53 protein-coding genes (2 of these 53 only partly in view) are annotated in these 56,542 nt (G+C 70.2%); 26 read left to right on the plus strand and 27 right to left on the minus strand.

All coding sequences use genetic code 11. The annotated features are described in order from the left end of the window. The 3 genes from ACWGDB_RS10255 to ACWGDB_RS10265 form a co-directional block, all read right to left on the minus strand. A partial coding sequence (locus ACWGDB_RS10255) for a tetratricopeptide repeat protein (RefSeq protein ID WP_453822030.1) occupies positions 1-3,106 on the minus strand: 3,106 nt, incomplete at its 3' end. Positions 3,107-3,318: 212 nt separating this feature from the next. After that, positions 3,319-3,795 (minus strand): hypothetical protein, encoded by a 477-nt coding sequence (locus ACWGDB_RS10260; RefSeq protein WP_453822031.1) that lies wholly within the window; start codon positions 3,793-3,795, stop codon positions 3,319-3,321. A 585-nt stretch (positions 3,796-4,380) separates the two neighbouring features. After that, on the minus strand, positions 4,381-4,908 hold the full coding sequence (locus ACWGDB_RS10265) for a GNAT family N-acetyltransferase (RefSeq protein WP_453822032.1): 528 nt from the start codon (positions 4,906-4,908) through the stop codon (positions 4,381-4,383). Between the two features lie 276 nt (positions 4,909-5,184). Here ACWGDB_RS10265 and ACWGDB_RS10270 point away from each other — a divergent pair, with 276 nt between their 5' ends. From ACWGDB_RS10270 to ACWGDB_RS10295, 6 genes are all read left to right on the plus strand, one after another. Continuing rightward, positions 5,185-5,976, plus strand: a complete 792-nt coding sequence (locus ACWGDB_RS10270; RefSeq protein WP_453822033.1) for an SCO2525 family SAM-dependent methyltransferase — start codon at positions 5,185-5,187, stop codon at positions 5,974-5,976. 72 nt (positions 5,977-6,048) lie between these two features. After that, positions 6,049-7,899 carry an SCO2524 family protein gene (locus tag ACWGDB_RS10275; protein ID WP_453822034.1) on the plus strand — a complete coding sequence of 617 codons (1,851 nt, stop codon included), beginning with the start codon at positions 6,049-6,051 and terminating at the stop codon, positions 7,897-7,899. A 4-nt stretch (positions 7,900-7,903) separates the two neighbouring features. Further along, on the plus strand, positions 7,904-8,821 hold the full coding sequence (locus ACWGDB_RS10280; protein ID WP_453822035.1) for an SCO2523 family variant P-loop protein: 918 nt from the start codon (positions 7,904-7,906) through the stop codon (positions 8,819-8,821). Further along, complete coding sequence (locus ACWGDB_RS10285; RefSeq protein WP_453822036.1) at positions 8,818-9,798, plus strand: SCO2522 family protein; 981 nt, start codon at positions 8,818-8,820, stop codon at positions 9,796-9,798. Before ACWGDB_RS10280 ends, ACWGDB_RS10285 begins: the two co-directional genes overlap by 4 nt. A 1-nt stretch (position 9,799) precedes the next feature. Further along, positions 9,800-10,771: an SCO2521 family protein gene (locus tag ACWGDB_RS10290; RefSeq protein ID WP_453822037.1), complete on the plus strand. Its 972-nt coding sequence runs from the start codon at positions 9,800-9,802 to the stop codon at positions 10,769-10,771. Between the two features lie 106 nt (positions 10,772-10,877). After that, positions 10,878-11,750: a DUF6879 family protein gene (locus ACWGDB_RS10295; protein ID WP_453822038.1), complete on the plus strand. Its 873-nt coding sequence runs from the start codon at positions 10,878-10,880 to the stop codon at positions 11,748-11,750. On the opposite strand, the gene ACWGDB_RS10300 is transcribed toward ACWGDB_RS10295, so the two are convergent. Beyond that, positions 11,734-11,928, minus strand: coding sequence for a DUF397 domain-containing protein (locus ACWGDB_RS10300; protein ID WP_453822039.1), 195 nt, complete (start codon positions 11,926-11,928; stop codon positions 11,734-11,736). The genes ACWGDB_RS10295 and ACWGDB_RS10300 overlap by 17 nt on opposite strands. Then, on the minus strand, positions 11,910-12,743 hold the full coding sequence (locus tag ACWGDB_RS10305; RefSeq protein WP_453822040.1) for a helix-turn-helix domain-containing protein: 834 nt from the start codon (positions 12,741-12,743) through the stop codon (positions 11,910-11,912). Before ACWGDB_RS10305 ends, ACWGDB_RS10300 begins: the two co-directional genes overlap by 19 nt. A 114-nt stretch (positions 12,744-12,857) precedes the next feature. Here ACWGDB_RS10305 and ACWGDB_RS10310 point away from each other — a divergent pair, with 114 nt between their 5' ends. The 5 genes from ACWGDB_RS10310 (at position 12,858) to ACWGDB_RS10330 (ending at position 15,607) form a co-directional block, all read left to right on the plus strand. Continuing rightward, positions 12,858-13,064 carry a hypothetical protein gene (locus ACWGDB_RS10310; protein WP_453822041.1) on the plus strand — a complete coding sequence of 69 codons (207 nt, stop codon included), beginning with the start codon at positions 12,858-12,860 and terminating at the stop codon, positions 13,062-13,064. Next, positions 13,061-13,276, plus strand: a complete 216-nt coding sequence (locus ACWGDB_RS10315; RefSeq protein ID WP_453822042.1) for a hypothetical protein — start codon at positions 13,061-13,063, stop codon at positions 13,274-13,276. The genes ACWGDB_RS10310 and ACWGDB_RS10315 overlap by 4 nt, the downstream gene beginning before the upstream one ends. Positions 13,277-13,306: 30 nt before the next feature. Then, positions 13,307-13,936 (plus strand): DUF1266 domain-containing protein, encoded by a 630-nt coding sequence (locus tag ACWGDB_RS10320; protein WP_453822043.1) that lies wholly within the window; start codon positions 13,307-13,309, stop codon positions 13,934-13,936. A 67-nt stretch (positions 13,937-14,003) separates the two neighbouring features. Continuing rightward, on the plus strand, positions 14,004-14,750 hold the full coding sequence (gene recO, locus ACWGDB_RS10325; protein WP_369270916.1) for a DNA repair protein RecO: 747 nt from the start codon (positions 14,004-14,006) through the stop codon (positions 14,748-14,750). A gap of 17 nt (positions 14,751-14,767) precedes the next feature. After that, positions 14,768-15,607, plus strand: coding sequence for an isoprenyl transferase (locus ACWGDB_RS10330; protein WP_453822044.1), 840 nt, complete (start codon positions 14,768-14,770; stop codon positions 15,605-15,607). A 69-nt stretch (positions 15,608-15,676) separates the two neighbouring features. Here the strand turns inward: ACWGDB_RS10330 and ACWGDB_RS10335 are convergent, their stop codons facing one another. From ACWGDB_RS10335 to ACWGDB_RS10355, 5 genes are all read right to left on the minus strand, one after another. Continuing rightward, a complete protein-coding gene (locus ACWGDB_RS10335; RefSeq protein WP_453822045.1) occupies positions 15,677-16,078 on the minus strand; it encodes a hypothetical protein in 402 nt (133 codons plus the stop codon). Positions 16,079-16,228: 150 nt separating this feature from the next. Further along, positions 16,229-16,645 (minus strand): Fur family transcriptional regulator, encoded by a 417-nt coding sequence (locus tag ACWGDB_RS10340; protein ID WP_453822046.1) that lies wholly within the window; start codon positions 16,643-16,645, stop codon positions 16,229-16,231. A 58-nt stretch (positions 16,646-16,703) separates the two neighbouring features. Next, positions 16,704-17,606, minus strand: coding sequence for a metal ABC transporter permease (locus ACWGDB_RS10345; protein ID WP_453822047.1), 903 nt, complete (start codon positions 17,604-17,606; stop codon positions 16,704-16,706). After that, positions 17,606-18,373 (minus strand): metal ABC transporter ATP-binding protein, encoded by a 768-nt coding sequence (locus ACWGDB_RS10350; protein ID WP_453822048.1) that lies wholly within the window; start codon positions 18,371-18,373, stop codon positions 17,606-17,608. The genes ACWGDB_RS10345 and ACWGDB_RS10350 overlap by 1 nt, the downstream gene beginning before the upstream one ends. A 19-nt stretch (positions 18,374-18,392) precedes the next feature. Beyond that, positions 18,393-19,358 (minus strand): metal ABC transporter substrate-binding protein, encoded by a 966-nt coding sequence (locus ACWGDB_RS10355; RefSeq protein WP_453822049.1) that lies wholly within the window; start codon positions 19,356-19,358, stop codon positions 18,393-18,395. Positions 19,359-19,520: 162 nt separating this feature from the next. On the opposite strand from ACWGDB_RS10355, the gene ACWGDB_RS10360 reads away from it, so the two are divergent. Both ACWGDB_RS10360 and ACWGDB_RS10365 read left to right on the plus strand, forming a co-directional pair. Continuing rightward, positions 19,521-20,903 (plus strand): glycine--tRNA ligase, encoded by a 1,383-nt coding sequence (locus ACWGDB_RS10360; RefSeq protein ID WP_453822050.1) that lies wholly within the window; start codon positions 19,521-19,523, stop codon positions 20,901-20,903. Positions 20,904-21,108: 205 nt separating this feature from the next. Further along, positions 21,109-21,720: a LysE family translocator gene (locus ACWGDB_RS10365; protein ID WP_453822051.1), complete on the plus strand. Its 612-nt coding sequence runs from the start codon at positions 21,109-21,111 to the stop codon at positions 21,718-21,720. 3 nt (positions 21,721-21,723) lie between these two features. Here ACWGDB_RS10365 and ACWGDB_RS10370 read toward each other — a convergent pair whose 3' ends face one another. Further along, entirely contained in the window at positions 21,724-22,770 is a 1,047-nt protein-coding gene (locus ACWGDB_RS10370; RefSeq protein WP_453822052.1) for a chitinase, read from the minus strand. 148 nt (positions 22,771-22,918) lie between these two features. On the opposite strand from ACWGDB_RS10370, the gene ACWGDB_RS10375 reads away from it, so the two are divergent. Genes ACWGDB_RS10375 through ACWGDB_RS10385 form a run of 3 tightly spaced genes read left to right on the plus strand, consistent with a single transcriptional unit; the run spans position 22,919 to position 24,879 of the window. Then, on the plus strand, positions 22,919-23,926 hold the full coding sequence (locus tag ACWGDB_RS10375) for an aldo/keto reductase (protein ID WP_453822053.1): 1,008 nt from the start codon (positions 22,919-22,921) through the stop codon (positions 23,924-23,926). A gap of 41 nt (positions 23,927-23,967) precedes the next feature. After that, entirely contained in the window at positions 23,968-24,567 is a 600-nt protein-coding gene (locus ACWGDB_RS10380) for a TetR family transcriptional regulator (protein ID WP_453822054.1), read from the plus strand. Between the two features lie 18 nt (positions 24,568-24,585). Next, positions 24,586-24,879 carry a hypothetical protein gene (locus tag ACWGDB_RS10385; RefSeq protein ID WP_453822055.1) on the plus strand — a complete coding sequence of 98 codons (294 nt, stop codon included), beginning with the start codon at positions 24,586-24,588 and terminating at the stop codon, positions 24,877-24,879. A 4-nt stretch (positions 24,880-24,883) separates the two neighbouring features. Here the strand turns inward: ACWGDB_RS10385 and ACWGDB_RS10390 are convergent, their stop codons facing one another. The 3 genes from ACWGDB_RS10390 to ACWGDB_RS10400 form a co-directional block, all read right to left on the minus strand. Then, complete coding sequence (locus tag ACWGDB_RS10390; RefSeq protein ID WP_383235644.1) at positions 24,884-25,507, minus strand: GNAT family N-acetyltransferase; 624 nt, start codon at positions 25,505-25,507, stop codon at positions 24,884-24,886. Between the two features lie 10 nt (positions 25,508-25,517). Further along, a complete protein-coding gene (locus tag ACWGDB_RS10395; RefSeq protein WP_453822056.1) occupies positions 25,518-25,736 on the minus strand; it encodes a hypothetical protein in 219 nt (72 codons plus the stop codon). Positions 25,737-25,894: 158 nt separating this feature from the next. Further along, positions 25,895-27,322, minus strand: a complete 1,428-nt coding sequence (locus ACWGDB_RS10400) for an MFS transporter (RefSeq protein WP_453822176.1) — start codon at positions 27,320-27,322, stop codon at positions 25,895-25,897. A gap of 101 nt (positions 27,323-27,423) precedes the next feature. On the opposite strand from ACWGDB_RS10400, the gene ACWGDB_RS10405 reads away from it, so the two are divergent. After that, positions 27,424-28,317, plus strand: coding sequence for a helix-turn-helix transcriptional regulator (locus ACWGDB_RS10405; RefSeq protein ID WP_453822057.1), 894 nt, complete (start codon positions 27,424-27,426; stop codon positions 28,315-28,317). A 51-nt stretch (positions 28,318-28,368) separates the two neighbouring features. Here the strand turns inward: ACWGDB_RS10405 and ACWGDB_RS10410 are convergent, their stop codons facing one another. Then, positions 28,369-29,814 (minus strand): MFS transporter, encoded by a 1,446-nt coding sequence (locus tag ACWGDB_RS10410; RefSeq protein ID WP_453822058.1) that lies wholly within the window; start codon positions 29,812-29,814, stop codon positions 28,369-28,371. Between the two features lie 70 nt (positions 29,815-29,884). On the opposite strand from ACWGDB_RS10410, the gene dusB reads away from it, so the two are divergent. Beyond that, a complete protein-coding gene (gene dusB, locus ACWGDB_RS10415) occupies positions 29,885-31,033 on the plus strand; it encodes a tRNA dihydrouridine synthase DusB (protein ID WP_453822059.1) in 1,149 nt (382 codons plus the stop codon). Between the two features lie 3 nt (positions 31,034-31,036). On the opposite strand, the gene ACWGDB_RS10420 is transcribed toward dusB, so the two are convergent. The 3 genes from ACWGDB_RS10420 to ACWGDB_RS10430 all read right to left on the minus strand — a co-directional run bounded on the left by ACWGDB_RS10420 (position 31,037) and on the right by ACWGDB_RS10430 (position 36,904). Further along, a complete protein-coding gene (locus tag ACWGDB_RS10420; RefSeq protein ID WP_453822177.1) occupies positions 31,037-33,055 on the minus strand; it encodes a CDP-alcohol phosphatidyltransferase in 2,019 nt (672 codons plus the stop codon). 451 nt (positions 33,056-33,506) lie between these two features. Then, a complete protein-coding gene (locus ACWGDB_RS10425; RefSeq protein ID WP_453822060.1) occupies positions 33,507-35,444 on the minus strand; it encodes an amylo-alpha-1,6-glucosidase in 1,938 nt (645 codons plus the stop codon). Next, positions 35,441-36,904 carry an MGH1-like glycoside hydrolase domain-containing protein gene (locus tag ACWGDB_RS10430; RefSeq protein ID WP_453822061.1) on the minus strand — a complete coding sequence of 488 codons (1,464 nt, stop codon included), beginning with the start codon at positions 36,902-36,904 and terminating at the stop codon, positions 35,441-35,443. The genes ACWGDB_RS10425 and ACWGDB_RS10430 overlap by 4 nt, the downstream gene beginning before the upstream one ends. 120 nt (positions 36,905-37,024) lie before the next feature. Between ACWGDB_RS10430 and ACWGDB_RS10435 the strand changes: the two genes are divergently transcribed. Beyond that, complete coding sequence (locus ACWGDB_RS10435) at positions 37,025-38,227, plus strand: ROK family protein (RefSeq protein ID WP_453822062.1); 1,203 nt, start codon at positions 37,025-37,027, stop codon at positions 38,225-38,227. Positions 38,228-38,633: 406 nt separating this feature from the next. Continuing rightward, positions 38,634-41,354, plus strand: coding sequence for a pyruvate, phosphate dikinase (gene ppdK / locus ACWGDB_RS10440; protein WP_453822063.1), 2,721 nt, complete (start codon positions 38,634-38,636; stop codon positions 41,352-41,354). Between the two features lie 124 nt (positions 41,355-41,478). Here ppdK and ACWGDB_RS10445 read toward each other — a convergent pair whose 3' ends face one another. The 4 genes from ACWGDB_RS10445 to ACWGDB_RS10460 all read right to left on the minus strand — a co-directional run bounded on the left by ACWGDB_RS10445 (position 41,479) and on the right by ACWGDB_RS10460 (position 45,722). After that, on the minus strand, positions 41,479-41,946 hold the full coding sequence (locus ACWGDB_RS10445) for an excalibur calcium-binding domain-containing protein (RefSeq protein ID WP_453822064.1): 468 nt from the start codon (positions 41,944-41,946) through the stop codon (positions 41,479-41,481). A gap of 85 nt (positions 41,947-42,031) precedes the next feature. Continuing rightward, positions 42,032-43,192 (minus strand): alkaline phosphatase PhoX, encoded by a 1,161-nt coding sequence (locus ACWGDB_RS10450; RefSeq protein ID WP_453822065.1) that lies wholly within the window; start codon positions 43,190-43,192, stop codon positions 42,032-42,034. Positions 43,193-43,347: 155 nt separating this feature from the next. Next, positions 43,348-44,832, minus strand: a complete 1,485-nt coding sequence (locus tag ACWGDB_RS10455) for a sensor histidine kinase (protein WP_453822066.1) — start codon at positions 44,830-44,832, stop codon at positions 43,348-43,350. Then, the gene (locus ACWGDB_RS10460) at positions 44,829-45,722 is read right to left on the minus strand and encodes a winged helix-turn-helix domain-containing protein (protein ID WP_453822067.1); all 894 of its coding nucleotides are present in this window, start codon (positions 45,720-45,722) and stop codon (positions 44,829-44,831) included. Before ACWGDB_RS10460 ends, ACWGDB_RS10455 begins: the two co-directional genes overlap by 4 nt. A gap of 192 nt (positions 45,723-45,914) precedes the next feature. Between ACWGDB_RS10460 and ACWGDB_RS10465 the strand changes: the two genes are divergently transcribed. From ACWGDB_RS10465 to ACWGDB_RS10480, 4 genes are all read left to right on the plus strand, one after another. Further along, positions 45,915-46,520 carry a carbonic anhydrase gene (locus ACWGDB_RS10465; RefSeq protein WP_383597573.1) on the plus strand — a complete coding sequence of 202 codons (606 nt, stop codon included), beginning with the start codon at positions 45,915-45,917 and terminating at the stop codon, positions 46,518-46,520. Between the two features lie 41 nt (positions 46,521-46,561). Next, a complete protein-coding gene (locus ACWGDB_RS10470; RefSeq protein WP_453822068.1) occupies positions 46,562-48,310 on the plus strand; it encodes a SulP family inorganic anion transporter in 1,749 nt (582 codons plus the stop codon). Positions 48,311-48,482: 172 nt separating this feature from the next. Continuing rightward, entirely contained in the window at positions 48,483-48,914 is a 432-nt protein-coding gene (locus tag ACWGDB_RS10475; RefSeq protein ID WP_453822069.1) for an LAETG motif-containing sortase-dependent surface protein, read from the plus strand. 38 nt (positions 48,915-48,952) lie between these two features. Further along, on the plus strand, positions 48,953-49,882 hold the full coding sequence (locus tag ACWGDB_RS10480) for an oxidoreductase (protein WP_453822070.1): 930 nt from the start codon (positions 48,953-48,955) through the stop codon (positions 49,880-49,882). A gap of 40 nt (positions 49,883-49,922) precedes the next feature. On the opposite strand, the gene nirD is transcribed toward ACWGDB_RS10480, so the two are convergent. Genes nirD through ACWGDB_RS10495 form a run of 3 tightly spaced genes read right to left on the minus strand, consistent with a single transcriptional unit; the run spans position 49,923 to position 54,090 of the window. Further along, entirely contained in the window at positions 49,923-50,276 is a 354-nt protein-coding gene (nirD, locus tag ACWGDB_RS10485) for a nitrite reductase small subunit NirD (protein ID WP_453822071.1), read from the minus strand. Next, entirely contained in the window at positions 50,273-52,879 is a 2,607-nt protein-coding gene (nirB, locus tag ACWGDB_RS10490; protein WP_453822072.1) for a nitrite reductase large subunit NirB, read from the minus strand. Before nirB ends, nirD begins: the two co-directional genes overlap by 4 nt. Beyond that, positions 52,879-54,090, minus strand: a complete 1,212-nt coding sequence (locus ACWGDB_RS10495) for an NAD(P)/FAD-dependent oxidoreductase (RefSeq protein ID WP_453822073.1) — start codon at positions 54,088-54,090, stop codon at positions 52,879-52,881. Before ACWGDB_RS10495 ends, nirB begins: the two co-directional genes overlap by 1 nt. A 211-nt stretch (positions 54,091-54,301) precedes the next feature. Here ACWGDB_RS10495 and ACWGDB_RS10500 point away from each other — a divergent pair, with 211 nt between their 5' ends. Beyond that, positions 54,302-55,084: a sulfite exporter TauE/SafE family protein gene (locus ACWGDB_RS10500; protein WP_453822074.1), complete on the plus strand. Its 783-nt coding sequence runs from the start codon at positions 54,302-54,304 to the stop codon at positions 55,082-55,084. Positions 55,085-55,094: 10 nt separating this feature from the next. Here the strand turns inward: ACWGDB_RS10500 and ACWGDB_RS10505 are convergent, their stop codons facing one another. Continuing rightward, positions 55,095-56,009, minus strand: coding sequence for an NAD(P)-dependent oxidoreductase (locus ACWGDB_RS10505; protein WP_453822075.1), 915 nt, complete (start codon positions 56,007-56,009; stop codon positions 55,095-55,097). 97 nt (positions 56,010-56,106) lie between these two features. Between ACWGDB_RS10505 and ACWGDB_RS10510 the strand changes: the two genes are divergently transcribed. Continuing rightward, positions 56,107-56,542 carry the 5' portion of a winged helix-turn-helix transcriptional regulator gene (locus ACWGDB_RS10510; protein ID WP_453822076.1) on the plus strand. It continues 11 nt past the right edge of the window, so 436 of the gene's 447 nt are visible here — the first part of the coding sequence; the start codon lies at positions 56,107-56,109; its stop codon lies off the right edge, out of view. Beyond that, positions 56,491-56,542, minus strand: partial view of a class F sortase gene (locus tag ACWGDB_RS10515; RefSeq protein ID WP_453822077.1) — the end only. Its footprint extends 647 nt past the window's final position; only the last 52 of its 699 coding nucleotides appear in the window; its start codon lies beyond the right edge, outside the window; the stop codon is at positions 56,491-56,493. The two genes, ACWGDB_RS10510 and ACWGDB_RS10515, sit on opposite strands and share 63 nt — an antisense overlap.

Here is a 56,542-nt window from a genome sequence, read left to right on the forward strand (position 1 = left end):
GGTGGTCTGGTCCCAGCACTCGTACCCGGTCGGGCAGCAGTTCCTCCAAGGCGGCTACGGCACCCGCTGCGTGTCCCGTCTCCCCCCGCCAATAGGCAAGACTGTGCCGGGTGGCCAGAGTATTGGGGTGGTCTGGTCCCAGCACTCGTACCCGGTCGGGCAGCAGTTCCTCCAAGGCGGCTACGGCACCCGCTGCGTGTCCCGTCTCCCCCCGCCAATAGGAAAGCTCGTGCCGGGTGGCCAAAGTACTGGGGTGGTCTGGTCCCAGTACTCGTACCCGGTCGGGCAGCAGTTCTTCAAAGGCGGCTGCTGCGCCCTCTGCGTCTCCCGCGTTCCCCCGCCAATAGGCGAGATTGTGCCGGACGGAGAGCGTGTCGGGGTGGTCTGGGCCCTGAGCCCGTATCTGGTCGGGCAGCAGTTCCTCCAAGGCGGCTGCTGCGCCAGTCGCGTCTCCCGCCTCCCCCCGCCAATAGGCAAGCTCGTGCCGGACGGAGAGCGTGTCGGGGTGGTCTGGGCCCTGAGCCCGTATCTGGTCGGGCAGCAGTTCTTCAAAGGCGGCTGCTGCGCCAGTCGCGTCTCCCGCCTCCCCCCGCCAATAGGCAAGACTGTGCCGGGTAGCCAGAGTGCTGGAGTGGTCTGGTCCCAGTACTCGTACCCGGTCGGGCACCAATTCTTCAAAGGCGGCTGCGGCACCCGCCGCATCTTCCGCCTCCCCCCGCCAATAGGCGAGATTGTGCCGGACGGAGAGCGTGTCGGGGTGGTCTGGGCCCTGAACCCGTATCTGGTCAGCCAACAATTCTTCGATAGCCGATAAGGCGGCAGCGCCCCCCGCCTCCCCTTGTCGGCGGGCTAGATAAAGTCGGGTATTTAGCGTGTCGGGGTGGTCTGGGCCCTGAGCCCGTATCTGGTCGGCCAGCAGTTCTTCAAAGGCGGCTACAGCGCCCGTCGCGTCCCCCGTCTCCCCCCGCCAGTGGGCTAGATGGAGTCGGGTATTTAGCGTGTCGCGTTGGTCTGGGCCCTGAGCCCGTATCTGGTCGGCCAGCAGTTCTTCAAAGGCGGCTACAGCGCCCGTCGCGTCCCCCGCCTCCCCCTGCCAGCGGGAAAGATTGTGCCGGGTGGCCAGAGTGTCGGGGTGGTCCGGGCCCAGCACCCGAACTCGGTCGACCAGCAGTTCTTTCAACGCGGCGACCCCGCCGATAGAGTCTCCCGCCTCCCCTCGCCAGTACGCCAGGTGGTGGCGAGTGGTGAGGGTGTTGGGGTGGTCCGGGCCTAGTACGCGAACTCGGTCGGCCAGCAATTCGTTCAGGGCGGCTGAGGCACCCGTCGCGTCTCCCGCCTCCCCCCGCCAGTAGGCAAGATTTTGACGGGTGGACAGCGTATCCGGGTGGTCTGGGCCCTGAACTCGTATCTGGTCGGCCAGCAATTCCTCGAAGGCGGCCGCCGTGGCGGTGGCGGCTGTATCCCCCGCCTCCCCTTGCCAGTAGGCAAGGTGTTGGCGAGTGGTGAGGGTGTCGGGGTGGTCCGGGCCCAGCACCTGTACTCGATAGGGCAGCAAGTCTCTCAACCCGGCCGCGGCAGCGGCTGCATCCCCGGCCTCCCCTCGCCAGCGCTCCCGTTCGTGCCGGGTGGTGAGGATGTCGGGGTGGTCTGGGTCTAGCACTCGCACCTGATCGGCCAGCAACTCTTCGAAGGCGGCTACGGCGCCCGTCGCGTCCCCCGCCTCCCCTCGCCAGTGAGCAAGTTCGTGTCGGACAGCCAGGGTGTCGGTGTGGTTTGAACTCAAATGACGGCAAACGGTCTCAGCGACATTTCGGAAGTAGTCGATGGCAGCGGAGACCTGACCAGCTTCGCCAAGGCTGCGGCCAGTACGAAAGAGCACCGGATGGGCGTTGGGTCTGTACAAGGCGCGCTCAGCGTGCCGGATTAGAGCGGAGGCGTTGGCGCGAAGCACCTGGGCTTGATTGGTGTCGCGGGCCACTTTCGGCCAGACGGAGCACAGAGCGTCCGCTGCCGCGCGGGCTAACTGGTCGCGTTCCGGGCCCATGAGCTGATCACGGCTGGCGCGTTGGATGATCTGGTGGACGCGCACGGACTGGTGAGGAGTGTCGGGGGTGTAGTCGATCAGATTGAGCTGGTGGAGATTCCACAGGGCGTCGGTGGCTTCCTCGACACTCGGGCTTTCAGACAAGATCGGTGGTGCCTGAAGGACCACCGGATCGGTCGTCGTCGGATGGTTCTGGGTGAGGTAGGCCAGGGCAGGTGGGCTGGTCAGCACGGTAGCCGGAATGCCGTTGGGGTCGAGGATCGCGGAAAGCCGCAGCAAGGGGCTCGCGAGACTGGTGGGGGGCAGGTGGTCGGCCAGGTCAAGCGAAAGGGACCATGCGGCGGCTACGGTGAAGCGTTGATCGTCGGGCAGACCAGTGCTGTGAGCAAGCAGTTTAGGCAAGATAAGGCGGTGGTCGGCTAGGCGCTTGCGATAGGCGGCACAGTCAAGCCCTTTGTTGATCATATAGGGCACCGCTTGGGCTAGCGCCAGAGGTAGGCGTCCGAGGTCGTGGGCGAGGCCCTTGATGTGCTGGGGGTCGTCGTCACGGTGGTGGGCAGCAAGTTTGGCTGTCAGATAGTCGGTGGCTTCGGCATCTGTGAACAAGTCGATCTCGATGCGGCGGCGGCCGGATACTGCGAAGGCGGCATCGCGGTTGCGGGTCGTGATCAGAGTGCGGCCGTGGGGGACATCTGGGGGCCACAAGCCACCCAGGGCTGCTGGGTGCGGCACGTCGTCCAGCACGACTAGCCACCGGCAGCCAGCGTCTGGACCCGATGCTTCCGGGGGTGTGGCGAGCCAGGCCAGGAGCGCGGACGCGGCGCGTCGAGGGTCGCCCGAGTCGGCCCCGAGGAGGTCAGCGGCGGCGCCGGCATAGGTGTCGATGACCTCTTCATGAGTGGCAGCGGTCACCCACACCAGCAGGTCTATCTCACCGCAGTCCCACAGGGTGCGGGCATAGTGGGCGGCCAGCTGAGTCTTGCCGACACCGCCCATACCGACCAGAACCTGCCCGAGCACCGTGGTGCCGCCGTCGGCTGGCTCCTCCCTGAGTGATCGCAATGCTGCCCGATCTTGGAAGCAATCGGCAGTGCGAGGCAGTGCTCCGACCCGGTGCGGCAAAGACGCGGTCGTGCGCGGTGCGGCGTGGTAGTGCGCCTGGCCAATCCGCTCGGCACCGATACCCCCTGGCACTTGGATGGCACGACCGATATGGACCGGAGCATCCACGCTATGCCTGGAAGAGACGCTAGGGCTTTTGGCGCCCGGTCCGTTCAGCCCTTGGACGGATCGGGTGAGCGAGGGGTGCCGATGTGTGCGCCTCCGCTGATGACGCCACCAGCGATCCCCCCGTCCGCACGGACGACCACGTCCCGGCCTGCAGCCACCCCACCGGGTTGGGTAGACACCCCGGCCGCAGCTCCGGCGTAGTTGGCCAATAGCGCACGAAGTTCGGTCTCAACTTCCTGGCGCTCGGATGCGTTCAGAGTTTCCAGCAAGGCCTCAAAGCGCGTCTGCCAAGCAGTCTCATGCCGGATCTGTACGCGTTCCGCCTCGGTATCACCAGCTGCTTCCAAGGCTGCCGCAGTCTGCTCCAGACGGTCCAGCTCGACTTGCTCGCGATCGGCATCCCCGCGTCCCAGTAGTTGAGCCACCCGCTGCCGTAACCCCGACCATGCATCCGTGCCTGCCGCTTGCACCACGGCGGTACCGCCGGCCGCAGCCAACGCCACCAAAGCTTCCGTCAACATCCCATCCCCCACTTGCGTTGTTGACCGGACTCTATGGCCTACCCGTACCCACGTACCGTTTTCGAGGAAACACGCTTGCGCAACAACCGAGGATTCCCAAGCATCGCAACGCCTGCGGGATTACAGCACGGACACCCCGGCGCCGCAGCTGCTCACGGATGGCCTGGGGCGAGTACGCCTTGCCGGCGAGAAGCGCCTGCGGAGTGGCGCGGGGCCGCCCTACGGGCCGGGTACTCGCAGGCGGGCAATGACCCGTGCGAAGGCGGGTGCGTCACCGGCCTGGCCTGGGGTGAGGCGAAACGCCGGCGGCCGGCCTTGGCTGTCGGAAGCCGGATGGATATTGCTGGCAGGCCGCCGCAGGAGCGCCGAAGGGCATGATCGGCAGGCTAGCTGGCCGGGGCGTCTTTGATGGGCCCTGGCCGCGTGCTGGTGGGCACGGACGATTGTGGAGTCGACCGCGACGCCCCAGTCCAGATCGCCTCGGCGTCGGCTTGGGCCAACAGAGCCGTGCACACCTTCTTCCAGGTTCCGTCAACGACCTACTTCCGAGCCGGTTTATGGATGCCCTTCCACGACCCGAAGCGCTCAGGCGAGTCCATCCACGGCGTCCCGGTGCGGTACTTGAAGGTGATCGCGTCCCGGTGCTTCCGCCGCCGCCCACTCCGCCGAGGCGCCCGATTTGGAAGCCAGCCCCAGCACCATGATGAGCCGGTCCTCCCCAGGCCCCAGATAGTCCCTGCGCACCCCTCCCTCGGCCGAGAACCCCAGGGTCCGGTACAGCATGATCGCCGCCGCGTTCGTCGGTTCCACGGTCAGCCGTACCTCGTGCACCCGCTCGCGGCGCAACTGGCGCAGCACCTCCAGCATCAGCCGTTTGCCCAGCCCCCGGCCGCGCCGGTCGGCGCTGACGGCCAGGCTCAGGACCCAGCACACATAGCCGTCCGACGTGGTGACGAACAGGACGTAGCCGTGCAGGCAGTCCCCGTCGTCGAGGACGAGGAAGCGGTCGCCGTGGACGTCGAAGTGCTGGCGCAGTACGAAGTAGGGGTACGGCTCCTCGGGGAACACCTCCCGGTCCACCCGCAGGAGCTCGGGCAGGTCCGCCTCGGTCACTCCTCGTGTCGTCAGGGGCCGATCGCTGCTGCCGGCTAAGAACGCCTGGTCGGAGCGGCGGCCCAGAACAGGGAAACGTTCCTCCGGCATAGCCATCGACTGCCCCCTATGTGATGGATTGGAGTCACTCATGCGGGTGAGCACCCGTTGCCTGCCGTTTCAGGCGCTCGGTTCGAGATCCGCCCATCTTGAGCAGGGCAATCCCGTGGTTCAAGAGTGCGAGATGCTTATGCCTCGACGCGCTCCCAGTGCGCCTTCTTTTGGTACCGTGAGTGAATGACCCAGAGATCGTCGGGGGACGTCCAGTTGAAGAACAAAGACGTGCGCTGGGCGGCGTTCGACCCGATCGCCTACGTTGATCACAACTACCGCGACTTACAGGCAGAGGACGCGGAGATCCTGCACATGATCCGGGATCATTTTGGTGATCATTTCCGGAAGCAGGGCTTCGGCCCGGTTTCCGGTATCGACGTAGGTGCCGGTGCCAATCTCTATCCCGCACTCGCCATGATGCCGTGGTGCGAGGAGATCACCCTCTTCGAGCGCTCGCCGTCGAACGTCCGGTACCTCTCCCGCCAGGCCGAGTCCTACGACCGGAACTGGGACCAGTTCTGGGAGACCCTGTGCGAGCACGAGGCGTACAACTCCCTTGGTGCGGACCCGCGTGAGAGATTCCGCAAGGTCGTCTCCGTCGAGCAGGGCGACCTCTTCGACCTGGCGCGGTACGAGCGCCGGTGGTCCATGGGGACCATGTTCTTCGTCGCCGAGTCGATGACCACGTCCCACCAGGAGTTCTCGCTCGGCGTCGAGCGTTTCATGCGCGCCCTGGTCCCCGGCGCCCCCTTCGCGGCCGCCTTCATGGAGCATTCCACGGGCTATCACGCCGGTGAGCATTTCTTCCCGGCCTGTGACGTGGGAGAATCCGAGGTGCGCGCGAGCCTTGAGCCATTCGCGGGTGACTTCAAGGTGCAGCGACTCGAATCCGCGGCCGAGGTGCGCGACGGATATTCGGGAATGATCGTCGCCTACGGCTGGCGAAATTCGGACGCGCTCATTCCGATCGGCTGATCGGTGGAGCTTCACAACAGCACAGCGATATTCCTCTAGTGATGGCAGTGCGGTCTGTGTGAGGGGCAGGGAATGCAGATCAAGCCACGCCAGCATCTGCTGGACATCTGGCAGGCGGTAGCCCGCCACTCTTTCGACGGGGGAGAGTGGGAGTGGGGCGACTGGGGCAACGAGAGCAGCGTGGCCGACGCCGAGCGGCTGCTCTGCCTGCTGTACCCGGCCACCGAGATCCCCGCCTTCCGGCTGGACGACCCGGACACCACACAGGAGGACGTCCAGCAGGTCCTCAAGCGGGCCGGTGGACGGCTGGAGGTCCCGGCCAACCTCGTCACGGCCATGGCCGACTTCATGCGGGCGCACACCGGCGAGGACAAGAGGCCGACCTTCGCCGGGGGTTACTACTTCGGGTCCGCCGACAAGACCAAGGAAGTCACCGAGGAACAGCGCCAACTCGGCGTCGTCGACTCGTTCTCCATGTCGATCACCCTGTGCCTCGCCACCCTCGGCTTCCTCAAGGTCTACGAGACCAGGACCCGGCGCAGCGACGTCAAGGAGACGATCGCCGAGCTGCGCCTGGCCACCAGCAACCGGCTCACCGCCGCCATGGTGAGCCTGCTGCGCTCCTTCACCGTCAACGTCTTCGACGTCGACGCCTCCCAGGGCCGTACGCTCTGTGAACTCCTCGGCCAGGGGCGGCTGTCGCAGCGACAGGTGCTGAGCAAGTTCCAGAACCGTTTCCGTTCGCTGCGCGCGGCGATCAACGAGAGCGTGTTCCTCGGCATCGACGTCCAGGAAGGCCTCAAGGACGAGAACCAGCTCTTCGAGTGCGGCTGGGCGTGGAGCATGGTGAGGGACGCTCCCGAGGTCGAGACCGACGAGCCCATCGGGCCGCAGCCCGAGGGCGTGGCCAACGCGGTGCCGTATCTGTACTTCACCGTGGTCGCCCTCGACGGCATCCAGGACCTGTTCTCGGACCGCACCCTCACCCTCGGCCTGCTCAACACCGAGCAGCAGAAGCTCGCCGAGGCGCTGCGGCTGCGGTGGGAGCTGACCCAGCAGTACTGGTCCCGCATCGCCCGCTTCGACGACGAGCGCTGGCCCCTGGAGGACATTCCCTGGCGTACGACGGGACAGAAGCTGGAGTCCGAGTACTTCTCCCTGTCCGTCGCCGCCATCCTCGTGCACGACCTGATGCGCCGCCGGGCCACCGACGACGACCTGACCCGTACCGTCGGCATCATGGAGCGCCTCGCCGAGCGCGGCCGTATCACCAGCCGGATGACGCGCGACGACCCCATGGTCCAGGAGCTGCACAACCTGGGCGTCGCTCTGCCGTTGCAGGGCAGCGAGCGGCTCGGCCCGCCGATGACGTGGTCGATGACCGACTTCTCGGCGCAGCTGCTGAAGCGGACCGTCCAGCTGTGCACGCTCTCGCGCAGCCTCGCCTCGCACGACCGGCTGCTCAGGCTGGCCGAGGACATCTTCGACCACATGTGGGCGCGCCGCATCCGCGACGGCGAGGGCGTCGGCCTCTGGGACAACGTCCACGCCGCCTATCCCCAGGCGGAGATCAGCAAGCGCCGCGTGCCGGTGTCGTGGAGCATCACCGAGCGGGTCACCGAGGTGATGGTCCAGGCCCACGACATGTACCGGCAGCCCCCGATCCGCAGCCTCGAACTGACCGAGCTGGCAAGGGCGTTGCTCAGCGAGTCCGCCCATCTGCTGGGCAACGAACAGATGGAACCCGCGCCCACGGACTCCGGCCGGCACGGGATGGAACTGCGGAACATCGAGGTCAAGTTGCGCCGGGCCCGCAGCCTCGTGGACGAACAGCCGGGTACGGCCTACGCGTTGACGCTCGACGTGCTGGGACAGCTCGACTCGCTCGCCCGGGCCCGCGAAGCCGCGGACCGGGGAGTGTGACACGGTGCTGATCTTCGCCGCCTCCGACAAAGGAGGCACCGGGCGCTCCGTCACGAGCGCCAACCTCGCCTACCACCGGGCGATGGCCGGGGACGACGTCTGCTATCTGGACTTCGACTTCGGCTCGCCGACCGCGGCGGCCGTCTTCGACGTGGGCGACGCCCGCCAGGCCACCGAGGACCGCGGCCTGCACGCCTACCTGATAGGGGAGGTCAGCGAACCGGCCCGGATCGACGTGTGGGCCGAGACCGAGCACCAGGTGCTGCGCTTCCCGCCGCCCGGCTGCGGCCGGCTGGTCCTGATGCCCGGCGACGTCAGCGGCGGCGAGTTCGCGACCAGCGACGACAACCTGCGCCGCTGCGTCGACCTGCTGATGAACCTGTACTACGAGTTCGACCTGGTCGTCGTCGACCTCAGCGCCGGCCGCTCCTACGCCGTCGACATGGTCCTGGAGGCCACCGCACAGCCCGAGATGAGCGAGGTCACGGCCCGCTGGCTGGTCTTCCACCGCTGGACCCGCCAGCATGTCGCCGCCGCCGCGAGCCTGGTCTTCGGCAAGCGCGGCATCGTCGCGGGCGGCGCCGACCGCGGCCACGACGAGGAGACGCTTCGCAACGCGATCCGGTTCGTAAGGGCCGCCGTACCCGACCCCGAATCGCCGCTGTGGTCGCAGGTCTCGCCCACGCAGTCGGCGTGGATGCGCAAGACCGACGGCGACCTCAAGCAGCTCGCCTCCACGCACGGCATCGGCTACAGCCAGGTCCTCGGCTCGGTGCCGCTCGAACCGGTCCTCCAGTGGCGTGAGCAGCTCATCACCGACGAGGACGTGCTCGACAGCCAGATCGCCAACCAGGAGACCTGGCAGGCGCTGAGCCAGCTCGCAAGCCGCCTCACCGACGACAAGTACTGGGAGCAGGCGTGAGCGAAGCCGTGTTCCAGGAGACCACCGCCGAACTGCGCACCCAGTCCGTGCCGCTGTCCCATCTCTCCCTGGAGCTGGGCCACCTCTACATGGAGGACTTCGAGGCGGGCGCCAAGCGGCTGGGCGAGCACTTCGCGGAGGTACGGGTGTGGGCGGACGCGGTGCGGGCCTCGGCCGCCCGCCGCAGCAAGCGGCCCCGTATCAGCACCTGCTTCCTGATCGACGACTACTTCACCCGCTTCTCCACCCCGGCCGAGCTGATCCCGATGGTGCTGAAGGAGGCCGAGAAGGCGGGCCTCGTCATCGACTACCTCGCCCGCGAGTCGGCCTGCGCGGTCGCCGACCGGGTCGAGCTCGCCGAGTCCGTCATGCACCGTCTCGTCGAGTCGCCGCCGCCCGGCAGCTACGGCTCCCGCCCGCCCGTCAGCCAGACCGGCTGGCTCGCCAACGGCCAGCGCACGCCCTCGACGTCCCGCAGCGCCCTGGGCGCGGTCAAGGGCTGGGAACCGCCCCAGGAGACCGCCGCCCGCAACCACTCGGTCTTCATGGACGTCGAGCTGTGGTCCGAGAAGGACGGCAAGCGCCTGTGGTCCTGCCCTTTCCTGGCCGCCGTATGGCAACTGGCGCGGCTGGGGCTGTTACGCCACCTCGGTGAGCCCGTGCTGGAGCCCAAGGACTGGCAGGGCGAGGACTTCCCGCACGACTGGGACCGGCTGCCGCCGCTGGTCCGGCTCACCGGCACCAAGGCGGCCTTCAGCGCCTACCGCACCTGCACCCTCATGCCGAACCGCTTCCTCGCCGTCGAGGACGCCGTCCGGCTCATCCTGGACCAGACGGACGTCGACGCGGGCGCGCTGCAGCAGGTCGCCAAGCGGTCCGCCGACGAGGGGATGGCGGTCCCGGCAGCGGTCGCCCAGCGTGCAACGTACGTCTTCTACGAGGAGCCCGGCGACTCCTCCCGGCCGGAGGAGACCTGAGATGACGGCGGCCACCGGACAACCGGCGCGTTCGGTCCTCGCCTGCGGTGAGGTGCGCACCTGTCTGCTGCCGTCGTTCCAGGCGCTCGACGCCCGGGCCGCCGCCCAGCTGCTCAGGCTGCGCGCCGACGTCCATGTCCGGGTCTCGGAACGGCCCAGCATGTACGTCCTTTCCCCCGAGGTCCTGACCGGCGTGGACTGCCGGCTGCCCGCCGCCAACGGCACCAAGACCCGGGGCGTCGGTACGGTGGCCGCCCGCGCGGCGCTGACCGAGGGCCGGCTGCTCCAGTCGACCGCGTACTTCAGCCTCCCGGCCGCCGGCCCCGACATGCGGCGCCCCTGGGGGCAGTACCTCGTACGGCCGGGCCTGGTCGAGCCGTTCGGCAAGCTGCCCCAACAGGCCACTGCAGAGGGCGTGTTGCGGGGCGCGGGACGTGGCGAACTCGACCTCGGGATGATCGCCGAGGGCCTGCTCGCACAGCTCCGCCGCCATGCGCTGCTGGACCGCCGGGTGCCCTTCAAGTCCGCTCCGACGCGGCTGCGGTGGGTCGCGCGGCGGACCCCGGCCGGTGAGCGGGCGTCCCTGGCGAACTTCACCGTCGCCGAGGGCGGGCTGCGGACCGTGGAGCTACGGCTGCCGGAGGACGTCCCGGCGTCCGCCGCGGCCGGTCTGTGCGAGGATCTCGCCCTGCACGACTGGCTTTTGACGACCGTTCAGCACATGCTGGACAACAACCGGATCGGTGCCATAGACGGACCCTCGGTGGTCGAGGCGCTGCATCCGGTCGTGGTTCATCTGCTGCATCTGTGGATGCCTCGCGCACACGTGGACCCCGCGCTGGGTCACCTGTGGGACGTGCTCGAAGACAAACCGGGATTCTCCCGCCAGTGGGAGAACCTGAGCCGGCGCATCAGAGATCGACTGGCCCTCCAGGCCGTGGCGGTGCCCCACCAGGCGCTCAGCACGCGCTGAGGGGCGGTACCGGAACCAGATACCCGACGGGGGAAGAGAAATGGGCGGAGCGTCATCGTTAGGAGCAGGTGGCAACGGGCAAGTGGTACCGCGCCAGGAACCGCGCATGCCCAAGATGTTCTGGCGGATCCTGATCACCGCCGGGGCGGCGGCGGGGGCCTTCCTGTTGACCAGCATCCTCAGCCAGGACGACGGGAACATCTGGCAGTGGGTGGCGTCCATCGTCATCGGCAGCGCGGCCCTGATCGTGCAGTACCTGATCGACTTCGGCGAGCGGTTCGAGAAGGTCGACCGGCGCTTCAACGAGATCCTCGCCGCGACGACGTTGTTCAGCCAGGTCGACGGTTCGGTGCTGCGGTCCGACGAGGTGACCCGGCTGGTCCTCGGCTACACCAAGGTCCGTGAGCAGGGCGGCGACATCATGCAGGCCTTCGCCGAGAAGGAACTGGGCCGGCTCGCCAAGATGATGGAAGGCCTCGGCAGCGGCAGCGCGGACTGCCCAGGCGAGAACCACGAGTGGCTCATCGACATCACCGACTGCGTCAAGATGACCCTCGACGCCACCAGCACCTCGGTGGACCGGGAGTTCTGGAGCAGCGGGCCCGCCGAGCGGTATCTCGCCGCGCAGGAGAAGGCGATCAAGCGGCGGGGCGTGGAGATCCGGCGCCTGTTCATCGTGCGGACCGAGGACGAGGTCACGCCGGAGCTCAGAGGGCTGTGCGACAGCCATCGCAGGCGAGGTATCGACGCGCGTATCGCGGTGCGGTCGCTGATGCAGTCCAACCCCAGGGTGAGCGACTTCATCGTCTTCGACGGCGAACTCTGCCACGAGACGAAGCCGGACCAGGAGAACAACCCGGACAGCACGTTGCTGAACGCCGAGCCGGACCACATCGAGGACCACGTCACCCAGTTCACCGAGCTGTGGGCGGAGGCGGAGCGTCAGCAGACGGCTCCGCGAGTCACCGCAGAGACGTGAGGAACCCGCGCCAGGCGTGCGCGGGGATGAGGAGTACGGGGCTGTCCGAGGCGAGTTTGGAGTCTCGGACGGGGACGACGCCGGGTATGCCGTCGGCGATCTCGACACAGCTGCCGCCGTTGCCGTCGCTGAAGCTGCTCTTGCGCCAGCTCGCGTTGCTCAGGTCGTACTCGCGCATCGTCTGAAGTCCTCCGCCGCCGACTCGATGAGGGCCAGGGACGCCTCTGGCGACAGCGCGGCGGCCCTGAGCAGATCGTATGCCGCGTACGCGTGCTTCACCACAGCCGGATCGTCCAGCAGATTCCCCGAATACACGGCTTCTGTATAGGCCGTTGGCGGGGCGTCCTCGAACTCCATCAACTCCAACATGCCGTTCATGAGGGCGTAGGCCCCCGCCGCGTACGGCAGCACCTGCACCAGCACCGTCCGCTCGCGCGTCAGCGCCGCCAGCCGCTCCAGCTGCTCCACCATGGCGGCCGGGCCGCCGACCGGGATGCGCAGCACGTTCTCGTGCAGGACGACCCAATACACGGGCCGTGTAGCGTCCTTGAGGATGTGCTGGCGCTCCAGGCGGCCCGACACCTTGTCCTCGATGTACTCGTCTGTCGCGAACCGGTTCATCGCCAGGGTCACCGCCCGCGCGTACCCGGCCGTCTGCAACAGGCCCGGCACCAGCGCGGGCGCGAACTCGCAGATCTTTGTCGCGAGCCGCTCCAGCTCCGCCGCCTTCGCGAAGTAATCCGCGTACCGCTGATCCTTGATGAGCTGGCGCCACATTCGCTCGAAAATACCGTCGGTTTGCAGCGCCTCATCAATCCGCTGCGCGACATCCCGCTGAGGCTTCCGAATGGCCTGTTCGAATTGGCCGATGTATCCGCCGGAGACGAATACCCGGGCTCCTAACTCCACCTGGGTGAGCCCGGCGTCCTCCCTTCGCCGTTTCAACTCCGCGCCGAAGAACTCCCAGGCCGCCTGCCGCGAACCGTTGGCCATGGCCAACCCCCTTGTACTGCCCTGCACTTGTAGGGCACAGACTCCTGCCGAGTGTAGGCGCCACAGGTCACCATGGATGTGAAATGCGTGAAACCCAAATAGGAGGGGAGCAAGGTGTCGGCACGACACTCGGCGCGCTGCGTCGAAGAAGCGGAGGAAGTAGTGAAGGAATTGCGGGCGGTGCTGGAGAAGGCAGGAATTACGCTTCCGACACTCCGGATCGATCCGGCGAGTCTTGCGCGTGAAGCCCCTTGCCCGCTCGTCGAATTGGGCCGGTGTTCGGTCGAGGTCGCGCAGCGCCTCACGGCGGTGTTGCGGTGAAGCCACCGATCGGGTCGTACGTCGTGGACACGTACAGGGGGACGATCGGGGTCGTGATGGGACATGAGGGGCCGTATGTGCAGCTGAGACCGTACGGGGGCGGGAAGGAGTGGGACGCCGAGCCGGGCGCCGTACGTACGGCCACCCCCGCCGAGCGGCTGCGCGCGGCGACGGCGTACGCCAACGCACGCAGCCGGGGTGAGGTTCCTTGACGTAGGGGCGGGCCCGTAAGGTGCGGCGGCATGGGCTTGTGGAAGAGATGGAGGAGGCGAGGGGCGAAGACGTCCCGGCGCTACCCCGTGCCGCTGAGCACGCACCAGCTGTGGATGGTGTCACTGAGCGCTCCGGTGAGCCGGGACAGCGGCGCCTCGCGGAAGACCCTCTACCCGTACACGCGGATCGACGACGACAGCGCCCGGCGCTGGCTGGCCGAGCAGTGGGAGATCACCTCGCGTGCGGAGCTGATCGACCGGCTCGACGACCTGGCCCGCAGCGGGTACCGGGCGAGGGCGCTGCGGGTCACGGGCGTCGCGCCGCTGGCCTGGGACGCCGCGCTGTACGTCGACATCACCCGCCGTGGGTTCGCCTGCGGGCTGATCGACGAGCCCGACGCCTGGACCGCGCTGAAGAACATCGTGCCGACGGTGGTGGGGACGTACGGCTCGTGGCAGGAGTACGCCGATCACTACCTGCTCGGCCGGCAGGTCTGGCGGGACGGACTGCGGGGCAGGGCGGAGTCCGCCTCGGACCTCCCGGCTCCGCAGGCCACCGCCGACGCGCATCTGCGGGCGCTGCTGGACCCGGCCAATCGTTCCAGCCCCTGGAACCTCGCGCCGTGGGACACCATCAGCCACCCCGATCGCGCCTGCTGACCCCAGGCGTACGAGAGAATGACCCCATGAGTCTGTTCCCTCGGCCGGAAGTCCACGGAGGCCCGCGATGAGCCTCTTCCGGGATGACGGCATCGTCCTGCGGACACAGAAACTCGGCGAGGCCGACCGGATCATCACCTTGCTCACCCGCGGACACGGGCGGGTGCGGGCCGTGGCCCGGGGTGTGCGGCGGACCAAGTCGAAGTTCGGGGCGCGGCTCGAACCCTTCTCCCACGTCGACGTGCAGTTCTTCGCGCGGGGGAGCGAGCTGATCGGACGCGGGCTGCCGCTGTGCACGCAGAGCGAGACCATCGCTCCGTACGGCGGCGGGATCGTCAGCGACTACGCGCGCTACACCGCCGGGACGGCCATGCTGGAGACCGCCGAGCGGTTCACCGATCACGAGGGCGAGCCGGCCGTGCAGCAGTACCTGCTGCTCGTCGGGGCCCTGCGCACCCTCTCCCGCGGCGAGCACGCCCCGCACCTTGTTCTCGACGCCTTCCTGCTGCGGTCGCTCGCCGTCAACGGCTACGCCCCCAGCTTCAGCGACTGTGCGAAGTGCGGTATGCCCGGTCCGAACCGTTTCTTCTCCGTGGGCTCCGGGGGCTCGGTCTGTGTCGACTGCCGGGTGCCCGGTAGCGTCGTACCGTCGCCGCAGACACTCGAACTGCTCGCCGCGCTCCTTACGGGAGACTGGGAGACGGCGGACGCCTGCGAGTCGCGGTACGTCCGGGAGGGCAGCGGGATCGTGTCCGCCTATCTGCACTGGCACCTGGAGCGCGGGCTGCGCTCGCTTCGGTACGTGGAAAAGTAGAGGGAGACGGAAAGCACATGGTTGTGAGTGGGTTCCTGGGGCGCCGGCGCCGCGAGTACAAGGCACCGGAGCCGCATCCATCCGGCGCCCGCGCGCCGAAGCTCCCCGGCGAGCTGGTCGCCAACCATGTGGCGATCGTCATGGACGGGAACGGCCGCTGGGCGAAGGAGCGCGGGCTGCCGCGCACCGAGGGCCACAAGGTCGGCGCCGAGCGGGTCCTCGACGTCCTCCAGGGGGCGATCGAGATGGGCGTCGGCGCGATCTCCCTGTACGCGTTCTCCACCGAGAACTGGAAGCGCTCGCCGGACGAGGTGCGCTTCCTCATGAACTTCAACCGCGACTTCATCCGCAAGACCCGCGACCAGCTCGACGAGCTGGGGATCCGGGTGCGGTGGGTCGGCCGGATGCCGAAGCTGTGGAAGTCCGTCGCCAAGGAGCTCCAGATCGCCCAGGAGCAGACCAAGGACAACGACAAGCTGACGCTGTACTTCTGCATGAACTACGGGGGCCGGGCCGAGATCGCGGACGCCGCGCAGGCCCTCGCGGCGGACGTGAAGGCGGGGCGGCTGGACCCGTCCAAGGTCAACGAGAAGACCTTCGCCAAGTACCTGTACTACCCGGACATGCCCGACGTGGACCTGTTCCTGCGCCCGAGCGGTGAGCAGCGCACCTCCAACTACCTTCTCTGGCAGAGCGCCTACGCCGAGATGGTCTTCCAGGACGTCCTGTGGCCGGACTTCGACCGGCGTGACCTGTGGCGCGCGTGCGTGGAGTTCGCGTCGCGCGACCGGCGGTTCGGCGGGGCCATCCCGAACGAGGAGCTGCTGGCGATGGAGGGCCGCCCCGAGGAGAGCTGACCTCGCGCACGCACGGGAACGGCCCCGCCCACCGAAGTGGAGCGGGGCCGTTCGCGGTTCGAGCCGACGTCAGTGGTCGTTCTTGAACGTGTAGCCCTTGCACTCGCTCTCCGCGCCGCCCTTGTAGCGGCAGAAGAGGAACGCGATGTTGGTGTTCTCCGGCAGGTTGTACGAACCGCCCATGGACGCCTTCTTGGTGGCGGAGTTGCCCTCGCCGCCGACGGAGAACTCGTACAGCTTCGCGCCGTACAGCTCGTGCTTGTACACGAACATCTTCACGGCGTAGCCGTCGGCGTCGTTGTCCTTGATGGTGACGACATCGCCGTACTCGTTGAAGTAGCCGGTGCCGCTCCAGTCGACGCCGGGCACGTTGCCCCAGACGTCCCCCGTGTGCATGGTGTGGTCGGCCGCGACAGCGGAGTTGGCGACTCCGAGTACGAGCGCCGCGCTCGCGGCGGCCACGCCTGCCATACGTCCCAGTTTCAAGTTGTGCCCCCTGTGGTCACTTTCAGCCTCTGCGTGCGCAGAAACCGACGTGATCCTATGGCCAAAAGATCACGTACAGGCAACCTGTTATTCATCTCACGCACCGGACGTGCGCGGCGGACTCGCGCCCCTGCCTCAGGCGTTGGAGGCCGCGCACTCCGCACACGTGCCGAAGATCTCCACCGTGTGCGCCACGTTCACGAAGCCGTGCTCGGCCGCGATGGCGTCCGCCCACTTCTCCACCGCCGGGCCCTCGACCTCCACGGCCTTGCCGCAGACGCGGCAGACGAGGTGGTGGTGGTGTTCGCCGGTCGAGCAGCGGCGGTAGACCGACTCGCCGTCGGAGGTGCGCAGCACGTCGACCTCGCCGGCGTCGGCGAGGGACTGCAGGGTGCGGTAGACCGTGGTGAGCCCGACCGAGTCGCCCTTGTGCTTCAGCATGTCGTGGAGATCCTGCGCACTGCGGAACTCGTCGACCTCGTCCAGGGCCGCCGCCACGGCGGCCCGCTGCCGAGTCGCGCGGCCCTTTACGGGCGGTCCAGCGGTCGTCACCGTTGCCTCCTCACGTCTGCACTTGCCGGGCCATTGTGCCAGCCCGGACTGTCAGCAGTCAGACGCCGACCTTGCCCGTGGCATCCCGGCTGGCCGGAATCGCGCACTCTGCCGGATCGCCTTCGGGTTGTGCCGCCGCCAGGGCGCGGGCCCTGCGGCGGGCCAGTGGCGCCGCCAGGGCGGTGAGCGCGATGAAGGCGCCGATGGTCAGCAGCACGATCGTCGCGCCGGGCGGGACGTCCTGGTAGTACGACGTGACCGTGCCGCCGATCGTCACCGTGACACCGATCGCGACGGCGATCGCGAACGTCGCCGCGAAGCTCCGGGTGAGCTGCTGGGCGGCCGCCACCGGCACCACCATCAGCGCGCTCACCAGGAGGAGACCGACCACGCGCATCGCCACCGTCACGGTCACCGCCGCGGTGATCGCCGTCAGCAGGTTCAGGGCGCGCACCGGAAGGCCCGTGACCCGGGCGAACTCCTCGTCCTGGCTCACCGCGAACAGCTGGCGGCGCAGGCCGAGGGTGACCAGCACCACGAACGCGGCGAGCAGGATGATCGCCGTCACGTCCGACTCGCTCACCGTGGACAGGGAGCCGAAGAGGTACGACGTCAGGTTGGCGTTGGAGCCGTTCGGCGCGAGGTTGATGAACATCACGCCGCCGGCCATACCGCCGTAGAAGAGCATCGCGAGGGCGATGTCGCCGCGGGTGCGGCCGTACCAGCGGATCAGCTCCATCAGGACCGCGCCCAGGACGGAGACCAGCGTGGCCATCCACACCGGCGACCAGGAGAGCAGGAAGCCGAGGCCGACGCCGGTCATCGCCACGTGGCCGATTCCGTCGCCCATCAGGGCCTGGCGGCGCTGGACGAGGTAGATGCCGACGGCGGGCGCGGTGATGCCGACCAGGACGGCGGCGAGCAGCGCCCGCTGCATGAAGTCGTAATTCAGGAAGTCCATCAGCTCAGCAGCCCCGTCCGGATCGGTTCGGCGTCGTGAGCCGCGTGCGGGTGTACGTGGTCGTGGCCGGGCAGCGCGTGCTGGCCGACGGCCTTCGGGGGCGGGCCGTCGTGCGTCACGCAGCCGTCGCGCAGGACGACCGCCCGGTCGATCAGGGGCTCCAGCGGGCCGAGTTCGTGCAGGACCAGCAGGACCGTCGAGCCGGCGGCGACCTGCTCCCTGAGCGTCTGCGCGAGCACCTCCTGGCTGGCCAGGTCCACACCCGCCATCGGCTCGTCCATGATCAGCAGTTCCGGCTCGGAGGCCAGGGCGCGGGCGATGAGCACCCGCTGGTGCTGACCGCCGGACAGGGCACCGACCGAGTCCTTCACCCGGTCCGTCATGCCGACGAGGTCCAGGGCGCGGCGTACGGCCGCGTGGTCGGCCTTGCGGAAGACGCCGAAGCGGGTGCGCGACAGGCGGCCCGAGGAGACGACCTCGCCGACCGTGGCGGGCACGCCGCCCGCGGCCGTCGTGCGCTGCGGGACGTAGCCCACCCGCGCCCAGTCGCGGAACCGGGCCCGCGGGGTCCCGAACAGCTCGATCTCGCCGGTGCTGACCGGCACCTGGCCGATGATGCTGCGCACGGCGGTCGACTTGCCCGAGCCGTTGGCTCCGAGCAGGGCGACGACCTCACCGCGGCCCACGGTGAGGTCGATACCGCGCAGGACGGGGCGCGAGCCCAGCTCGGCGCGGACTCCGCGCAGCGAAATGACGGGCTCGGTCATGCCGTCCTCCGTAGGTTGGTCACTTGGCCCCCAGCGCGGTCTGCAGCGCCTTGAGGTTGGCCTCCATGACCTGGAAGTAGTCGTCGCCCTTGGACTTGTCGGTGATGCCTTCCAGCGGATCCAGAACGTCCGTCTTGAGGCCCGCGTCGTCGGCGAGGGTCTTCGCGGTCTTGTCGGACACCAGTGTCTCGTAGAACACGGTGGTCACGCCGTCGGCCTTGGCCTCCTGCTGGAGCTCCTTGATCCGGGCCGGGCTGGGCTCGCTGTCCGGGTCGACGCCGGAGATGGCCTCCTGGGTCAGGCCGTAGCGCTCGGCGAAGTAGCCGAAGGAGGCGTGGTTGGTGAAGAAGACCTTGCTCTCGGTGTTCCTGAGCCCGTCCGCGACCCGGGTGTTGAGGGCGTCGAGCTTCTTGACCAGCGCGTCGGTGTTCTTCTTGTAGTCGGCCGCGTGATCCGGGTCGGCCTTCTCGAAGGCCGCGCCGACGCCCTTGGCGATCTCGGCGTACTTCACCGGGTCGAGCCAGACGTGCGGGTCGAGGGCGTGGCCCTCCTCCTCGGAGTGCTCCTCCTCGGCGTGCTCGCCCGCGTGCTCGTGCTCGACGTCGCCGTGGTCCTCGAGCTTGGTCAGCGAGGCGGCGTCGATCTTCGTGTCCAGGCCCGCCTGCCCGATGGCCTCGTCGATGGACGGCTGCAGGCCCTTGAGGTAGAGCGCCGCGTCGGAGTCCTCCAGCTGGGCCCGCTGCTGTGCGCTGATCTCCAGGTCGTGCGGCTCCTGGCCGGGTTCGGTCAGACTGGAGACGTTGACATGGTCGCCCCCGACCTGCTCGGCGAGGAAGGCCATGGGGTAGAACGACGCGACGACGTCGAACTTGTCCGTGTTGCCCGCGGCCGCGCTGTCCGAGGAGCAGGCGGAGAGCGTGCCGATACCGAGTGCGGTGACGGCCGCCAGGGCAAGCCCGGATATGTGATGTCGTCGTACGTTCATGACAGTCATTTTCAGCAAAGGTGGAAACGATTGTCAACAAGCGTGAGGGGCTGTCCACAGAGGGCTACCGATTTGGTTGAGGGGGAGGCCCCGCCGGTACCCTGAAGCATTCGCTGTGAAGCGCCTCGCTTCGTCGCCCGTCGTCGTAATGAAGAGAGCACCGTGGCCGCCGACAAGATCGACACCATCGTCAGCCTGAGCAAGCGCCGTGGCTTCGTATTTCCCTGCAGTGAGATCTACGGCGGTCAGCGTGCCGCATGGGATTACGGGCCGCTGGGTGTCGAGCTCAAGGAGAACCTCAAGCGCCAGTGGTGGCGCTACATGGTGACGTCGCGCGAGGACGTGGTCGGTATCGACTCGTCCGTGATCCTGGCCCCCGAGGTCTGGGTCGCCTCCGGCCACGTCGCCACCTTCACGGACCCGCTCACCGAGTGCACCTCCTGCCACAAGCGGTTCCGCGCGGACCACCTTGAGGAGTCGTACGAGGAGAAGAAGGGCCGCGCCCCGGAGAACGGCCTCGCCGACATCAACTGCCCCAACTGCGGCAACAAGGGCCAGTTCACCGAGCCCAAGCAGTTCTCGGGTCTGCTGTCGACGCACCTCGGCCCGACGCAGGACTCCGGCTCGATCGCCTACCTGCGCCCCGAGACCGCCCAGGGCATCTTCACCAACTTCGGTCAGGTGCAGACCACCTCGCGCCGCAAGCCGCCGTTCGGCATCGCGCAGATGGGCAAGTCCTTCCGCAACGAGATCACGCCCGGCAACTTCATCTTCCGCACCCGCGAGTTCGAGCAGATGGAGATGGAGTTCTTCGTCAAGCCGGGCGAGGACGAGAAGTGGCAGGAGTACTGGATGCAGGAGCGCTGGAACTGGTACACCGGCCTGGGTCTCCGTGAGGAGAACATGCGCTGGTACGAGCACCCGGCGGAGAAGCTCTCCCACTACTCCAAGCGCACCGCCGACATCGAGTACCGCTTCTCGTTCGGCGGCAGCGAGTGGGGCGAGCTGGAGGGTGTCGCCAACCGCACCGACTACGACCTGAACGCCCACTCCAAGGCCTCCGGCCAGGACCTCTCCTACTTCGACCAGGAGGCCGGCGAGCGCTGGACGCCGTACGTCATCGAGCCCGCGGCCGGTGTCGGCCGCGCGATGCTGGCGTTCCTGCTCGACGCCTACGTCGAGGACGAGGCGCCGAACGCCAAGGGCAAGATGGAGAAGCGCACGGTGCTGCGGCTCGACCCGCGTCTGGCGCCGGTGAAGGTCGCGGTGCTGCCGCTCTCGCGCAACCCGGAGCTCTCCCCGAAGGCCAAGGGGCTCGCGCAGGCGCTGCGGCAGAACTGGAACATCGAGTTCGACGACGCCGGTGCGATCGGGCGCCGGTACCGGCGCCAGGACGAGATCGGTACGCCGTTCTGTGTGACGGTGGACTTCGACACGCTTGAGGACAACGCGGTCACGGTTCGTGAGCGGGACTCGATGAAGCAGGAGCGTGTGTCGCTGGACCAGATCGAGGGGTACCTCGCTGCGAGGCTCGTCGGTTGCTAGGTCGTTGCTAGATCGCCGAGCGGGGCTGCGTCTGCCTTGCTGGTGTGGTTCGCCGGCCGCGGGTTCGTCGTGGCTTGTCGCGCAGTTCCCCGCGCCCCTTGGTGGGTGCGGGGAATCGGCGTTTTGAGGGGCCCGGAATTGGTCCTCGTGAGCGGGGGGTGATTGGCCCTGTTCCGGGCGTGCCCGGGGCCGGAAGGTGGCGGGCATGAGTATCGCCTTCCTGCTGACCACCCTTGTTGTCGTTGCCACGCCCGGCACCGGTGTCGTCTACACCCTTGCCGCCGGGCTCTCCCGTGGGCGGCGGGCCAGTGTTGTCGCCGCGCTCGGATGCACGCTCGGGATCGTGCCGCATGTGCTGGCCACGGTGACCGGTCTGGCGGCGCTGCTGAATGCCGGCGCCGCCGCCTTCCAGGTCCTCAAGTACGCCGGTGTCGCCTATCTCCTCTACATGGCGTGGGCGACCGTGCGGGACAAGGACGCTGTCGCCGTCGAGGAGGGCACCACCCCGGAGTCGGCGCGGCAGGTGATCGTCCGGGCCGTGCTGATCAACATCCTCAATCCGAAGCTGACGATCTTCTTCTTCGCGTTCCTGCCGCAGTTCGTGAGCCCGCACGAGCCGCACGTGGTGATGCGGATGCTGGCGCTGAGCGGGGTGTTCATGCTGGCGACGTTCCTGGTCTTCGCGGCGTACGGCGTCCTGGCCGCGTCCGTGCGCGGCCACGTCACCTCCCGGCCGAGGGTGATGACGTGGCTGCGGCGGAGCTTCGCGGGGTCGTTCGTGGCGCTGGGGGCGAAGCTCGCCCTCACGACCAGGTGAGCCTCAACGGCCCTGCAGGGACTTCACGTTGTCGCCGAACGTCCAGTTCTTCGAGCCGTCCCAGTTGAGCGACCAGGTCATCAGGCCCTTGAGGGACGTGCCGTAGTGGCGCCAGGCCTGCGCGACCAGGGACGGGGACATGTAGCCGCCGCCCGCGCCGGACTGGGCGGGCAGGCCCGGGACCTGCTTGTCGTACGGGACCTTGATGGTCGTGCCCTGGATGACCAGGCCCTTGTTGAGGCAGTCGGTCTGGGCGGTGAAGCCCTGGACGGTGCCGGCGGCGTAGGAGTCGCCGGAGCAGCCGTACATGCTGCCGTTGTAGTACTGCATGTTCAGCCACCACAGGCGGCCGTTGTCGGCGTACTTCTTGATGATCGGCAGGTAGGCGCCCCAGATCGAGCCGTAGGTGACGCTGCCGCCGGTGACGTACGCCGTCTCGGGGGCCATGGTCAGGCCGAAGTTGGACGGCATCCGGGCCAGCACCCCGTCAATGATGCGGATCAAGTTGGCCTGTGACGTGGAGAGTTGGCCGACGTTGCCGCTGCCGACCAGGCCCGTCTCGATGTCTATGTCGATGCCGTCGAAGTTGTACTTCTTCAGGATCGGGACGATCGTCGCGACGAAACGGTCCGCAACGGCGGTCGAGCTCAGGTCGATGCCGGCCGTCGCGCCGCCGATCGACAGCAGGATCGTCTGACCGGCGGCCTTCGCCGCGCACATCTCGGCGGGGGTGGCCACCTTCACCCCGCTGTCCATGCCGTCCTCCCACAGCGCCGTCCCGTCGGAGCGGATGACCGGGAAAGCCGCGTTGAGCACGTTGTAGCCGTGGGCCGCTATGCGGGAGTCGGTGATCGGGGTCCAGCCGAAGGGCGGGTGGACGCCGTTGGCGGCGCCGTCCCAGTTCTCCCAGTAGCCCTGGAGGACCTTGCCGGACGGCTTCGACTTCACGGCGCAGGTGTCGGCGGCCGAGGCGGGGGCGGCGACGGGGAGCTGGGTCAGACAGGCGGTCGCCAGGGCGGTGGCGAGCAGGCGCAGGGCGCGGCGGAGCATACGGGGCCTCCCGGTGGGGGTGCGGTGAGGTGTCGTAGGCATGACAGTGCTCGTGGTCCAGACCTCTCGTCAATAGGTCTGGACCACGTTGGACAAGTATGGAATGACAGATATTGAAATCTGTCAGCTGTTAGGGCATGGTGGGGGCATGACGATGCAAACTCGCTCCCTCGGAACCACCGGCCCCCAGGTCTCCGCCCTCGGCCTCGGCTGCATGGGCATGTCCGCGCTGTACGGCGACGCGGACCGGGCCGAGTCGATCGCCACCGTGCACGCCGCCCTGGAGGCCGGCGTGACTCTGCTCGACACCGGCGACTTCTACGGCATGGGTCACAACGAGATGCTGATCGGCGAGGCCCTGCGCACCGCGCCCGCCGGCCTGCGTGAACAGGCCCTGGTCAGCGTGAAGTTCGGCGCGCTGCGCGACCCGGAGGGCGGCTGGGTCGGTTACGACGGCCGGCCCGCCGCCGTGAAGAACTTCGCCGCGTACTCACTGCAGCGCCTCGGCGTGGACCACATCGACGTGTACCGGATCGCCCGGCTCGACCCCGACGTACCGATCGAGGAGACGGTCGGCGCGATCGCGGAACTGATCGAGAAGGGGTACGTCCGGCACGTGGGCCTCAGCGAGGTCGGCGCCGACACCATCCGCCGGGCCGCCGCGACCGCGCCGATCGCCGACCTCCAGATCGAGTACTCCCTGATCTCCCGCGGCATCGAGGAGTCGGTCCTGCCGACCACCCGTGAGCTCGGGATCTCCATCACGGCGTACGGCGTGCTGTCCCGCGGGCTGATCTCCGGCCACTTCGCCCCGGACCGGCAGCTCGCCGCGAACGACTTCCGCGCCTTCTCGCCCCGCTTCCAGGCCGAGAACCTCCAGCACAACCTGACCCTGGTGGAGGCGCTGCGGAAGATCGCCGAGCAGAAGGGCGTCTCCGTCGCCCAGATCGCCATCGCCTGGGTGCTCTCCCGCGGCGACGACATCGTGCCGCTCGTCGGCGCCCGCACCCGGGAGCGGCTCACCGAGTCGCTGGGCGCGCTGGAGGTCACGCTGGACGCGGCCGACCTGACGGCGATCGAGGAGGCGGTGCCGGCGGACGCGGCGGCGGGCGACCGCTACCCGGCCGCGCAGATGGCGCACCTGGGCAGCAAGTAGTGGCCCCGGGGCCGGGTCCTGGGCCAGGTACGGTCTAGGACATGTCGCAGACGCCCACGACCCTGACCGCCGAGCGCATCCTCGAAGCCACCGAGGAGGTGCTGCGCCGCCACGGCCCGGCCAAGGCCACCGTGGTCGACGTGGCCCGCGCGCTCGGCGTCAGCCATGGCAGCGTCTACCGGCACTTCCGTACCAAGGCGGCGCTGCGGGAGGCGGTGACGAAGCGGTGGCTGGACCGGACGACGGGGATCCTGGCGGCCATCGTCGCCGCCCCGGACCTGGACCCGGAGACCCGGGTGCGCGAGTGGCTCGCGGCGCTCTTCGCCGCCAAGCGACGCAAGGCCTTCGACGATCCCGAGCTCTTCGCCACGTACTCGGTGCTGACCACCGAGACCGTCGAGACGGTCGTCGGCGAGCACATCGCCGAGCTCACCGGCCAGCTGACCGAGATCGTCCGCACGGGCGCCGAAGCGGGCGCCTTCACCGCCGACAACCCCGCCACCACGGCTCTGGCCCTCTTCCGGGCGACGGACCGCTTCCATGACCCGCACTATTCGGGGGAGTGGGAACAGCCCGGGGTGGAGGCGGAGTTCGGGGCGGTCCTGGATCTGTTGATGCGTGGGCTGCGGGCTCGGGGCTGAGCCGGGGCGCGGGGGTCGATGGGTGGCGTCTTGCGGGGTGCGGACGCGGGTGAGTGGTCCGGGTGGGCGTCGGTCGGGTCCGTCGGCACCATTGGCGAACGCGCCGGCCGGCTGTCCGAGGTTGTCCGTGTGGCGCGGGAGCTGGGCGCGTTCATGGCCGAGGCCCCGCCGTCACGGCTCTCCGCCCTCTTGGGGGCGACGGACCGCTTCCATGACCCGCACTATTCGGGGGAGTGGGAACAGCCGGGGGTGGAGGCGGAGTTCGGGGCGGTCCTGGATCTGTTGATGCGTGGGCTGCGGGCTCGGGGCTGAGACGTCACAGGCGGTCCGGTTCGCCGGTCGTGCGTCCGAGGTAGGTGACCGGTCCCGGATCCGGGACGTCGATCTCGTGGAAGCCGAGGCGGTCGTAGAAGGCCCTGGCCGGGGTGTTGGCCGTGACCATGGAGAGATGGACGGCCGGGACCTCCTGGTCGTGGAGGGCCCGCAGCAGGGTGCGCATGAGCGCGCGGCCGTGGCCCCGGCCCTGCCACGCCGGAAGCAGGTCGATGTGCAGGTGGGCCGGGTAGGCCGCGACCTCCGGGACGAGCATGCGCTCCGGGTGGTGCAGCAGGCCGAGCATCCGCTCGTCCGGGGTGGTCGGGGGGTCGGGCGGCTCGGGGTGGCGACGGGCGGCCACGGGCAGCCACTTCGTGCGGAAGGCCGTCACGAAGCGCGGGGTGTCCGCGGCGCCCAGGATGTAGCCGACCGCCCGGCCCGCCCCGTCGTCCAGGACGAACGCGAGATCCGGTTCCAGGACGACGTACGGGAGCGCGAAGGCCGCCGGGAAGATGCCGGGATCACGGTAGTGCGGCCGGCTGTCCCCGCCCTCGTGGGCCGTGCGGACGCAGATGTCCTCGACGGCCGCCCGGTCCCCGGGGTGGTACCGGCGGATGCCGGTCATCGGGCGCGGGTCATCGGTCGGACTGGGCGCCCGTCGGGTCCACCGTCGCCTGGTGTTCCTCGGCCAGGTGTTCCTCCGCCTTCAGCCACGGCAGGAACTGGGCGCTCTTGCGCCAGCCGCAGGTGTCGCATCTGATCGAGCGCTGCGCGCCTTTGCGTTGTACTCGCACGACGTGCTCGCGTCCGTGGTGGTCCCAGCGGCTCACCTTGCTCGTGTTGATCTCCAGCATGACGCCTCCAGCGTCCGAGGACATCGAGTCCGCATGCCCGGCCGGGAGCAGCCGTGCGCAGCAAGGAGTGTGCAGCAAGACCAACATCAACAGGGACTTTTCCCCGGCGAGTTGACCAACCTGTGGCCACACCCTCACCGGATGATCTCAACGTACGGTCAACCGATCGTGCGCGGCAGACGCAGGCTGAGCAGGCCTGTCAGCACCACTCCGGCCAACTGGACCACGAGCGTGACGACCAGGGCGTCGCCCATGCCCATCGTGGCGGCCAGGGAGAGGAAGAGCGTGCCCAGCGTCGCCACACCCAGGGCCAGCGACGACTGCTGGGTCGTGATCATCACCCCGCTGCCGACACCCGCCCTCGCGGCCGGCACCTCGGAGAGCACGATCCGGAAGATGACGGGGAGTTGGAGGGCCTGCCCCGCACCGGCGATCGCCGCGCCCGGCAGCAGCTCGACGAAGCCGAATTCCGGCCAGAACCGCCAGGCGGCCAGCGCCATCAGGGCCACGCCCACTCCCTGGATCACCGCACCGGCGGTCACGACCCGGGTGCCGTAGCGGGCGACCAGCCGGGGGCCGGCCAGCGAGACGAAGAAGAACACCACCGCCATCGGCACGAGTGCCACTCCCGCCGCGACCGGGCCGAGGCCCGCGCCCTGCTGCAACGCCACCGCGATCACGAACATGAAGCCGCTGAAGCCGATCGAGAACGGCACGATCATCACCAGCCCGCGCCGCAGGGACGTGAGCGCGAAGAGGCTCGGCGGTACGAGCGGAGTGCGCCCTGCCCGGTCGGCCCGCCGCTCCACCGCGTAGAACGCCCCCGCCACGAACGGGAACGCCGCCAGCGACAGCCACGTCCACAGCGGCCAGCCGGCCGCCCGGCCCTCGGTGAGCGGGGCCAGCAGCGCAAGGAGGGAAACGGCGAGCAGGACCGTGCCGGGCCCGTCCAGCGGCTCGGGGCGCTGGGAGCGGGTCTCCGGCATCGCGCGGGCGGCCAGGAAGAGGCCGACGAGGACGACGGGGACGTTGACCAGGAAGACCGAGCGCCAGCCGGTGCCCGCGATGTCCGCGGCGACGAGCACGCCGCCGAGGATCTGCCCGGCCACCATCGACAGGCCGGCGGTGGCGCCGTAGAGGCCCATCGCCTTCGCGCGGCGCTGACCGCTGGTGGCAGCCTGAATGGTGGCCAGCACCTGCGGCAGCATCGCCGCCGACGCCGCTCCCTGCGCGACCCGCGCCGCGACGAGCGTCCACGCGCTGGGCGCGAGCCCGCACGCCAGCGAGGTCAGCCCGAACGCCGCCATACCGCCCAGGAAGAGCCGCCGCCGGCCGAACAGGTCACCGAGCCGCCCGCCGAGGACGAGCAGCACGGCGTACGCCAACCCGTAGCCCGCGACGACGAGTTCGAGCACGGCCTCGCTCGCCGCGAGGTCGTGGCCGATGGTGGGCAGGGCCACGTTGACGATGAAGAAGTCGATGAGCGGAAGTGCCGCGCCCAGCAGCACCGTGAAGAGCCCGAGGCCGCCGAGCGAGGGTGGTGCCGCGATGGCCGGGGCCTTGCGTGAAGTGATGGTTTCGGTCACGGTCACGAGCCTGCTCCCGCTCCGAGACGGGTACCAGAGTGTCCTTATCCTGGTAGCGAAAGCACCTGGAAACAGGATCCGGGGAGCGGCAGGCTGGAGGAATGACGACCATGGCCCAGGAAACGGCGACCGAAGCTCCCCGCCCCGTCGTCGCGTCGGAGATCCGGCGCCACGAACTCGCCGCCTTCCTGCGCCACCGCCGCGAGCACATCACCCCCGAGCAGGTCGGCCTGCCCCGCGGCAGCCGACGCCGCACACCGGGCCTGCGCCGCGAGGAGGTCGCCCAGCTCTCGGCGGTCGGCGTGACCTGGTACACGTGGCTGGAGCAGGCCCGGGACATCCAGGTCTCCGTCCAGGTCCTGGACGCCCTCGCCCGCACCCTGATGCTCGACCCCAGCGAGCGTTCCCACCTCTTCCAGCTGGCCGGGGCGGTGGATCCGACGCCGGCGACGACCTGCCCGTCGGTGACCCCCGCGATGCGTGCCGTCCTGGAGCAACTGGAGCCGTACCCGGCCTGTCTGCAGAACAGCCGCTACGACATCCTCGCCCACAACCGCACCTACGGTCTGCTGCTGTGCGACCTGGAGGCGGTGCCGCCCGAGGACCGCAACTGCTTGATCCTGTCGTACACGCACGAGGAGTGGCAGTCGTCGATCGTGCACCTGAGGGAGGCCCAACGCCTCATGGCCGCCCGCTTCCGCGCCGCGATGGCCGGCCACCTGGCCGAGCCCGTCTGGAAGATGCTGCTGAAGAGGCTGCGCGCGGAGTCCCCGCAGTTCTGCGAGGTCTGGGACCGCCACGAGGTGGTGTCTCACCGCAGCAAGCGCAAGGAGTTCCTCAACCGGCACGTGGGGCGGGTGGTCGTCGACCACACGGACCTGTGGCTGAGCCCGGAGGTGGGGCCGAGAATGGTGACGTACGTGCCGGCGGACGAGGAGTCACGGGACCGCCTGGAGAAGCTGCACGCAATAGCGCTGGCGAGGGCGACGCCCTGAGGGGCGCGGGGAACTGCGCGACCAGCCCCCACCGGCCCGCGGTCGCAAAGCCTACGCACTGACCCGGGACGCGTCGCGAACCTCCGCCGACTCCAGCCGCTCAGCCGTACGTTCAGCGGTGCGCCGAGCCCACGGCCCACTCGTGACCGCCCCCACCACCAGGACCATGAGCCCGCACCCGGTGAGGATCCACCAGCCGGGCACGGCGGCGTCGACGAACGTCTCCCGGTACGACGACACCGACACCCCCGCCGCCAGCACGGCCCCGACCACGGCCACCCCCAGCGTCTGCCCCAACTGCCGGCTCGTGGAGGCGACGGCCGCCGCCACCCCGGCCTGCGCGCGCGGCATACCGGAGACCGCCGTGTTGGTGATCGGCGCGTTGACGAACCCGAAGCCGATACCGAACACCGCGTACCCGAGGACCAGCGTGGCGTTGGACGTCTCGGCGTCGAAGACGGCGAACAGGGCCGCGCTCAGGGTCATCGCGGTGCCGGCGATCAGCAACGACAGCCGCGGCCCCCGGGTGCCCACCAGCCGCCCCGACAGAGGTGCGCACAGGAACATCGGTGTCGCCATCGGCAGCATCCACAGCCCCGCGTGCAGCGCGTCCAGCCCGCGCACGTTCTGGAGGTAGAGCGTCGACAGGAACAGGAACCCGCCCAGCGCCGCGAACGCGCTGATCGCGATCACCGTGGCCCCACTGAACGGCGCTGAACGGAAGAACCGCAGGTCGATGAGGGGCTCGGTGCGGCGGGGTTCGTAGATCAGGAGGGCGGTCAGCGCGGCCAGGGCCACGCCACCGAGGAGCAGGGTCTCGGACGCGGGTGCCGTCGGCGCCGCGATGATCGCGTATGTCAAGGCGCCGAACAGCGCGATGACCAGCACCTGGCCGACCGGATCGGGGCGGCGGGCCCGCGCGGCGCGGGACTCGGGGACGTAGCGGAGGGTGAGGAGGAGCGCGGCCAGGCCCACCGGCAGGTTGACCCAGAAGATCGACCGCCAGCCGACCGACTCCACCAGCAGCCCGCCGACCAGCGGGCCCGCGGCCATCGAGATGCCGACCACGCCACCCCACACCCCGATCGCCCGGGCCCGCTCGCGCGGGTCGGTGAAGGTGTTGGTGATGATCGACATCGCGACCGGGTTGAGCATCGAACCGCCCACCGCCTGCACCATCCGGAAGGCGATCAGGGCGTCGAGGTTCGGCGCGAGGGAGCACAGGGCCGAGCCGATGGTGAAGACGACCAGGCCCGCCATGAAGACCCGCTTGCGGCCGATCCGGTCCGCCGTGGAGCCGGCCAGCATCAGCAGCGAGGCGAGGACGAGCGTGTACGCGTCGATCGTCCACTGCAGACCCGACGTACTCGCGTCGAGATCGCGCTGCAGGGCGGGCAGTGCGACGTTGAGCACGGTGTTGTCGAGGCTCACGATCAGCAGGCTCATGCAGCAGATCGCGAGCACCAGCAGTCGGCGGCGAGGGCTGAGCTCCGGCATTCTTGAATAGTACGCCTAACTAATGAATTTCGACCCACCCGGTCCGGTACGTGAGAATGGGGGGATGTCCATGACCGCCCCGCCCGTCGCCGCACCCCTCCAGTTCGGTCCGCACACCGTGCAGCCGCCCGTCGTCCTGGCCCCGATGGCCGGGATCACGAACGCGCCCTTCCGCACGCTGTGCAGGGAGTTCAGCGGTGGCAAGGGGCTGTTCGTCAGCGAGATGATCACGACCCGGGCGCTGGTCGAGCGCAACGAGAAGACCATGCAGCTGATCCACTTCGACGCGACCGAGAAGCCGCGCTCGATCCAGCTGTACGGCGTCGACCCGGCCACCGTCGGCAAGGCCGTCCGCATGATCGCGGAGGAGGGCCTGGCCGACCACATCGACCTGAACTTCGGGTGCCCGGTGCCGAAGGTGACGCGCAAGGGCGGCGGCTCCGCGCTGCCGTACAAGCGGAACCTGCTGCGGGCGATCCTGCGGGAGGCGGTCAGCGGGGCGGGTGACCTGCCCGTCACGATGAAGATGCGCAAGGGCATCGACGACGATCACATCACCTACCTCGACGCCGGCCGGATCGCCGTCGATGAGGGCGTGACGGCCATCGCCCTGCACGGCCGTACGGCCGCCCAGCACTACGGCGGCACCGCCGACTGGGACGCCATCGCGCGGCTGAAGGAGCACGTCCCGGAGATCCCCGTGCTCGGCAACGGCGACATCTGGTCGGCCGAGGACGCGGTGCGGATGGTGCGGGAGACCGGGTGCGACGGGGTGGTCGTCGGGCGTGGGTGCCTGGGGCGGCCGTGGCTGTTCTCGGACCTGGTCGCGGCCTTCGAGGGGCGTACGGAGGCCGTCGCGAGGCCCGGCCTGCGCGAGGTCGCCGACGTCATGGTCCGGCATGCCACGCTGCTGGGTGAGTGGATCGGGGACGAGGCGCGCGGCGTCATCGACTTCCGCAAGCACGTCGCCTGGTATCTGAAGGGCTTCGCGGTCGGCTCCGAGATGCGCAAGCGGCTCGCCGTCACCTCCTCGCTCGAGGAACTCCGGTCCGGGCTGGACGAGCTGGACCTCGACCAGCCGTGGCCGACCGGTGCCGACGGGCCCCGTGGCCGTACGTCCGGCAACAACCGGGTGGTGCTGCCGGACGGCTGGCTGAAGGACCCGTACGACTGCGCGGGCGTGGGCGAGGACGCGGAGCTGGACACGTCCGGGGGCTGAGCGCTATTTCGACGCGTGCGGTGTCGAGCCGTACGCCGTCAGGAAGCGGTCCCGGAAGGCGCTCATCCGCCAGACCGGGGCGTCCTCGGCGGGCTTCAGGCCGTCCGTCCAGTTCCAGTCGGCGATCTTGTCGAGGACCTTCGGGTCCTTGGCGACGATGGAGATCGGCACGTCACGGCTCGCGTGGTTGCCGCTGACCCGGGCCATCGGCTGGTGATCGCCGAGGAAGACGAGGACGGTGTCGTCGGTGCCGTAGCGCTCCATCCACTGGGTGAGGCCGGTCAGCGAGTACTCGACGGACTTGCCGTACTCCTCGCGGGACTTCGTGGTGTCGGTGAGGACGTCCGCCGCCTTCTTCCCGGCCTTCTGGATCGGGCCGAAGACCGAGCCGTCGCCCAGGTCGTCCCAGTCGACCATCTTCGGCAGCGGAGCCCAGGGCTGGTGGCTGGAGGTCAGGATGACGAAGGACATCAGCGGCTTGTCGCGCTTCTTGCCGTGGATCCGGCGCTGGAAGGCCTCCAGGGCGTACTGGTCGGGCATCGTCGACCAGCTGAACTTCGGGCCCCTGTAGCCCAGTTGCCAGGCGTTGTACATCCTGTCCAGGCCGTACCACTGCGACTCCGGCCAGCCCTTCTGTACGCCGGGCATGACCCCGACCGTGTCCCAGGCGCCGGTCTTCTGGAACGCCTTGGTGAGGGTGAGGTGTTCGCCGGCGGTGACGGTGCGGTAGCGACGCTGGTTGTCGATCCACAGGCCCGACATGGTGGTGGAGTGGCCCAGCCAGCTGCTGCCGCCGAAGGTCGCCGAGGTCAGCCAGCCGCTCCTCGCGTGAAAGCCCGCCTCGGCCAGGGCCGTGTTGCTGGCGTCGAGGGTTCTGCCCACGCCGGGGGCCGTGATCGGGTCCTCGATGGCGGTGCGGCCGTAGCTCTCGATGAAGGTGAAGACGACGTCCTTGCCGCGCAGGTCCGGCAGCAGTTGGTCGGGGGGCGTGTTGCCGAAGGTGTCCTCCTTGGCCTCCTCGGCGAACCGGGCCTCGTCCTCCAGGGAGTCCACCGTCCGCTGTGCGTGGGTCCTGAACGCGCCGGCCGCGTGGTCGGAGGCGATGGGCATGCCGAAGGCCTGGAGGCCGAGTGCGGTGCAGGTGATCCACACCGTGCCGGCCATGAGCGCGCCCTGGGTGGCCCTTGCCTTGTGCCGGGCGAGCAGGGTGCTGAGGTGGATCGTTGCGGCCGCCATCAGGGCCATCAGCAGCAGGATCAGGATCACGCCGCCCACCGCGGCACCGGTGGCCACGGCTGTGCCCATCGTGTCGGCGACGTACGACTGGGCGTCGGGGAGGAGGTCCCAGTCGAGGGCGGCGTTGAAGCCGCGGCCGAGGTATTCGTTGAAGCCGATGTCGAGGAGGTTCAGCACGGTGAGTACGGCGAGGCCGATGCCGTAGAGCGTTGCCGCTATGAGTCTTGGGCGGCGAGGGAGGGCGAGCATGACTACTGCGCCGATGATCGCCTCCGCGGGGATGCGGGTGAATCTGTTCGGCTGCAGGGCGGGGAGGGTGTTGGGGAGGAGGAGGGCGGCGAGGATCAGGGCGGTGGCGAGGGCGGTGGTCGTCCAGTGGAGAGTGCGCCTGATTCTCAGCGCGCGGGCGGTCGGGGGCTTTGCTTCGGGCTCGGCTGCGCCTTCGCCCGTGCTGTTGTTCCCACCCGCACCACCTGTGCCGCTTTGGTCGTCGGGTGCGGTTGGCCCCACAGCCGGTTGCTCACCGTCGGCGGCCGCGGGTTCGGGGTGGCGGGGTGCGGCTCCGTCGGAGGGGGCGGGGGGCTCCTGCGGTGCGTCCTCTCTGTCGGTGGCCGCGGCTTTGCCGGAGGGTGAGAGGGGTTCCTGCGGTGTGTCCTCGGCGTCGGTGGCCGCGGTCGCATCGCGAGGTGGTGCGGCTGCCTCGTCGGACGGGGCGGGCGGTTCCTGTGGTGTGTCCTCGCCGTTGATGGCCGCCTCCTCGTCGGAGGGGGCGGGGGGCTCCCGCAGTGGGTCCTCGCTGGCGGTGGCCGCGGTCTCGTCGGAGGGCGAGAGGGGTCCCTGCGGTGCGTACTCGCCGTTGGTGGTCGGGTTCTCGTCGGCAGGGGCTGGGAGCTTCCGTGCCGCGTCCTCGCGGTCGGTGTCGGCCGTTTCGTCGGCGGATGCAGGCGGGACCTGCGGGGAGTCCCCGCCCGCTGCCGTTGCGGGGGGCTCGATGGAGGCCGTCTCGTCGGGCAAGTTGTTCTTCTTGCCGGGCAGTTGACGTAGGCGCGTGAACACAGGCACCCGAAGGTCCTTCCGTGCGAGGCCCCTGGTGGAGTGGTGCGGCGGGCCTCGCTGGGGAGGCTGGGGGCCCGCCGTCATCCCGTACGGTCGGCCCCCGGCCGGTGTTCAGCTCCGGTGCCCCAGCGCTCGGCAAACGCTGGGCAAACGGCAGGCCAACAGGCCCGTGGTCGTCCGCCTACGCCCCGCCCACCGCCGTCAGCAGCGCCAGCGGGGCCGCCGCCGAGCGGGACTCGCGTACGCAGGCGTGCGGGTACGGCACCGGTTCCGCGTGGGTGTCGCGGCCGTAGCCCGCGAGGACCTCGGGGAGGCGGTGGCCGGTGGTCGTCGCCGCGTCGACCAGGGCGTGGGCGACCGTGCGGGCCTCGTCGTGCAGGCCGTAGCGGGCCAGGCCCAGGGTGATCAGCGCGTTGTCGTGCGGCCAGACCGAGCCCCGGTGGTAGGAGAGGGGGTGGTAGGCGGGCTGGCCGGATGCCAGGGTGCGCACTCCCCAGCCCGAGAAGAAGTCAGGCTCCAGCAGGCGCCGGCCCACCGCCTCGCCGTACTCCTTGTCCAGCAGGCCGGACCACAGGAGATGCCCCGCGTCCGACGCCAGCGCGTCCACCTGACGGCCCCCGCCGTCCAGCGCCAGGGCGGGGAAGGAATGCTCCGGCATCCAGAAGTCCCGCTGGAAACGGTCACGGAGGTCGCCCGCCGCCTGCTCCAGGAGGGCCGCGTAGGTCTCGTCCTGCCATGCCGTGCGGGCCAGCCACGCCGTGCGGCGCAAGGCGTCGTACGCATAACCCTGGGCGCCCGCCGCCATCACGGGACCGCCGGGACGGGTGCCGTCGGCGGAGCAGATGGCGCCGGGGGAGTCCTTCCAGTTCTGGTTGGCGAGGCCGCCCTGGTCGGCGCGGTAGACCAGGTAGCCGCGGGAGGTCAGCCCGCCGTGGTCCAGCATCCAGCCGATCGCCGCGCGGGCGTTGGGCTCCAGGGCGCGGGCCAGGGCTGTGTCGCCGGTCTGTTCCACGTACGCCCCGAGCAGGATCAGGAACAGCGGCGTCGCGTCCACCGAGCCGTAGTAGCGGCCATACGGCACCTGCCCGAAGTGCGCCAGCTCGCCGTGCCGGACCTCGTGCACGATCTTGCCGGGCTGGGCGACGGACTCGGGGACCATCTCCGTGGCCTGGGTCGCGGCCAGTGCGGGGAGGGTGGCGGCGGCGAGGCGGGGGCGGTAGGGGAGGGCGAAGAGCGAGGTGAGGAGGGCGTCGCGGCCGAGGAGGGTCAGGAACCAGGGGGCGCCGGCCGCGGGGACGCGCAGTTCCTCTCCGTCCGGGCCCGTCGCCGGGACCTGGAGCGCGGCCAGGTCGGCCAGGCCCCGTGCGCAGGCGGCGGCCAGCTCGGGCCAGCCCGTCGGGAAGGCCACGCCCTCAACGAACTCGCCTTCCTGGGAGAGGAGTTGGGAGGACAGGGCCGCGGGGGAGCGGGGGACACGCAGGGCGCGTTTGTCGCCGTGGGGGCGGGCCATCACCCGGAGGGTCAGCTCCGCCGTGCCGTGCGGGTCGAGATCGAGGGTCCACACCAGGCGGCGGGCGCCGGTGCCGGTCTCCTCCACGCCGTCGGGGGCGGGGTCGGCCGTCACGGTCGTGATCGAACGCCATTCGCCTCGCTGGTACGCGAACTCCACCCCGTGGTCCAGGGCCTGACGGGAGCGGGTGGCGCCGGTCTTGGCGTACGTGCGGTGGTCGGAGCGCAGCTCGAACTGGTCGGTGAAGTCCGCGTCCGCGGTGATCGCCAGGCGGATCGTCGTCGGCACCGGGCGGTTGCTCGTCACCCGCAGGGACTCGATGAACGCCCCGTCCCCGACGGCCTGTTCACGGAAGAGGGTGTAGGCCGGAGGCTCGTTGCGGCCGCCGCGCGGGACCAGGACACAGCGGGCCGTGTCCCCGTCGGCGACCGGGGAGAGCGCCTCGGGCACCGCGCCGTCCACGGTGAGCTGCCAGCGGCTCAGATGCCGGGCGTCGCGTACGAATAACCCTTCCGGGGAGCCGGCGGCCCGTACGCCGCTGATGTCCCCGCCGTCGCCCACGGCGGCGAACGTCCCCCCGTACACGAGCAGATGATGGCGGTCCGTCATCCCCGGTCCCCTCCCTTGAGTTCCCTGACGGCGGTCGTGTCCCACGCGGGGTGGTCGTGCAGCAGGTCGAGCGTGAGCGCGGCGGTCCAGCTGAAGCCGGTGGCTCCGCAGGCGTCGCCGGTGTACGGGCTGACGTACTCGGCGAACCCGGAGGCGTCGGCGGTGTGCAGGATCGCCCTGCGCAGGGCGTCGGCCCGGCCGCGCTCGCCGTGCAGCCGGAGCCCGCGCTCCAGCAGCCAGCTCGTGTTGAACCAGGCCGGGCCCCGCCAGTAGCGGTGCGGTTCGAAGGCCTCGCCGAGGAGGTCGTAGCTCGGCACGAGGCGGGTCGTGCCGCCGAGGCCGAAGTGCGGTCCGCCCAGCGTCCGTACCAGGGCGGCGGCGATGTCGCGGGGGAGGGCGGGGAGGAGGAGCGGGACGAGGCCGGAGACGCTGCGCTCGGGGAGCAGCTCCCCGGCCGCCGGCCCGTCGGACCGCCCCTCGCCCGGTCCGTCGCTGGGCCCCTCGCTCCGCACGTCCCGGCAGAAGAACATGCCCTCCGCCGGGTCCCACAGCCGCTCGATCAGCGCCGCCGTCAGCCGCTCGGCGCGCGCGTGCCGGGCCGTGCCCGTCGCCCCCAGCTCCCGGGCGATCTCGGCCAGCGCGTGTTCGGAGGCGATGAGCAGGGCGTTGAACGCCGGGTCCTCGACGGCGAAGTCACCGGTGCCGTCGGCGTACCCCCCGTCCCGGTAGTCCGTCGCCAGCCGCACATACCGCCCGTAGTCCAGATCCGTCGGCCGGTCCTCCGCCGCCCCGTGGTCGAGGTCGGCGCGGCGGAAGGAGCGGGCCGGGGCCGGGGTGACGCGGGAGAGCGGGGCGTCCCAGCAGGGGCTGTTGTCCATACCCTGTTCCCACGGGTGCACGACGGACGCGAGGCCGCCTGCGCCGAGGTCGCGCCGGTGCAGCAGATAGCGGTGCCAGGCGGCGAGGCGGGGATACATCCGGGTAAGGAAGCCGCGCGCCCGGGACAGCCCAGGGTCGGCGCGGTGCACCAGCCAGGCCGCCAGCGCGTGCACCGGTGGTTGCACGATGCCGGAGGTCTGTACGGTGCGCGGGGCGCCCGCGGCGCGCCCCGCCGTCGAGGAGCGCCAGAAGTCGGGGCTCGGGAAGTAGGCGTCGAGCGGCACGGAGGGGTTGAAGACGATGTGCGGGACCCGCCCGTCACCCCATTGGGCGTCGAGCAGCGTCTCCAGCTCCGTCTGCGCCCGCAGCGGCGAGACGTGCCTCAGGCCGATCGCGATGAACGCCGAGTCCCAGGACCACTGGTGCGGATACAGACTGCACGAGGGCACCGTCGAGGTGCCGGTCCAGTTGTCCTCCAGCACCCGGGCGGCTTTGACGTGCAGCGAATCCGCCGCGGGCGGCGGATCGTATGCAATGTCACGCGCCGCGGGACGGACTGTGAGCTGGGCAGTGCGATCCACTCGGGGCTCCCCGAAAGACGTCCGGCCGACCGGTTCGGTCATGGCTACCGTAGGGTTACGTCTATTTAACACGCAAAACCCAATATGTAATGCAGAGTTGAGAAGCACAAGGGGGTGTGCATGAGCGCACGGGGTCAGGCGAGTGCCGGGGAACTGCTCGAACTGGTGCGGAGCGGGCGAGCCGTCACGCGCGGGGCGCTCCAGCAGGCCACCGGTCTCTCCCGGGCCACCGTCGGTCAGCGCCTCGACCGCCTCTTCCGCGCCGGCTGGCTGCGCGAGGGCGCCGGCGGCCCCGTGGACTCCCCGCTGGGCGGCCGTCCCTCCATCACCCTGGAGTTCGACGACGCCCACGCCGTGGTCCTGGCCGCCGACCTGGAGACCCGGCACGCGCGTGCCGCCGTGCTCTCCCTGACCGGCGAGATCCTCGCCGAGCACACCGGCACGCTGGTCATCGAGGACGGGCCGGACCTGGTGCTGGGCGAGCTCGGGCGCTGGTTCGCCGAGCTGCTGGAGAAGACCGGGCGCCGGGCCGGCGAGGTGGGCGGCATCGGGCTCGCGGTGCCGGGGCCGGTGGACAGCGGGACCGGCCGGGTCGTCCAGCCGCCGATCATGCCCGGCTGGGACGGCTACGACATAACGGGCCGCCTGGCCAGGGCCTTCACCGAAGCCACCGGCGCCGCGCCGGTCCCGGTGCTGGTCGACAACGACGCCAACCTCATGGCGTACGGCGAGCAGCGCACGGGTTTCCCCGGCTGCTCGGCGTTCGTCCTGGTCAAGGTGTCGACCGGCATCGGCGCCGGCGTCGTGGTCGACGGCTCGATCTACCGGGGCATCGACGGGGGCGCCGGCGACATCGGCCACATCAGGGTGCCGGCGGGCGCGGACGCGCTGTGCCGGTGTGGTTCGTACGGCTGCCTCGCGGCCGTCGCCAGTGGCGGCGCCGTGGCCCGGCGGCTGGCCGAGGCGGGGGTGCCCGCGGCGTCCGGGTCGGATGTGCGGGACGTGCTGGCCTCGGGTCATCCGGGGGCGGCCGCGCTGGCACGGGAGGCCGGGCGCCACGTCGGGGACGTACTGGCGACGGTCGTGACACTGCTCAATCCCGGGGTGCTGATGATCGCCGGGGATCTGGCCGGGACGCCCTTTCTCACCGGCGTACGCGAGTTGCTGTACCAGCGGGCGTTGCCGCGCTCCACCGCTCATCTGAGCGTCGTGACCTCCCGGCTGGGGGACCGAGCCGGGCTCGTGGGTGCCGGGGCGCTGGTCGTGGAGCATCTGTACGCGCCCTCGCGGGTGGAGGAACGGCTGCTCGCACTGGGGGTGTGACGTCCGTGTTTCCGTCTCGGGGCACGTCCGCATGGTGAAATCTCGTCGGCTGTGGCAGCGTGATTCTCGCCACCCTTGATAAGGGTTGCGCTCAGATGAGCGGATCTTGAGCGGCTGCACTTCTCCAAGGGGTGGCACTCGGTGCCACCCCTTGATCGTTCATCGATCGAAATCAAACGTGCGGGATGGCTGCTCATCTGAGCGATATACCGCACCTGTGGGCCCTCTTGCGTTCAAGAAGTGAAAACATCCGGCCGTCACGGCTTGCCAAGCCTTGACTTTCGATCCACTGGCGGACGGGTGGTTACAGGCGCATGACGCGTGAGTAGACGTACCCAGGCGCCTTCGATCTGGGTATGTTCCTCGCCGTCAGGGCAGCCACCGCGTCCTCGAGGGAGTCGAGACCGTGTCGGAAAACAAAGAACCCCACGTAGCGAAGTTCGTTTACGACTTCACCGAGGGAAACAAGGACCTCAAGGACCTCCTGGGTGGCAAGGGTGCGAACCTCGCCGAGATGACCAACCTGGGGCTTCCCGTTCCCCCTGGCTTCACGATCACGACGGAAGCCTGCAAGGTCTACCTCGACAGTGGCGAGGAGCCCGCGGCACTGCGTGACGAGGTGAGTGCGCACCTCGACGCCCTCGAGTCCCGGATGGGCAAGAAGCTCGGCCAGGCCGACAACCCTCTGCTCGTCTCCGTCCGTTCCGGCGCCAAGTTCTCCATGCCCGGAATGATGGACACGGTCCTCAACATCGGACTCTCCGACAAGTCCGTGAAGGGCCTCACCGAGCAGGCGGGCGACGAGCGGTTCGCCTGGGACTCCTACCGGCGCCTCATCCAGATGTTCGGCAAGACGGTCCTCGGTGTCGACGGCGAGCTCTTCGAGGAGGCCCTCGACAAGGCCAAGGAGGCCAAGAAGGTCACGGTCGACACCGACCTGGAGGCCGCCGACCTCAAGAAGCTGGTCACCGCCTTCAAGAAGATCGTGAAGAAGGAGGCCGGCCGGGACTTCCCGCAGGACCCGCGCGAGCAGATGGACCTCGCCATCCACGCGGTCTTCGACTCCTGGAACACCGACCGCGCCAAGCTGTACCGCCGCCAGGAACGCATCCCCGGCGACCTCGGCACGGCCGTCAACGTCTGCTCGATGGTCTTCGGCAACCTGGGCCCGGACTCCGGCACGGGTGTCGCCTTCACCCGTGACCCCGCCTCCGGCCACCAGGGCGTCTACGGCGACTACCTGCAGAACGCCCAGGGCGAGGACGTGGTCGCGGGCATCCGCAACACCGTCCCGCTCGCGGAGCTGGAGACGATCGACAAGAAGTCGTACGACCAGCTGATGCAGATCATGGAGACGCTGGAGAACCACTACAAGGACCTCTGCGACATCGAGTTCACGATCGAGCGCGGTCAGCTGTGGATGCTCCAGACGCGCGTCGGCAAGCGCACGGCGGGCGCCGCCTTCCGGATCGCGACCCAGCTCGTGGACCAGGGCCTCATCGACGAGGCGGAGGCGCTGCAGCGCGTCAACGGCGCCCAGCTCGCGCAGCTGATGTTCCCGAAGTTCGACGAGGACGCGAAGGTCGAGCAGGTCGGCCGGGGCATCGCGGCATCGCCGGGTGCGGCGGTCGGCAAGGCCGTCTTCGACTCGTACACCGCGGTGAAGTGGTCGCGTTCGGGCGAGAAGGTCATCCTGGTCCGCCGGGAGACCAACCCCGACGACCTGGACGGCATGATCGCGGCCGAGGGCATCCTGACCTCCCGCGGCGGCAAGACCTCCCACGCGGCCGTCGTCGCGCGCGGCATGGGCAAGACCTGTGTCTGCGGCGCGGAGGAGCTGGAGGTCGACACCAAGCGCCGCCGGATGACGGTCCCGGGCGGACACGTCGTCGAGGAGGGCGACGTCATCTCGATCGACGGCTCGTCCGGCAAGGTCTACCTCGGCGAGGTCCCGGTCGTCCCCTCTCCCGTCGTGGAGTACTTCGAGGGCCGGATGCACGCGGGCGCCAACGACGCCGACGAGCTGGTCGAGGCCGTGCACCGGATCATGGCGTTCGCCGACCGCAAGCGCAGCCTGCGGGTGCGCGCCAACGCGGACAACGCCGAGGACGCGCTGCGCGCCCGTCGCTTCGGCGCCCAGGGCATCGGCCTGTGCCGCACCGAGCACATGTTCCTCGGTGAGCGCCGCGAGATGGTCGAGAAGCTGATCCTCGCCGACACCGAGGAGGTCCGCGAGGCCGCCCTCGCGGAGCTGCTGCCGCTGCAGAAGAAGGACTTCGTCGAGCTGTTCTCGGCGATGGACGGCCTGCCGGTGACGGTCCGTCTCCTCGACCCGCCGCTGCACGAGTTCCTCCCCGACATCACGGAACTCTCGGTCCGCGTGGCCCTGGCGGAGTCCCGCCAGGAGCCCCACGAGAACGAGCTGCGCCTCCTCCAGGCCGTGCACCGTCTGCACGAGCAGAACCCGATGCTGGGCCTGCGCGGCGTACGCCTGGGCCTGGTCATCCCCGGCCTGTTCACGATGCAGGTCCGCGCGATCGCGGAAGCGGCCGCCGCGCGCAAGAACGCCAAGGGCGACCCGCGCGCCGAGATCATGATCCCGCTCGTCGGCACCGTCCAGGAGCTGGAGATCGTCCGCGAGGAGGCCGACCAGGTCATCGCGGAGGTCGAGGCGGCGACGGGTACGAAGCTGAAGCTCTCGATCGGCACGATGATCGAGCTCCCGCGCGCCGCCCTCACGGCCGGTCAGATCGCCGAGGCGGCGGAGTTCTTCTCCTTCGGCACGAACGACCTCACCCAGACGGTGTGGGGCTTCAGCCGGGACGACGTGGAGGCCTCGTTCTTCACGGCCTACCTGGAGAAGGGCATCTTCGGCGTCTCCCCGTTCGAGACGATCGACAAGGACGGCGTGGGTTCCCTGGTCGCGGCGGCGGCCAAGGCCGGCCGTGAGACCCGCCCCGACCTCAAGCTCGGCGTCTGCGGCGAGCACGGCGGCGACCCCGAGTCGGTCCACTTCTTCCACGAGGTCGGCCTCGACTACGTCTCCTGCTCCCCGTTCCGCATCCCGGTCGCCCGCCTCGAGGCCGGCCGCGCGGCCTCCCAGTCGGTGGGCAGCGACCACCGCTAGGCCGTACGGCCACTCAACTCCGGAGTCGTCTCCTGTCCCCGACCCTCAAGACCGATGGGCGGCGACTCCGGTGCACCAAGAGGGCGGCACCCTGTGCGGGGGTGCCGCCCTCGTTTTGGCGTCCTCAGCTGTCGCAGCCCACCCCGTCGTTGTCCCGGTCCAGGTGTGAGGCGTAGCCGGGCTCGCCTCGGTGGACGGGGGCCGCGCCGGCTGCGCGGGCCTCCGAGCAGTTGGCGTAGTGGACGTCGCCGCCGGAGGAGTCGTCGGCGACGGAGTCGCTGTCTTGCGCGGGCGGCGCCGTGACCGTGGTGGTGACCTTGATTGTCTTCGTGGTGGTCACCGTCGGCGCCGGTTCGGGTTCCTCGGCTGCCGCCGTCGTGGTCGTCGCCGTGACAGTGACCGTGGGCTGAGCTGAGGCTGCGGCCGGCTTCGCCCTGGTGGTCCTCGAGTCCTCGTCCGACGCGCCCGCGCCGATGCCCAGGAAGAAGGCCAGCCCGAGTGCGGGAAGTGCGTAGCGCTTGCGGGCCCACTTGGGAGCCGGGCGGAAGGGCGGCTGCGGCGGCATGGGTGCCGAGGTGTACGGACTGGTCATGTCATCCCCCCACTGGTGGTGCGTGAGGGGATGACCGTAATGCCCGGTGACCAGTTGTGGAGGGAGTGTGTCTGTTTCGTAATCGCTACGTGCGGAACGGGCCCTTCACCTCATACGTGATCCCGCCCGACGAACTCCCGCTCGTGCCCCGCTGGCTGGAGAAGTACAGGCGGGTGCCGTCGGGGGAGAAGGCCGGGCCCGTGATCTCCGAGCCGGACTGGCCGTCGATGCGCAGGAACGGGGCGATGACGTCGGCCGGGGTGATGACGCAGATCTCCATGTTGCCGCCGTCCTCGGCGACGAAGAGGTCGCCGGAGGAGGAGCCGGTGATGTTGTCGACGCCGGTGAGGGGGGCCGTGCCGGAGGTGACGAGGGAGTCGTCGTAGGCCAGCTCGTAGGTGTTCGAGGTCAGGTTGAGCTGCCAGACCCGGTTGTCGCCCTTCGTGGTGAACCAGACCGTGTCGTCGGCGTAGTGGCAGCCCTCGCCGCCGTTGAAGGACTTGGAGCCCGAGACCTGGGAGCGGGTGGCCGTCGGGGAGCCGTCCGGGTCGGGGACGTCGGCCCAGGTGAAGGAGCCCGAGGTGGCGCTGCCCGCGACCATGACCTGGAGGGTGCCGGAGGACAGGTTGCCCCAGGTGGAGGGGATGAAGCGGTAGAAGCGGCCGTTGCTCTCGTCCTCGGTCAGGTAGATCACCTGGCGCACCGGGTCCGCGGCCGCCGCCTCGTGCTTGAAGCGGCCCATCGCGGCACGGCGGACCGCCGCCTGAACGCCCCACGGGTCCGTCTCGTAGACGTAGCCGAGGGACACCTCCTCACAGGACAGCCAGGTGTTCCACGGCGTCTTTCCGCCCGCGCAGTTCTGGCGCGTGGAGGACAGGATGCGGTACGCGGCCGTGATCGCGCCCGTCGACGAGAACTTCACCGCGCTCGCGCCGCCGGAGGGGTTGATCTCGGAGTTGGAGACATAGATCCAGCCACTGCCGTCCGCGTAACACGCCCCGCCGTCAGGGGCGTTGTGCCAGGTGTACGACGTACCGGAGACCGTCTGCCCGGAGCGGGCGATCACGCGGCTGGTGAAGCCGCTGGGGAGTCTGATGCCGTTGGTGTCGGGGGAGCCCAGTGCCCCGTAGGGGCCGGTGCCGGGCTGGGCCGGGGCCGCGTACGCGGCGCCGCGCCACAGGGTTCCGCCGAACACGGCGACCGAGCCGCCGAGGACGGCCGCGCGCAGGAGGCTACGACGTTCCACTCTCACTCCAAGAGGTGCCGTACCGCCCCGCCGCCGGTCGACGACGGGGTCGTGCCAGAGGGAGCGGCATGGAACCTAAGGGAGCAGGGTGGACGGGCCGTGGCCGGTTGGTGGCCGTCGGGCGGCGTACCTGGGAGCTGCCCATGGGGGCCGGGTCATGCGCGCAGCGCCGGCACCCCCCGCCTCCGCTGCCCCGGCCGCTCGGTACCCGGCCCGTGCGCCTCGCGCGGCGGTTCCGCCGACGGCAGCCGGACCACCGCGTCCAGACCGCCCGCCGCCGAGGCATGCAGGCTCGCCTCACCGCCGCTCGCGTGCGCGAGCCGATGGACCAGCGAAAGGCCCAGCCCCGTACCGCCCTTGGGGGCACCCGGCGCGCGCCAGAAGCGGTCGAAGGCGCGGGCACGCTGCTCCGAGGTCATGCCGGGCCCCTCGTCGGTGATGTGCAGGTCGACCCAGGCGGGGCGGGCATCGCGCAGGGCGCGGCGGAGCGGCACATGGAGCCGTAGCTCGATGGCGACGGTGCTGTCGGGCGGGGAGGCGCGCAGGGCGTTGGAGAGCAGGTTGTCCACGATCTGCTCGACCCCGCCCGGCACCGCGAGGACCGGCCCCACACTGCCCGCGAACAGGACGAGGGAGACCCGCTGCTGCTCGAACAGCGGCAGCCAGGTGCGGTGCCGTTCCGCGCAGACCGCGCCCACGTCGACCGGGGCGGGCGTCGCGGAGTCCTCCTCCAGGCGGGCCATCGCCAGCAGCCCCTCGACCATCCGCGCGAGCCGGTCCGTCTCCGTCACGGCGGCGGTGAGGCTGCCGATGCCGCGGTCCGAGACGTTCGGCTCCAGGTTCTCCAGCCGCAGCCGCAACGCCGCGAGCGGGGTCTTCAGCTGGTGCGACGCCTCGCCCGCGAACGCCCGCTGGGCGGCGAGGAGATGAGCGAGCCGGGCCGCCGTACGGTTGAACGCGGCGGCCAGCCGGCGGACCTCGGGCGGACCCTTCGTCATCGTCACCGGACGGGCCCGCCCGCCCTCCGCCAGCTCATGGGTGGCGCGCTCCAGTTCACGGATGGGACGGCCGGCCCAGCAGGCGATGGCGAACCCGACCACCGCGACCGCGGTGAGGACCCCGAGTCCGCCGAGGCCCAGCAACAGCCAGACGTGACGGACGCGTTCGTGCACCGTCCGCGTCGGCAGCGTCAGCCACACGGCACCCTGCATCCGCTCGTCGCGCATGACCGGCCCGGCGACCGAGAGGTACTCGACGCCGCCGATGGTCGAGGTACGGACGTCCACGGTGGACGTGCCGCGCAGGGCGGCCGCGATACCGGGGCGGGAGGCGAGGTTGGACGACATCACCGCGGCCCGCGGATGCGAGGTGGCGAGCAGGGCGCCCGAGGCGTCCACGATCACCACCTGCCCGCCGATGCGCTCGGCGCAGCGCACCACCCGGCGCGGCAGATCCCGCTCGGCACGGCCCGCGCTGAGGGACAGTGAGGCGTACGCGGACACCGATTCCGCCTCGTCCTTGGCCGCGCTCACCACCCGCTCCCGCTCGCTGCGCGAGTAGACGAAGCCCAGCGGGATCTCCAGGCAGACCAGGACGAGCGCGGCGAGACTGAGGTAGCTGAGCAGCAGCCGACGGGTCATGGCGAGGACACCTGCGGCCCGCCCGGCTCGGTCTGCACCGCCAGCCGGAAACCGACTCCGCGCAGGGTCTGGATCCAGGCCGGGTGCCCCAACTTCTTCCGCAGCGCGGCGACATGGACGTCCAGCGTCTTGGTCGGGCCCTCGTAGTGCGGGTCCCACACGCGGTCCAGGATCTGCTGCCGTGAGTAGACCGCGCCGGGATCCTCGGTCAGCAGCGCCAGCAGCTCGAATTCCTTGGGGGTGAGGGTGACGGGGATCTCGCCGACCCAGACCTGACGGGTGCGGCGGTCGACGACGAGGGGGCCGGGGGCGTACGAGGGTGAAGGGGCGGATTCCTCGTACGACGGGCCCGGCGCGGTCTCGCGCGACAGGGGTGCGGATGGCGGGGTGACCGCCGACGAGGCCGCCGCCTCCGCACGCAGCCGCTCCACCAGCGCTTCGGTACGTCCACGCTCGACCGACGCCGCTCTGTCCACCGACGTCGCCATATCCATCGGCGCCGCCGTACCGACCGGCTCCGCCACCGCCTCCGTGCGCTGCGTCCGCCGGGTCACGGCCCGCACCCGCGCCACCAACTCCCGCACACTGAACGGCTTCGCCAGATAGTCGTCCGCCCCCAGCTCCAGTCCGAGGACCCGGTCGGCCTCCTCACCCCGCGCGCTCAGGATGATGACCGGCACGTCCGAGACCCGCCGGATGCCCCGGCACACATCGATGCCGTCCATGTCCGGCAACCCGAGGTCGAGCAGGACGACATCGCCGTACGGCCTCCTCAGTCCCTCGGCACCGGTGGTCACGTGATCCACCGTCAGGCCGAAGTGGCCGAGGCCCTCGGCGAGCGGTTCGGCGATCGTCTCGTCGTCCTCGATGAGCAGCACTCGTATGCCCATGCGTCCTGTCTCTCCGTGAATTTGCATTCTCTGCCCTGACGTCGACACGCTACAAGAAACAAGCGCTTGCAGGGAGTTGCGACAAAGAATGTCCAATTGCTGGACGCGCTCTGGCCTTTACTTAACCTTCCTCTGGCGCGGGCTCCTCTACGGTGCTGTGAACTGGCCGAACTCCCCACCATGGAGGCATCGTTGAAGGCGTTGCTGGACCGAGCCCGTTCGTTCAAGCGGCGGGTCGATTTCGAGACCGTTGAATACCGGAAACTGGCCGAAGGGCAATATCCCGAGGCGCTCTTCATTACCTGCTCGGACTCACGGGTCATACCCGCCCTGATTACCGGCGCACGGCCCGGAGAGATATTCGAGCTGCGAAACGCGGGCAATATCGTGCCGCCGTACGGCAGCCCTGGTGCCTCCGGCGAGGCGGCCACCATCGAGTACGCACTGGAGGTGCTCGGGGTTCAGGACATCATCGTGTGCGGTCACTCACACTGCGGTGCGATGGGCGCGCTGAAGTCCGGCGACGACCTGTCCGCGCTGCCGGGGGTGGACGCGTGGCTGCAGCTGGCCCGTCCGGAACTGGCGCAGGTCCTGACGGCCGCCTCCGACGACCCGTCGCTGCCGGACGTGGCCCAGGGCAACGTCGTCAACCAGCTTGCCGTACTGCGGACTTACCCGGTGGTGCGGCAGCGGCTGGACGGGGGGCGGCTGCGGCTGCACGGCTGGTACTACGAGGTCGACACCGGGCAGGTGCACGAGCTGGAGGACGACGGCCGGTTCCGGGTGCATGCCGGATGAGCGGGGCGCATGCGCGCGGGCGTACGCGCACGAAGGTGAGCATGCCGGGGATCGGGGGCGCCGCGAAGTCGCCGCCGGACAACGGGGTGAGCGGGGGTGGCGCCAGGGCGTCGGGCGACGGGGCCGTCGGGGGCGCCAGGAGTGCCGTCAAGTCCTCGGGGGGCGGGGCCGCCGGGGGCGAGAAGCTCGACCTCGCCAACGAGATCACCGCTTCCCTCGTCGTCTTCCTCGTCGCCCTCCCTCTCTGCATCGGTGTCGCCGTGGCATCCGGCGTCCCCGCTGAACTCGGGATCATCTCCGGGGTGATCGGCGGCCTGGTCGTCGGCTCGGTCCGGGGCAGCACGCTCCAGGTCAGCGGGCCGGCCGCCGGGCTCGCCGCGCTGGTCGCGGAGACGGTGCTGGAGCTCGGCGTGGCGATGCTCGGCGTGATCGTCCTGTTCTCGGGCATCCTGCAGATCGTCCTCGGCGTCGTACGCCTCGGCCGGATGTTCCAGGCGATCTCCATCGCGGTGGTTCAGGGCATGCTGGCCGGTATCGGCCTGCCGCTGATGTTCAGCCAGGCCTACCCGGTGGCCGACGCCAAGGCCCCCGGCACGCCGATCGAGAACATGGCGGGCATCCCGGGGCTGTTCGCGGACATCCTCACCGACCCCCAGGCGATGATCGCCACGCTGCTCGGCGTCGCCACGATCGTGCTGAGCTTCCTGTGGAAGAAGGTGCCGGGCCCGGCGAAGAAGGTCCCGGCCGCGCTCGTGGCGGTCGGCATCGGCATCGCGGTCGCCGCGCTGCCCGGCGTGGACGTGAAGACGCTCCAGGTCGGTAATCTGCTGGCGTCGGTGCAGGTGCCGGGAGCCGCGCAGTTCGCGGGCCTCGCGGACCCCGCGGTCATCTCGGCCATCCTCACCTTCACGGTCATCGCCTCGGCGGAGAGCCTGTTCACCGCGGCCGCCGTGGACCGTATGCACAGCGGCCCGCGCACCCGCTACAACACCGAACTCGTCGCCCAGGGCGCCGGCAACACCGTCGCGGGCATCCTCGGCGCCCTCCCGGTCACCGCGGTCGTCGCCCGCAGCTCGGCGAACGTCCAGGCCGGCGCCAAGACCCGCATCTCCCGTACCCTGCACGGCCTGTGGCTGCTGGCGTTCGCGCTGCTGCTGCCGCAGGTTCTGGCCCTGATCCCGATCTCGGTGCTCGCGGGCGTCCTCGTGCACAGCGGCTGGAAGCTGTTCGCGCCGGACGAGTTCCCGAAGATGTGGCGGCAGGACCGGGGCGAGTTCTTCGTGATGACGACGACAACGCTGGTCATCGTGGCGACCGCGCTGCTGGAGGGCGTCCTCATCGGCCTCGCGGCCGGGATCGTACTGGCCGCTCTGCGGATGTCCCAGACCGTGATCCGGCAGCACGTCGAGGACGACACGGCGAAGGTCGTCATGGCCGGCAACGCCACCTTCCTACGGCTGCCGCAGGTCATCGAGGCACTGGAGAGCGCAGCCGCCTCCGGCAAACCCCGCATCCGCCTCGACCTGACCGGCGTGACCCATCTGGACCACGCCTGCCGCAACCAGGTGGAGGAGTTCACGGCGCAGCAGCGGGGGCTGGGGCTGCGGGTGGAGCTGCTGATGCCGGGACCGGCCAAGTCGGAGGCGTCCGCGGCCGTGCCGCCCCGGCCGACGGCCACCGCCGACACGGCCCCGCTGCCGGGGCCCGGGGCCGAATGGTTCTACCTGGACACCCGGCCCGTGCGCGACGGCCACGGCGACCCTGCCGAGCGCTCGCCCCTCGTGCGCTGAGCACGTGCATGCGGTGGCCCTGATGCGATACCCCGGCATGCGGTGATCCCGCATACGGAGAGCTACCTTCCGGTCACGTCACGTTCGCATCACGGGTCCTTCATAACTCCTCCGCAACTGCGGCCCCTGGCTACGTTCGTCACCTCACGCACGACCAGGGAAGGACCCTCCCGTGAACCTGCTCCACAAGCCCGGCGCCACCGTCGTCGCCGCGCTGGCCGCCCTGCCGGCCACCGCCGCTGCCCATGACGGTGACCACCCGTTCAAGAACTGCACCGAGGCCTACGCCAGCGGGTACTCCGACATCCCGGAGGGCGACAAGCACTACGGCTCCCACCTCGACCGGGACGGCGACGGCCTCGGCTGCGACAGCCCGCCCTCGGACTTCGTCCCCGCCGACGACGGGGAGTCGGAGGGCGGCGCGGCTCCGTCCGCCGACGACACCTCCGACGAGACCACCGGGCAGGACGGCACCGACCTCGCCGCGACCGGCGGCGACGACAGCACCCCGTACCTGGCGGCGGGCGGCGCGGCCGCTCTGCTCGCCGGTGGCGGGGTGCTGGTGGCGGTGCGCAGGCTGCGCCGGACGGACGCCCGCTCGTAGGCTGGGCCGGAGCCGTCCACATCCGGAAGGAGCTCCTCATGCCCGGCTGGAGCGCACAGCACATCCCCGACCAGGGCGGCCGCGTCGCCGTCGTCACCGGTGCCAACAGCGGACTCGGGTACGTCACGGCGCGGGAGCTGGCTCGGAAGGGCGCCCGGGTGGTGCTCGCGTGCCGGAGCGAGGCGCGGGGCGCGGCGGCCGAGGCGCGGATGGTCTCCGAAGTGCCTCAGGGGCACGTCGAGTTGCGGCGACTGGATCTCGGGGACCTGGGCTCCGTGCGGGAGTTCGCCGCGTCCTTCCCGTACGACCGTCTCGACCTGCTCGTGAACAATGCCGGCGTGATGGCGTTGCCGTACGGCACCACGGCGGACGGCTTCGAGACGCAGTTCGGGGTCAACCACCTGGGGCACTTCGCGCTCACCGGGCTGTTGCTGCCCGCGCTGCTGGGTGTGCCCGGCGCGCGGGTGGTGACCGTCTCCAGTCCGCTGCACGCACTGTCCAACATCGACATCGACGACCTCAACAGCGAGCAGCGGTACCGGCGCTGGATCGCCTACGGCCGGTCCAAGAGCGCCAACCTGCTGTTCACGCACGAGCTGGCGCGCAGGCTGGGGGCGCAGGGGGCGGACGTGGTGGCGGCCGCCGCTCATCCCGGGTACGCGGACACCAACCTCCAGACGGCAGGGCCGCGGATGGCCGGGAGCCGGGCGAGCGAGTGGTTCGCCCGCCTCGGCAACCGTGTCTTCGCCCAGCCCGCCGAGGCCGGCGCCCTGCCCACGCTGTACGCCGCCACCGCCCCCGACGTCCGCCCCGACTCCTTCACCGGCCCGTCGTCCTTCGGCGGCCGGCGCGGCTCACCCGCCCCGTCCCGGCGTGCGCCCTGGACCCGCAACGACCGTGCGGGAGAGCTGCTTTGGGAGGCTTCCGAGCGGCTGACCGGGGTGGTGTACGACGACCTGAAGGTGTGAGCGCGAGGCCACCTTCACGAGGCCACCTCCACGAGCCCCGCTACCCGGCGGCCCGCACCTCGTACGCAGTCACCCGCACTCCCTCGTCGTCCAGACACTGCCCGGTCTCCAGGTCGAAGCGCTGCTTCAGGAGCGGCGAGGCCACGAACGGCCGGCCCTGGTGGGTGCCGGTCAGGCCGCGGGAGAGGACCGCGGCGCCGCCGAACGGGTCGCGGTTGTCGATGGCGTACAGCCGGCCGGCGCGGTCGCGGAACAGGGCCACCTGGCCGCCGTTCGGCAGCAGGGCCGCCACGCCGCGGCCGGGGAGCAGGTGGGTGAGGTCGCAGACCGTCAACCAGTCCGTGTCCAGGCGCACTTGGACCTTCAGGTCGGTCGTCTCGGGTGCCAGGGTCATCGCTGGGCGCTTCCTTCCAGGGGGCGGTGGCCGATGGTCAGCAGCGGCAGGTCGGGCTTGACCTGGTCGCGCTCGGGGACGAAGCCGACGACCGGGTCGGGGGTGTCGGGGGCGTTCACGAAGGACACGAACCGGGCCAGCTTCTCGGGGTCGTTGACGGTCTCCGACCACTCGTCGCGGTAGTTCGCGACATGGGCCGTCATCAGGGACTCCAGTTCCTCGCAGATGCCGAGGGAGTCCTCCACGACCACGTCACGTACGTGGTCCAGGCCGCCGGGGATCCGCTCCAGCCACACGCTCGTGCGCTCCAAGCGGTCCGCGGTGCGGATGTAGAACATCAGGAAGCGGTCGATCAGGCGGATCAGCTCCGCGTCCGACAGGTCCTGGGCCAGCAGGTCGGCGTGGCGCGGGGTCGCGCCGCCGTTGCCGCCGACGTAGAGGTTCCAGCCGTTGGCCGTGGCGATCACGCCGAAGTCCTTCGACTGGGCCTCCGCGCACTCGCGCTGGCAGCCGGACACCGCCGACTTCAGCTTGTGCGGCGAGCGCAGGCCCCGGTAGCGCAGCTCCAGGTCGATCGCCATCCGCACGGAGTCCTGGACGCCGTAGCGGCACCAGGTCTGCCCGACGCAGGACTTCACCGTGCGCAGCGACTTGCCGTAGGCGTGGCCGGACTCGAAGCCGGCGTCCACCAACCTGGCCCAGATGAGCGGGAGTTGCTCCACCCTCGCGCCGAACATGTCGATACGCTGGCCGCCGGTGATCTTCGTGTAGAGACCGAAGTCGCGGGCGATCTCGCCGATCACGATCAGTCCCTCCGGGGTGATCTCACCACCGGCGATACGCGGTACGACCGAGTACGAGCCGTTCTTCTGGATGTTGGCGAGGAAGTGGTCGTTGCTGTCCTGCAGCGCCGCCTGCTCGCCGTCCAGGACATAGCCGCTCGCGCCGATCGTCGGAGCGAGCGAGGCGATGATCGACCCGACCGTCGGCTTGCAGATCTCGCAGCCGTCGCCGCCCCGGGCGCCGTCACGGCCGTAGCGGTCCAGCAGGTCCTGGTAGGTGTTGACGCGCAGGGCGAGGACGATCTCGTACAGCTCCTCGCGGGTCTGCGAGAAGCAGCCGCACAGGCCCTTGTCGACCTCGACGCCGGACGCCTCCAGCTCGGCGGTGACCAGCTGGCCGAGGACCTTGACGCAGGAGCCGCAGCCCGTGCCGGCCTTGGTGCACTTCTTCACCTCGGGCACGGTCGTGCAGGAGTGCTCCGTCACCGCACCACGGATCGTGCCCTTGGTGACGTTGTGGCAGGAGCAGATCACCGCCTCGTCCGGCAGGGCGGACGGGCCGAGCTGGGCGGGGGCGCCGGCACCGGCGGGCAGGACGAGCGACTCGGGCGAGACCGGCGGCACGGAGCCGGTGAACGCCTTCAGCGTGCCGTACGCGTCCGCGTCGCCGACCAGGATGCCGCCGAGCAGCGTGCCGTCGCGGCCGATGACCAGCTTCTTGTACAGGCCGGCGCGGGAGTCGGAGTACACGACGTCCAGGCAGTCGTCGGCGGTGCCGTGCGCGTCACCGAACGAGGCGACATCCACACCGAGCAGCTTCAGCTTCGTCGACAGGTCGGCGCCGACGAAGGCGGCCTCGTCGGAGGCGATCGTCGCCGCCGCCGTCTCCGCCTGCTCGTAACCGGGGGCCACCAGGCCGTACACCCGGCCGTCCGACGCCAGCGCGCACTCGCCGATCGCGAACACATGCGGGTCGGCGACCGTACGGCACTGTTCGTCGACCGTGATGCCGCCGCGCTCGCCGACGGTGAGGCCGCAGTCGCGGGCCAGCTGGTCGCGGGGGCGGACACCGGCGCTGAACACCACCATGTCGGTGGCGAGTTCGGAACCGTCGGACAGCTTCATGCCGGTGACGGCACCGTCCGCGTCGACGACGATCTCCTGCGTGCCGACACCGGTGTGGACGCTCAGGCCCATGTCCTCGATGGTGCGCAGCAGCGCCGCGCCACCGCCCTCGTCGACCTGCACCGGCATCAGCCGCGGCGCGAACTCCACGATGTGCGCCTCGACACCGAGTCCCTTCAGCGCACCGGCGGCCTCCAGGCCCAGCAGACCGCCGCCGACCACGGCACCGGTCGTGGCCTTCGTCTTCGCGTACTCCTCGATCGCGAGCAGGTCCTCGATCGTGCGGTAGACGAAACAGCCGGCGGCGTCCTTGTTCGGGACCGGCGGCACGAACGGGTACGAGCCGGTGGCGAGGACGAGGGCGTCGTACGCGAAGACCTGGCCGGACGCGGCCGTGACCTGCCGGGCCGCGCGGTCCACGGAGAGCGCCGGGTCACCGATGTACAGCTCGATGCCGTGGTCCTTGATGAACTCCATGTCGGTCATGGAGAGGTCCTCGGGCGTCCTGCCGGAGAAATAGGAGGTGAGCGCGACGCGGTCGTATGCCGGACGCGGCTCCTCGCACAGCACGACCACGCGGTGTGTGGCGGTCAGGCCGCGCTCGGCGAGCGCCTCCAGGAAACGCTGGCCGACCATGCCGTGGCCGACGAGCACGATCGTGGGGGTGGCCTCCGTGGCCTCCGGGGTGGCGGTCATCAGGAGCCTCCATCGTTGGTGAGCAGGTGGAGCAGCGGGGCGTCGTCGGGGAGCGGCTCTGCTCCCTCCCAGGCGCGGGCGAGCGCGCCGACGGTGCCGAGTTCGCCGACGAGAACCCCGCCGACCAGGCGGTCGTCGCGGACGACGACCTTGCGGTAGGTGCCGCGGGTGGCGTCGGTCAGCTGGACGACGTCGTCGCCCGGCCGGGCCTCCGTCTCGCCGAACGCGGCGAGGTCGAAGAACCCCTCACCGGCCAGCGTCAGCCGGGTCAGCGCCCGGGTGCCGGTGTAACGGGCGGTGCCGTCGCCCGCCAGCAACTCGGCCAGGACGTCGGCCTGTTCGAGCGCGGGTGCGGCCAGTCCGTACACGGTCCCGGCGTGCTGCGCGCAGTCACCGACGGCCCGGATGTGCGGGTCGGACGTACGGAGCTCGTCGTCGACGACGATCCCCTTGCGGACGTCCAGTCCCGCGAGCTGCGCGAGGCCCGCGCGGGGGTGCACCCCGCAGGCCAGGACCACGAGGTCGGCGTCGAGGGCGTATCCGTCGGCCATCTCCACCGAGCGGACCGCGCCGCCGACGCAGCGCACGTCACGCACGCGCAGGTCGGTGTGCACCTCCACACCGAGGTCGACGAGATGGCGGCGGACCAGCTTCGAGGCGGGCGGGTCGAGTTGCCGCTCCATCAGCCGCTCGGACTGCTGGGCGAGTACGACCTGCGCGCCGCGCAGCGCGAGGGCACGAGCCGCGGAGACCCCGAGGAGCCCACCGCCGATCACGACCGCCCGGACACCGGGACGTACGGCCTTGGACAGGCCCAGGCAGTCGTCCATGGTCCGGAACGCGTGCACACCCTCCGGCAGCACGTGGTCCGGCGTGAACAGACCGCGCAGGGGCGGCAGCACCGGGTTCGAACCGGTGGCCAGGACCAGCGTGTCGTATGCGATCTCCGACCCGTCCGCGAGGTGTACGGCTCGCACCTCGCGGTCGATGCCGGTGACCCGGCCACGCGTGAGCTCCGCCGGCGCCGGGAGGGCGATCACGTCGGGGCTGTACCGTCCGGCCAGCACCTCGGCGAGCAGCACCCGGTTGTACGGGCGATGCTCCTCGTCGCCGACGAGCGTCACGGGCGTGCCGAGCTCGCCGAGCCGCCGGGCGAGCCGTACGCCCGCGAGGCCGGCGCCGATCACCACCACACGCGTATTCGAGGTCATGGCGTCGAGCGTGCGGTGCGGGTGTTTCCCGACCGCATCACGTCTGTTTCCCACGGGGAACGCTGCCCTCAGCGGGGGCGCGGGGCCGGTGTGAGGGTTCGGGGGGCGCGAAGGGGGCGGCCTGTGAGATCGGTCCGGTGCCGTTGCCCGAACCTCAGATGCTCCTCATGTACATGGACGGCACACGCATCGTCTGCCTAGGGTCGCGATCATGCCCGACATATCGCTGACCATGGTCGTCGTCCTGTGCCTCGCGGCCCTCGCGGCCGGCTGGATCGACGCCGTGGTCGGTGGCGGCGGCCTCCTGCTGCTCCCGGCCCTGCTGCTCGGCCTCCCGGCGAGCACCCCGGCCGCGTACGCGCTCGGCACCAACAAGGCGGTCGCGATCGTCGGCACCTCGGGCGCCGCGGTGACGTACGCCCGCAAGGCACCCGTGGACGTACGGCTCGCCGTACGCATCGGTCTCGCGGCGCTCGCGGGCTCCTCCGGCGGCGCCTTCTTCGCGGCCGGCATGAGCACCGAGGTGCTGAAGCCCGTGATCATGGTGGTGCTGCTCGCCGTGGCCGCCTTCGTGATCCTGCGCCCGGCGTTCGGCACGGCACCGGCGACGGGCCCGGCCTCCCACCGCCGGACCCTCGCCGCGATCGGCCTGGCCGGCCTGGGCATCGGCTTCTACGACGGGCTGATCGGCCCCGGCACCGGCACGTTCCTGGTCCTCTCCCTCACCGCGATGCTCCACCTCGACCTCGTCACCGCCTCCGCCACCGCGAAGATCGTCAACTGCTGCACCAACGCCGGTGCGCTCGCCACCTTCGCCTGGCAGGGCACGGTCCTGTGGCAGCTCGCCGCCGTGATGGCCGTCTTCAACCTGGCGGGCGGCACGCTGGGAGCCCGTACGGCACTGAAGAAGGGCAGCGGATTCGTGCGGGCGGTGCTGCTGACGGTGGTGTTCGCGCTGGTGGCGAAGCTGGCGTACGAGCAGTGGCTGGCCTAGCTGCAGGCTCCTACTTCTGCCGCAGGTCGAGCAGTTCGACCATGCCGGTGGTGTCCTCGTCGCCATGTCCCGCGGCGAGCCACCGCTCCATGAGGGTCGTGTACGGCGTCAGCAGCTCGGCGCTCACGCCCTGCTCCTCGGCCGTGGCCAGCAGCGTGGCGTTGCCCGCGACCTGCATGGCGAGGTTGGACACGACGTCCTTGCCGTAGTCGCCGCTCTCCAGCTGCTCGGCGGCCTGGTGCGCGGCGGGCGCCATCGCGCCGAGCCACGACACCAGCAGCGGCGCGAAGTCCGTCGGGGCGATGTCCTCGCGGCGGATCAGCGCGAACGCGTGCAGCACGCCCGCGAACATGCCGTCCATCGCGCTCAGCAGCGCCACGTCGTGCAGCGCGGCGAAGCCGGCGTCCGCGCCGACGTAACGGGTGCCGGCCGGGACGGCGAGGGTCGAGCCGTGCTCCTCGAACAGCTCGGGGGAGCCGCTGTAGAAGACGTACCCTCCTGACTCCGCGTCCCCGATCATCGGCGGTACGGCCATGATCCCGGCGTCCAGGAAACGGGCGCCGCGCGCCTCGGCCCACGCGGCGCGGGAGCGGCCCTGGGCGGGGGTGCCGGTGGTGAGGTTCACGAGGTCACGGCCGGACAGGTCGGCACCGTCGAGGGCCTCGCCGACCGAGGCGTCGTCGAGGAGGCAGACGACGACCAGCCGGTTCGCGGCCACCGCCTCGGCGGCGCTCGCGGCGACGGTCGCGCCCTCGGCGGCCAGGGGTTCGGCCCGGGCGGGCGTGCGGTTCCAGACGGTGACCGGATGGCCGGCGGCGAGCCAGGCGCGGGCCAGGGCGGTGCCCATGGCACCGGTGCCGAGAAGGGTGAGCGAGGTCGGGGCGGGGGTCGGGAGCGCGGTGGGCGCGGGGGCGTTGTCAGTCATGACGTCTAGGCTCGTGGTAGGGGAATCGCCTGCTCAAGTACGCACTTAGGAGTGGGTGGTTACCACGGGGAATGAGTCCAGGCAGGAGGACGGCAGCATGGGGATCGGAAGGCGGCCGGGGGCGTACGTCTGCGGGATCGACGCGGCGATGGACGTGGTCGGGGGCAAGTGGAAGGTGCTCATTCTCTGGGCGCTCCATCAGCGGCCGTACCGCTTCGGGGAGCTGCGGCGCGAGCTGCCCGGCGTGACGGAGAAGGTGCTCGCATCGCAGCTGCGGGAGCTGGAGGCGGACGGGATCGTGCACCGGGAGGCGTACGACGAGGTGCCGCCGCGGGTGGAGTACTCGCTGACACCGCTCGGGGTCTCGCTGAACGTGGCGCTGGGCCCGCTCGGGGTCTGGGGCGGGGAGAACATCCTGGGCCGCCCAGGGGAGCCGGCGGGGGAGTCGGCCGAGGAGGCGCACGGGTCCGCGACGCCGGATTCAGCGGCTGCCGGTGAGATGCGCGAACACGACGACGTTGCCCTGATACCCG

This window comes from Streptomyces sp. NPDC055013, from assembly GCF_053608645.1.

Coding starts and splice junctions, on each gene's coding strand:
- ACWGDB_RS10260 (WP_453822031.1), bottom strand. CDS start 3,795: ATGTTGACGGAAGCTTTGGTGGCGTTGGCTGCGGCCGGCGGTACCGCC.
- ACWGDB_RS10295 (WP_453822038.1), top strand. CDS start 10,878: ATGCCCAAGATGTTCTGGCGGATCCTGATCACCGCCGGGGCGGCGGCG.
- ACWGDB_RS10375 (WP_453822053.1), top strand. CDS start 22,919: ATGACGATGCAAACTCGCTCCCTCGGAACCACCGGCCCCCAGGTCTCC.
- ACWGDB_RS10495 (WP_453822073.1), bottom strand. CDS start 54,090: ATGACCTCGAATACGCGTGTGGTGGTGATCGGCGCCGGCCTCGCGGGC.
- ACWGDB_RS10435 (WP_453822062.1), top strand. CDS start 37,025: ATGAGCGCACGGGGTCAGGCGAGTGCCGGGGAACTGCTCGAACTGGTG.
- ACWGDB_RS10300 (WP_453822039.1), bottom strand. CDS start 11,928: ATGCGCGAGTACGACCTGAGCAACGCGAGCTGGCGCAAGAGCAGCTTC.
- ACWGDB_RS10335 (WP_453822045.1), bottom strand. CDS start 16,078: ATGGCAGGCGTGGCCGCCGCGAGCGCGGCGCTCGTACTCGGAGTCGCC.
- ACWGDB_RS10330 (WP_453822044.1), top strand. CDS start 14,768: ATGGTTGTGAGTGGGTTCCTGGGGCGCCGGCGCCGCGAGTACAAGGCA.
- ACWGDB_RS10500 (WP_453822074.1), top strand. CDS start 54,302: ATGCCCGACATATCGCTGACCATGGTCGTCGTCCTGTGCCTCGCGGCC.
- ACWGDB_RS10350 (WP_453822048.1), bottom strand. CDS start 18,373: ATGACCGAGCCCGTCATTTCGCTGCGCGGAGTCCGCGCCGAGCTGGGC.
- nirD (WP_453822071.1), bottom strand. CDS start 50,276: ATGACCCTGGCACCCGAGACGACCGACCTGAAGGTCCAAGTGCGCCTG.
- ACWGDB_RS10505 (WP_453822075.1), bottom strand. CDS start 56,009: ATGACTGACAACGCCCCCGCGCCCACCGCGCTCCCGACCCCCGCCCCG.
- ACWGDB_RS10390 (WP_383235644.1), bottom strand. CDS start 25,507: ATGACCGGCATCCGCCGGTACCACCCCGGGGACCGGGCGGCCGTCGAG.
- ACWGDB_RS10380 (WP_453822054.1), top strand. CDS start 23,968: ATGTCGCAGACGCCCACGACCCTGACCGCCGAGCGCATCCTCGAAGCC.
- ACWGDB_RS10365 (WP_453822051.1), top strand. CDS start 21,109: ATGAGTATCGCCTTCCTGCTGACCACCCTTGTTGTCGTTGCCACGCCC.
- ACWGDB_RS10445 (WP_453822064.1), bottom strand. CDS start 41,946: ATGACCAGTCCGTACACCTCGGCACCCATGCCGCCGCAGCCGCCCTTC.
- ACWGDB_RS10290 (WP_453822037.1), top strand. CDS start 9,800: ATGACGGCGGCCACCGGACAACCGGCGCGTTCGGTCCTCGCCTGCGGT.
- ACWGDB_RS10460 (WP_453822067.1), bottom strand. CDS start 45,722: ATGGGCATACGAGTGCTGCTCATCGAGGACGACGAGACGATCGCCGAA.
- recO (WP_369270916.1), top strand. CDS start 14,004: ATGAGCCTCTTCCGGGATGACGGCATCGTCCTGCGGACACAGAAACTC.
- ACWGDB_RS10385 (WP_453822055.1), top strand. CDS start 24,586: ATGGGTGGCGTCTTGCGGGGTGCGGACGCGGGTGAGTGGTCCGGGTGG.
- ACWGDB_RS10425 (WP_453822060.1), bottom strand. CDS start 35,444: ATGACGGACCGCCATCATCTGCTCGTGTACGGGGGGACGTTCGCCGCC.
- ACWGDB_RS10345 (WP_453822047.1), bottom strand. CDS start 17,606: ATGGACTTCCTGAATTACGACTTCATGCAGCGGGCGCTGCTCGCCGCC.
- ACWGDB_RS10405 (WP_453822057.1), top strand. CDS start 27,424: ATGACGACCATGGCCCAGGAAACGGCGACCGAAGCTCCCCGCCCCGTC.
- ACWGDB_RS10275 (WP_453822034.1), top strand. CDS start 6,049: ATGCAGATCAAGCCACGCCAGCATCTGCTGGACATCTGGCAGGCGGTA.
- ACWGDB_RS10470 (WP_453822068.1), top strand. CDS start 46,562: ATGCCGGGGATCGGGGGCGCCGCGAAGTCGCCGCCGGACAACGGGGTG.
- ACWGDB_RS10370 (WP_453822052.1), bottom strand. CDS start 22,770: ATGCTCCGCCGCGCCCTGCGCCTGCTCGCCACCGCCCTGGCGACCGCC.
- dusB (WP_453822059.1), top strand. CDS start 29,885: ATGACCGCCCCGCCCGTCGCCGCACCCCTCCAGTTCGGTCCGCACACC.
- nirB (WP_453822072.1), bottom strand. CDS start 52,879: ATGACCGCCACCCCGGAGGCCACGGAGGCCACCCCCACGATCGTGCTC.
- ACWGDB_RS10410 (WP_453822058.1), bottom strand. CDS start 29,814: ATGCCGGAGCTCAGCCCTCGCCGCCGACTGCTGGTGCTCGCGATCTGC.
- ACWGDB_RS10270 (WP_453822033.1), top strand. CDS start 5,185: ATGACCCAGAGATCGTCGGGGGACGTCCAGTTGAAGAACAAAGACGTG.
- ACWGDB_RS10395 (WP_453822056.1), bottom strand. CDS start 25,736: ATGCTGGAGATCAACACGAGCAAGGTGAGCCGCTGGGACCACCACGGA.
- ACWGDB_RS10455 (WP_453822066.1), bottom strand. CDS start 44,832: ATGACCCGTCGGCTGCTGCTCAGCTACCTCAGTCTCGCCGCGCTCGTC.
- ACWGDB_RS10320 (WP_453822043.1), top strand. CDS start 13,307: ATGGGCTTGTGGAAGAGATGGAGGAGGCGAGGGGCGAAGACGTCCCGG.
- ACWGDB_RS10355 (WP_453822049.1), bottom strand. CDS start 19,358: ATGAACGTACGACGACATCACATATCCGGGCTTGCCCTGGCGGCCGTC.
- ACWGDB_RS10480 (WP_453822070.1), top strand. CDS start 48,953: ATGCCCGGCTGGAGCGCACAGCACATCCCCGACCAGGGCGGCCGCGTC.
- ACWGDB_RS10305 (WP_453822040.1), bottom strand. CDS start 12,743: ATGGCCAACGGTTCGCGGCAGGCGGCCTGGGAGTTCTTCGGCGCGGAG.